This is a genomic window from Cupriavidus gilardii, from assembly GCF_008801915.1.
GTDB lineage: Bacteria > Pseudomonadota > Gammaproteobacteria > Burkholderiales > Burkholderiaceae > Cupriavidus > Cupriavidus gilardii.
The window spans coordinates 1-57030 of the sequence record NZ_VZOV01000026.1 but is presented as its reverse complement, the minus strand read 5'-3'; the positions used below and the strand labels follow the sequence as shown (position 1 = coordinate 57030).

Below are 57030 nucleotides of genomic sequence, written 5' to 3'. Positions count from 1 at the left end.
GCGATGCGTGTCGCAGCGTCTCCGCACGATCGTTCGTTTTCGTTGACTGTTGCATAGGGCTTGAGGCACAGTCAAGGAATACGGAATAGTCTTTCGCACAGCGAAATAGGGCTTTCCGGCCCGGCGCCGCAGCGGTTTTTGCCGATGCCGCCGGCTGAAAATTCACGCGGGTTTTCCCTGTTTCTTGCCGCCGCCGCAGCTCGCGGCTCTGCTGCCGTCGCCGCCTCGACTCTCCGCCTGCACCGAACATGAAGCGCACCGCCACCGTGATCCCCGTTGTCGCCGAGCCGCCCTCGCCGGTGCCGGCGAGCGCATTGCGCGATGCCGCCGACGCGGGCCCCGGAAGTCCCGGGGAAGCGGAGGACCGCAGCTTCGTCACGGCGCTCGCGCGCGGTCTCGATCTGCTGCGCGCGTTCGGCCCGCACGATGACTACCTCGGCAATGCCGAGCTGTCGCGCCGCACCGGCATTCCGCGGCCGACGGTGTCGCGGTTGACCTATACGCTGACGCGGCTCGGCTATCTGGTCTACGTCGAGTCGCTGGAGAAGTACCGGCTGGGCCAGGGCGCGATGGTGCTGGGCCATCGGTATCTGGCGACCTCCGGCATTCGCGAGGTCGCGCAGCCGCTGATGCAGTCGCTGGCCTTCGCCACCGGCTGCACCGTTGCCCTTGCCACGCCCGATCGCCACGAGATGGTCTATCTCGAAGTGTGCCAACCGCGCGGCGCGCTGGTGATGCGGCTGACCCCGGGCTCGCGCCTGCCGATCGCGACCTCGGCGATCGGCCGCGCCTGGCTCGCGGGTTTGCCCGCGGCGCGGCGCGCGAGCATGCTCGTCGAACTGGAGCGCCACTATCAGACCCGCTGGCCGACGATCCGCGGCAAGCTTGACCGTGCAATGCGCGACTACGGCCGGCGCGGCTTCTGTGTCGCACATGCCGAATGGGACCGCACCGTCAGCGGCGCCGCCGCACCCGTCGTGCTGGAAGGCGGCACCGAGGTGCTGTCGATCAATATCGGCGGCGCGGCCTCGCGGCTGACCCCGGAAATTCTCGAAGCCAATCTCGGTCCGCGCGTGCGCCAGCTTGCCGAGTCGCTGCAGGGACGGCTGTGGCGCGTCCACGGTTGAGCGGACCTGGCCATCCGGACCATCACCAATACCCACGACATCTCGACCACCACAATCATCAACACAAGGAGACAGGCATGGAGATCAGCAACAAGACCGTCATCGTCACGGGCGGCGCCACCGGCATCGGCCGTGCGCTGGTACTGGCGTTTGCCAGGGCCGGCGCGCGCGGCATCGCGGTCGCCGATCTGGACGAGCGGGGCGCGCAGCAGGTTGCGGCGGAAGCGGCCGAACTCGCGCCGTCGTGCCAGGCCTTTGGCTGCCGCACCGACGTCGCCGACGCCGCCGCGGTGCAGGCGCTGGCCGATGAGGCGACGCGCCGCTTCGGCCAGGTCGACGTGTTCTGCTCGAATGCCGGCATCATCCTGCGCAAGGGCCTGGACGCGACCGCCGACGAATGGCAGCGCATCTGGGAGATCAACGTGATGGCCCACATTCACGCCGCCAATGCGGTGCTGCCGCAGATGCTGGAGAGGGGCGAGGGCTATTTCGTCAACACGGTGTCGGCGGCGGGCCTGCTGTCGCAGATCGGCTCGGCACCGTATGCGGTGACCAAGCACGCGGCGATCGGCTTCGCCGAATGGCTGGAGATCACCTACGGCGATCGCGGCATCAAGGTCAGCTGCATCTGCCCGCAGGGCGTGCAGACGAAGATGCTGTTCGGCGAGAACGGCGAGCGCAAGGGCTTCCTGCAGGAGGGCTCGGTCACGGCCGAACACGTGGCCGCGGTGACGCTGGAAGGCATGCGCGACGAACGCTTCCTGATCCTGCCGCATCCCGAGGTGCTCGAGTACTACCGCCGCAAGGGCCAGGACTACGACCGCTGGCTCAAGGGCATGCGGCGGCTGCAGGAGAAGGTCATCAGCGAGTTCGGTGCCATCGGCAAGCAATGATCTCGTGCGTGCCGATAACGATGTGGATTGACCGATAGAGACCGAACAAGCGTCCAACACAAAGGAGACAAAGACCATGCGGATTACCCGATTCACCGGCGCACTGTCCGTGCTCGCCACGGTGCTTGCCACCGCGTTCGCCGCGCCGGCGGCCCATGCAGAAACCTTCCCGGCGCGGCCGATCCGTATCGTGGTGGGCTTCCCGACCGGCGGCGCGCCCGATACGCTGGCCCGCATCGTCTCGGAGAAGATCTCGCCGTCGTGGGGCCAGCCGGTAGTGGTCGACAACAAGCCCGGGGCGGGCGGCAATATCGGCGCGGAAGCAGTGGCACGCGCGCCGGGCGACGGCTACACGCTGGCGCTCGGCACGGTCGGCACGCATTCGATCAACGGCGCGGTCTACAGCAAGTTGCCGTACGACATGGTCAAGGATTTCGCGCCGGTGATCCTGCTGGCGACCACGCCGAACGTGCTGGTGGTCCACCCCGGCGTGCCGGCCAGGACTACCGCGGAACTGATCGCGCTGGCCAAGGCGAAGCCGGGCGCGCTGACCTTCGGCACGCCGGGCATCGGCACCTCGCCGCACGTGGCGGGCGAACTGTTCAACACCGTGGCAGGGGTCAAGATCACGCACGTGCCCTACAAGGGCCGCGCGATGGCGATTCCCGACCTGCTGGGCGGCCATATCACGATGATGTTCGACAACCTGCCGTCGGCGCTGCCGGTGATCAAGGAGGGCAAGCTGCGCGCGCTGGGCGTGACCAGCCTGAAGCGCTCCGCCTCCGCGCCGGATATTCCGACGCTGGCCGAGCAGGGCTTGAACGGCTTCCAGGCCGACTCGTGGTTCGCGATCTTCGTGCCGGCCACCACGCCGAAGGACGTCATTGCCAAGCTCAATACCGAGCTGAACCGGATCTTCACGCTGCCCGACGTGCAGGCCAAGCTGAAGACGCTGGGGCTCGACCCGGTGCTCGGCACTCCCGACGCGCTGGCCTCGTTCCAGAAGGCCGAGATCGCGAAGTGGGCGAAGGTGGTCAAGGATTCGGGGACGACCCCGCAGTAAGGAGCGGGGCACGGGCGCGAGAAGGAAGCATCAGACCGCTCGAACCAATCTCGTCGCGGTGTTTTTCTCCGCGCTCCCGCACGCGGGAGCGGGGGCATGCGGCGGTGAGGTGGGCGCCTTCGCGCTGCCGATCCTTCTGCTACTCCTCCAGCGCGGCCGTAGCCCGTTCCGCCAGCCGGTCCGGCTCGCCGCGCAGCCGCGCCAGACTGACCGCGGCACCGACCGCCGCGACACAGGCCGCCACGCCCAGCGCCGTGCGCGATGCCGACGTCCCCACCAGCGCAAACAGCAGGGCCACCACCGCGGTGCCCGTGGTCTGCCCCAGCAACCGCGTGGTCGCCTGCGCGCCGCTGGCACCGCCGCTGCGATGGGGCGGCGTCGCGCCGATCATCGCGCGGTTGTTCGGCGACTGGAACAGGCCGAAGCCCAGCCCGCACATCGCCATGCGCCACAGCACATCGATGCTGCTGCTGCCCCGATCGAGCATCGCCAGCAGCACCAGTCCGGTACACAGCAGCGCGAGGCCCAGGCCGGCCAGCACGCTGGCAGGGAAGCGATCCGACAGCCGGCCAGACAGCGGCGCCATCACCGCCACCATCAGCGGCCACGGCGTGATCAACAGCCCGGTCTCCTGCAGCGAACGCCCGAGCTGGTATTCGAGATAGAAGGGCAGCGCGACGAAGGCCAGCATCTGCGTCATGAACGAGCAGAACGATGTGCCGACCGCCAGCGAGAAGGCGCGGCTCGCGAACAGGTCCACCGGCACCAGCGGCGCCGCCTTGCCGCGCTCCATCCGCGCCAGCCACCATCCGAGCAGCAGCGCCGCGACCAGCCCGCCGATCGCGGCGCGGCGCAGGCCGTCATGGCCAAGGCCGTCGACGCCGAGCACGAACAGGCCGATCACCACCGCCGACAGCAGCGCGCTCGGATAGTCGAACGGGCGCGGTTGCGGCGGCGTGACCGGCAGCGCCCAACGGCTCAGGCTCAGCGCGATGATTGCCACCGGCACGTTGATCGCGAACAGCCATTGCCAGCTGGCGAACGACAGGATCAGCGCGCCGACCGACGGCGCGATGCCGGTCGTGATGCCGACCACCAGCGCATTGAGGCCGATGCCGCGGCCGAGCTTGGTGGGCGGATAGATGTAGCGCACCAGCGCCGTATTGACGCTCATGATGCCGGCGCCGCCGATGCCCTGCAGCACGCGCGCGGCCACCAGCATCGGCAGATTGACCGAGAGCGCGCACAGCAGCGAGCCGACCAGGAAGGTGGCCAGGCCGATCCGGTAGACACGCTTGTAGCCGAGGATGTCGCCAAGGGAGGACAACGGCAGCAGGCAGACGGTAACCGTCAGCTGATAGGCGTTGACGACCCAGATCGTGTGGCCCGGGTCGGTGCCGAGCTGGCGGGAAATCGACGGCAGCGCGATATTGGCGATCGAGCCGTCGAGCACGGCCATGATCAGCCCGCAGAGTACGGTCAGGATCGCCCACTGGCGTTGCGGATAGGGAAGACCTTGATCTGAATGCATCGACGGTACGGCGGGGAAGGCGAGGATGGCGGCTGGCCGGCCGGTGCGATCGCGCTTCAAGAACGCCGCGGCGAGCGGACCGACGGCCCGGCCGATGCTGGCAGGCGCCGGGCGGCGACATTATCGGCGCAGCGCCGCGCGCCCGCAAATCGCCGCGTTGTGGTATATCGCGCGCGCTGGCATCACGCGCGCATGCCGCGTTTGGGGCAAGACAATGCAGACATGGCGGCGCAAGTCGGCACCCGCGCCCGCAACCGGCGCCGTGGCGGTGTCACCGATCAGCGCGCCAGCTGGCCTAGTACGTTCTCGAGCGACGACAGCCCCGTCTCGATCAGATGCGACATATAGACGTTCATCTGCGGCATCACCAGCATCAGCAACAGCAGGCCGCCGGCCAGCGTGACCGGGAAGCCGACCGCGAAGATCGACAACTGCGGCGACGCACGGTTCAGGATGCCCAGCAGCAGGTTCAGCGTCAGCAGCGCGGCCACCAGCGGCAGCGCCAGCAGCAGCCCCGACGAGAACACCGTGCCGCCCGCACGGGCCACGGCCGCCCAGCCATCGGCCGACAGCGGCGTGCCGCCGATCGGCAGCGCCGAGAAGCTGTCGACCAGCGTGGCCAGCATCAGCAGGTGGCCGTCCATCGCCAGGAACAGCAGCATCGCAACGATGCCGAGAAAGCGCCCGAGCACCATGGTCTGGCCGCCGGCGCTGGGATCGAAGAACGAGGCGAACGACAGGCCCATCTGCAGCCCGATGATTTCGCCGGCGTATTCGACCGCGGCGAACACCAGCCGCATCGTGAAGCCGAGCGCGATGCCGACGCCGATCTCGTTCAGGATCAGCAGGAAGCCGTCGAAGGAATAGACCGGCACCACCGGCAGGTTCTCGATGGTCGGCGAGACCGCGATCGCGATCAGCGCGGCCAGGCCGATCTTCGCCTGCCGCGGAATGGTGCCCTCGCCGAACAGCGGCGCAGTGGCGATCAGCGCCAGCAGCCGGAACAGCGGCCACAGGAAGGCCGCGATCCATTCGTAGAGCTGGGCCGTGGTCACCGATACCATCGCGTCTCGCCTCTTGGCTTGGTTGTCGTCAGTTGCGTCGCTGCCTGGGTCGTTCTCTGCGGCGCGCTCAGCCGCCTCAGCGCACCAGCCCCGGAATGCCCTCGAACACCTCGCGCATGTAGTCGACGAAGGTGTTGATCATCCACGGCCCCACCAGCACCAGCGTGATGAACAGCGCCAGCAGTTTCGGAATGAACGACAGCGTCATTTCGTTGATCTGCGTGGCGGCCTGGAACAGGCTGATCGCCAGGCCGGCGACCAGCGCGACCAGCAGCAGCGGGCCCGCCAGCAGCAGTGTCATCTTCATCGCCTGGGTGGCGATGGTCATTACGGTTTCCGGCGTCATTGGGCCTCCGGTGCGCTTGCGGCGTCGGCGTGGAACATCAGGTCTGGAACGTCAGGTCGGGAAGCTCGGCGCTGCAACGTCAGGTAAGAAAGCTCTGCGCCAGCGAGCCGAGCAGCAGTTGCCAGCCATCGACGAGCACGAACAGCATCAGCTTGAACGGCAGCGAGATCGTTGCCGGCGGCACCATCATCATGCCCATCGCCATCAGCACGCTGGCCACCACCAGGTCGATGATCAGGAACGGAATGAAGATCGTGAAGCCGATCTGGAACGCGGTCTTGAGCTCGCTGGTGACGAAGGCCGGCACCAGCACGCGCAGCGGCACGTCCTCGGGGCCCTGCATCTCCGGCGTCTTGGCCATCTGCGCGAACAGCGCCAGATCCTTCTCTCGGGTCTGCTTCAGCATGAACGCCTTCATCGGCGCGGCGGCGCGCTCGGCGGCCTGCTCGAGGCTGATGCGGTTCTCCGACAGCGGCTTGTAGGCCTCGGTGTAGACGCGGTCGAGCACCGGCGACATCACGAAGAACGTCAGGAACAGCGACAGGCCGATCAGCACCTGGTTTGGCGGCGACGTCGCCGTGCCGAGCGCGGTGCGCAGCAGGCCCAGCACGATCACCACGCGGGTGAAGCCCGTCATCATCAGCAGCGCGGCCGGCAGGAAGGACAGCGAGGTCAGCAGCACCAGCGTCTGGACCGACAGCGACCAGGTCTGGCTGCCGCCCGGGCCGGGGCGGCTGACGATGCCCGGCAGGGCCTGCGCGGCCGCGGGATCGGTGCCGAATGCGAGAGCGGCGGCCAGCAGCAGGCCGAGCGCCAGCGTCAGCGGCGCTCCGGACCGACGCCGGCTGGCGGCGTACAAGGTGTTCATGACTTCAGGGTCTGTTGCAGGTTCTGTTGCATCGAGCGCAGCAGCTTCTGCGCGAAGGTGGCCTTGTCGCCGAACGGGGCCTGGGGCGACGTGGGCGTCGAGCCCATGCCAGCCATGCCGCCGATGCCGGCGATTGCCTCGCCGGGCGCCGCGGAGCCGGCCGGCAGCGTATGCAGCGTGCGGATTTCGCCGGCGCTGACACCGAGCACCAGCCAGGTGTCGCCGACCTCGACGAGCAGCAGGCGCTGGCGTGCGCCCAGGCTGGTGCTGCCGACGACTTTCATCACGCCGCCTTGTACATGCCGCACCAGGCCGGCGCGGCGCGCCAGCCAGGCAAGGCCAAGGATCAGCGCAATGATCGCGAACAGGCCGAGACCGGCCTGGGCCAGCGCGCCGGCGCCGGTTGCACCGGTCACGGCGTCCGCCGCGTGGGCGAGAACCGGCAGGCCGGCCGCCGCACCGCAGATCGAGCGGGCCGCGTACGAGCGCGTGCCCGGCGCGGGCCGCAAGGCGCGGCCCAGAGCGGGTTTCATTTGTTCAGCTTCCGGATGCGTTCGGACGGCGTGATGATGTCGGTCAGGCGGATGCCGAACTTGTCGTTGACCACCACCACCTCGCCTTGCGCGATCAGATAGCCGTTGACCAGCACGTCCATCGGCTCGCCGGCCAGGCCGTCGAGCTCGACCACCGAACCTTGCGCCAGTTGCAGCAGGCTCTTGATCGGTACCTTGGTGCGGCCCAGTTCGACCGTCAGTTGCACCGGGATATCGAGAATCATCTCGATATCGTTGTGGAAGCCGCTCGACGCTTCGCGCTCCAGCGGCTGGAAGACCGTCGCGGCCGCGGGCGTGGCCGTCGCCACCGTGGCGGCGGCGGGCTCAGGCGCAGCGGTCGCGCTGGTTTGCTCGGCCAGGGCGCTCGCCCAGTCGTCCATCGGATCGGCCGGCTTGTCCTCTTTGCCGTCAGTCATGGTCGGTTTCCTTGTTGGAATCGCTGTCTTGATGATTGAACATGCGCTGCACACGCAGCGCGTACTGGCCGTTCATCGTGCCGTAGCTGCACTGCATGACCGGCACGCCGTCGACCTTGCCGATCACGTTCTCGGGCAGCTCGATCGGCAGCACGTCGCCGGCGCGCAGCGCCAGCACTTCTGCCACGGTGCTGCGCAGATGCGCGAATTCGGCCACCAGCTCCACCTCGGCGGCGCGCAGCTGTTGCGACAGCTGCTGCAGCCAGCGCTTGTCGACCTCGACTTCATCCTGCAGCGGATTCATCAGCAGATCGCGCACCGGCTCGATCATCGAGTACGGGAAGCAGACGTGCAGCTGCCCGCCGACCGCGCCCAGTTCGATATGGAAGGCGGTGGTCACCACGACTTCGTTGGGAATCGCGATGTTGGCGAACTTGGTGTGCATCTCCGAGCGGACGTATTCGAACTCGATCGGATGGACCGCCTGCCAGGCATGGCCATAGCTGGCCAGCGCCAGGTCCAGCATCCGGCGGATGATGCGTTGCTCGGTCTGCGTGAAGTCGCGGCCTTCGACGCGGGTATGGAAGCGTCCGTCGCCGCCGAACAGGTTGTCGACGACCAGGAACACCAGATTCGGGTCGAACACGAACAGCGCGGTGCCCCGCAGCGGCTTCATGTGGACCAGATTCAGGTTGGTCGGCACCGGCAGGTTGCGCACGAACTCGCCGTACTTCTCGATGCGGATCGAGCCGACCGAGATGTCCGCGCCGCGGCGGATGAAGTTGAACAGGGCCGTGCGCAGCTGGCGCGCAAAACGCTCGTTGATGATTTCCAGCGTATGCAGCCGGCCGCGGACGATGCGCTCCTGGGTCGCCAGGTTGTAGGGCCGCACGCCGTCTTCGGCGACCGGCGCGGTGGCCTCGGGCGTTTCGGCTTCGCCGGATACGCCCTTGAGCAGCTCGTCTACTTCATCCTGCGAGAGGAACTTGTCGTAAGCCATTTAGTGTCCTGCCCCAATGAACGACTGGATTAGAGAAGCGCCGCGCGCACGCCGGCCTGGGCGCGCGCGAGGTGCGCATCGGCGGGCGAGAGTCGGGTGGTCGGCTTCATATCGGGTTGGCAAGCGGGGCAGGGCACGGGCTTACTGCACCACGAAGGAAGTGAACAGGACATCCACGATCTGTTGGCTCGGCAGCGCCGGTGCGAACGGCCTTGCCAGCGCCTGCTTGATTTCTTCGGCGAGCTTCTGCTTGCCCTCGACGGTCGACAGCTCCGGCGGCTGCTTGGCCGACAGCAACAGCAGAATGCGGCTGCGCGCTTCCGGCAGGTATTCGGCAATGCGCGCCTGCGTCTGCGTGTCGGCCACCTTGACCGACAGGCCGGTGTGCAGGAAGCGGTCGCCGTCCTCGCCCTTCAGATTGACGGTGAAGGCGTCGAGCGCGACGAAGATCGGCGCCGGTACCACGGGGGCGGCCGGCGCGGCGGGTGCGCGGTTGTTCAGCAGGCTGCCGAGGAAGAAACTTCCCGCGCCCAGCACGGCCGCGACCGCGACACCGGCGAGAATCAGCACCCCGCGCTTGCTGGAGCCGGATGCCTGGGGAGTCGTGAGCGTTTTCGCCATGAGATGCCTGTATCGGAATGCCACGCCATTCTCGGTGAATCGGTGGCGGGCAATGGGCCGAAAAAAAGGGGGAATCCCGCTCAGCTTGGCCGTTTGAGTCGAGCGGGAGCGACCGTCGGCGGCAGCGGACGGTCATCTCACGGGTTAACGTTGGCGGACGGCGGAACTTGAGCCGGCGGCACTCGGCTTGTCATCGGCGGGTCATTGCCAGGGGCCAGACTCGCGGGATTTCCTTCCCTGGAGAACCCCGCGCATGCGTCGTTCCGCTGTCCCTTCCGCCTTCCGTTCCTTCGCCGCGCCCGCCGGCCGTGCCGGGGTCCGCCTGTTGGGTTTGGCCGCGCTGGTGATGTCGACCGCGCTGCCCGCCGCCTGCGGAGGCGACGACGACAATAACGACAGCCCCCGGCGCTCGGTCGGATCGGTCCGCCTGATCGGCGAGCAGACGCTGCCCAACGACCTGCAGGTCGGCGGCACCACGGTGGGCGGCCTGTCGGGCATCGACTACGATCCCGCGTCCCAGCTCTGGTATCTGGTCTCGGACGACCGCTCGGACAAGCAGCCGGCGCGCTTCTATACCGCGCGGCTCAGCTATGACTTGGCCCGCCTGCAGCCGGTGCAGATTGCCAGCGTCGTCACGCTGCGCCAGGCCGATGGCAGCGCCTTTCCCAATCGCACCGCCGGCGGCGTGGTGCCCGATCCCGAGGCCATCCGCTTCGATCCGTCGACCCGCAGCCTGTGGTGGACCAGCGAAGGAGACCGCGCGCTCGGCCTCGACCCCTTCGTCGCCCGGGCCAACCTCGACGGTCTGCTGACCGGCACCCTGCCGCTGCCGGCGGCGTTCCGGATGTCGCCCACCCAGGAAACCGGCTCGCGCAACAACGCAACGTTCGAAGGCCTGTCACTGTCGGCCGACGGCAAGTCGCTGTGGGTCAGCATGGAAGGGCCGCTGTATCAGGACGGTGCCCTGCCGACGCCGTCGTCCGGCTCGGTGTCCCGGCTGCTGCGCTACGACCGCAACGGCAGTGTGCTGGCGCAGTATGTCTATCCGCTCGACGCCATTCCGGCGGCCCCGGCCCCCGGACGCAGCGCCGACAACGGCGTGACCGAGATCCTGGCGATCGACGACAACCGGCTGCTGACGCTCGAGCGCGCCGGCGTGCAGGGCGCCGACGGCACCTTCACGACCTATGTGCGGCTGTATCAGATCGATATCCGCGGCGCGACCGACGTGCGCGGCCTGGACCGGCTGGCAGGCGCCAGCTATGTGCCGGTGCAGAAACGGTTGGTGCAGAACCTGAACACGCTGGGACTGAAGACGGTCGACAACATCGAGGGCATGGCCTGGGGCCCGAAGCTGCCGAATGGCCGCGACAGCCTGGTGCTGGTGTCCGACAACAACTTCAACGCGACGCAGATCACCCAGGTGCTGGCGTTCGAGGTGTTGCCGGAGTAGGGCCGACGCCCGGGCGCTTCGGCGCGTACTGATCCGCTTCGTCGTCCCCGCGAAGGCGGGGGACCCGGCGGCGTCGAAAGAGGGCGATGCTTGCCCGCCTTGTCAGCGCCCGTAGCCGTACCCGTCATAGCCGCGCCCGTCATAAGGCTGGTCCGGATGGCCCTGCTGGTACGGCGGCGGATAACCGCGGCGGTCTTCGCCGTATTGGCGCTGCCGCGCCGGCCCGTCGGCACGGATGCGAGCGGCACGGATCGGGCCGGCGGCTTCCAGCGGCCCGTTGACGATCAGGTCGCCCTGCACGCGCAACGGCCCATGCACGGTCAGCGGACCGTTGAAGGTACGCTGCGGCGCCCCGCGCATCGACGGACCGTCGTCCGTTTCGAACCACTGCCCGGTCACCGGCCCGCGTACCCGCACGCGGCCGTCGACCTCGACTGGCCCCTGCACCGTCACCGGCCCGTTGACCACCAGCGTGCCTGCCACCGTCATCGGGCCGGATTCGACCGGTTGCGCGTGGGCCCGGCCGCCCACCATCGTCACGCCGCAGACCGCCATGACGGCCAGCCCTCGGCGCAGGGCAAAAATTGCTGCATTCACACCGTTCTCCCCATGATTCCGCAGCCTCCGTTGTACCGCGCGGCAAGGCCGTCGGGGCCCGCCGTTTCCCTTTGTTGCCAACGACTTACGGCGGTTACACCCGGTAACGGGCAGGGGCGGCCGCGCAGTCGTCAGTCCTAAGTCTTATATAAGATATAAGACGTTTGACCGAGGACACGCGTTGAGCGTACAATCGCAGCCACAACGGTGTTGTTTAACCCTTATTCCTCTATCACCCCGCAGGTTCCCATGCTCGAAAACTATCGCGCCCATGTCGCCGAACGCGCCGCGCTTGGCATTCCTCCGCTGCCGCTGTCCGCGCAGCAGACCGCCGAACTGATCGAACTGCTGAAGAACCCGCCCGCGGGTGAAGAGCAGACCCTGCTGGAGCTGATCACCCACCGCGTGCCCGCCGGCGTCGATGACGCCGCCAAGGTCAAGGCCTCGTACCTGGCCGCCGTCGCGCTCGGCAAGGAAGCCTGCCCGCTGATCAACCGTGCCCGCGCAACCGAACTGCTCGGCACGATGCTCGGCGGCTACAACATCTCGCCGCTGATCGAACTGCTGGACGACGCCGAAGTGGGCACCGTCGCCGCCGACGCGCTGAAGAAGACGCTGCTGATGTTCGATGCCTTCCATGACGTCAAGGAAAAGGCCGACAAGGGCAACGCCAACGCGCGCGCCGTGCTGCAAAGCTGGGCCGACGCCGAATGGTTCACCAGCCGTCCGGAAGTCCCGCAAAGCCTGACCGTGACCGTGTTCAAGGTCCCGGGCGAAACCAATACCGATGACCTGTCGCCGGCGCCGGACGCCACCACCCGCCCCGACATCCCGCTGCACGCGCTCGCGATGCTGAAGAACAAGCGCGAAGGCGCCGCGTTCCAGCCCGAGGAAGACGGCAAGCGCGGTCCGGTCAAGTTCATCGAAACGCTGAAGGAAAAGGGCCACCTGGTCGCCTACGTCGGCGACGTGGTCGGTACCGGCTCGAGCCGCAAGTCCGCCACCAACTCGGTGCTGTGGTTCACCGGCGAAGACATCCCGTTCGTGCCGAACAAGCGCTTCGGCGGTGTGTGCCTGGGCGGCAAGATCGCCCCGATCTTCTACAACACGATGGAAGACGCCGGCGCGCTGCCGATCGAGCTCGACGTGTCGAAGATGGAAATGGGCGACGTGATCGAGCTGCGCCCGTATGAAGGCAAGGCGCTGAAGAACGGCGAAGTCATCGCCGAATTCCAGGTCAAGTCCGAGGTGCTGTTCGACGAAGTGCGCGCCGGCGGCCGCATTCCGCTGATCATCGGCCGCGGCCTGACCGCCAAGGCGCGCGAAGCGCTGGGCCTGGCCCCGTCGACGCTGTTCCGCCTGCCGCAGAACCCGGCCGACACCGGCAAGGGTTACACGCTGGCGCAGAAGATGGTCGGCCGCGCCTGCGGCCTGCCGGAAGGCAAGGGCATCCGCCCGGGCACCTACTGCGAACCGAAGATGACCTCGGTCGGCTCGCAGGACACCACCGGCCCGATGACCCGCGACGAGCTGAAGGACCTGGCCTGCCTGGGCTTCTCGGCCGACCTGGTGATGCAGTCGTTCTGCCACACCGCCGCCTATCCGAAGCCGGTCGACGTCAAGACGCACCACACGCTGCCGCAATTCATCAGCACACGCGGCGGCATCTCGCTGCGCCCGGGCGACGGCGTCATCCACTCGTGGCTGAACCGCATGCTGCTGCCCGACACCGTCGGCACCGGCGGCGACTCGCACACCCGCTTCCCGATCGGCATCAGCTTCCCGGCCGGCTCGGGCCTGGTGGCGTTCGCCGCTGCCACCGGCGTGATGCCGCTGGACATGCCGGAATCGGTGCTGGTCCGCTTCAAGGGCAAGATGCAACCGGGCGTCACGCTGCGCGACCTGGTCAACGCGATTCCGCTGTACGCGATCAAGCAGGGCCTGCTGACCGTCGCCAAGCAAGGCAAGAAGAACATCTTCTCCGGCCGCATCCTGGAAATCGAAGGCCTGCCCGATCTGAAGGTCGAGCAAGCGTTCGAACTGTCCGACGCCTCGGCCGAGCGCTCGGCCGCTGGCTGCACGGTGCGCCTGAACAAGGAACCGATCATCGAATACATCAACAGCAACATCACGCTGCTGAAGTGGATGATCGCCGAGGGCTACCAGGACGCCCGCAGCCTGTCGCGCCGTATCAAGGCGATGGAAGCATGGCTGGCCGATCCGAAGCTGCTCGAGCCGGACGCCGACGCCGAGTATGCCGCCGTGATCGAAATCGATCTGGCCGACGTGCACGAGCCGATCGTCGCCTGCCCGAACGACCCGGATGACGTGAAGACGCTGTCCGACGTGGCCGGCGCCAAGATCGACGAAGTGTTCATCGGCAGCTGCATGACCAACATCGGCCACTTCCGCGCCGCGTCGAAGCTGCTCGAAGGCAAGCGCGACATCCCGGTCAAGCTGTGGGTCGCCCCGCCGACCAAGATGGACCAGAAGCAGTTGACCGAGGAAGGCCACTACGGCGTGTTCGGCACCGCCGGCGCGCGTACCGAAATGCCGGGCTGCTCGCTGTGCATGGGCAACCAGGCCCAGGTACGCGAAGGCGCGACCGTGATGTCGACCTCGACCCGCAACTTTCCGAACCGCCTGGGCAAGAACACCAACGTGTATCTGGGCTCGGCGGAACTGGCCGCCATCTGCTCGCGCCTCGGTCGTATTCCGACCAAGGAGGAGTACATGGCCGACATGGGCGTGCTCAACGCCAATGGCGACAAGATCTACCGCTACATGAACTTCGACCAGATCGAGGATTTCAAGGGAGTCGCAGATACGGTGACGGTTTGATAGCCGCTGATTTGGCCTACCGCAGCTTTGCGATGCGAGGCCGCCGGGTTTGAGTTGAATTAAACCTGCGATTGAAATTGTTGTCGTTGGGAAAAGCCTCGGGGGTGTGAGCCTCCGAGGCTTTTTGTTTTGCGCGGATATTGCCTATGTACGTTTTTCTGTTCTAAAGCCCCGCTGGAGAGCGGTTGTGCAAGCCCCCAGACAAAGATATGCTGCAACGCCGAGTATGTGGAATAAGGCTGCATGCCCTTTTACTGGTGATTTGACCTTGAATGGCATGCAGGCTTGGTATTGAAATGCAAGAGCCAGTCTGATTGAGGCCAGAGAGTCATGCCGGTAAGACGTCCATATGTGAGCAAGAGCATCGCGGAGCTCGAGTCTTTATATGCCGCGGCACCTCTCGATCCCGATTCGTGCCGGCAGCTCTTGGATGAACTGAGTCACCGCAGCACCGGACGTGCCAACGCCTTGCTCCGCCGCATCGAGGCATCGTTACGTGCGGGCATGCCAAGTTCCAGGGCCACCCCAGGTGGGGGAGGGGCTGCCGCTCGCGTCACACAGGCGAATGTCGCGGCCGTCACCGCTTCCAATGCCAAATTTCCCGGGCCAGAAGATCAGGGGCCACCCACAAAAGTAAAAGGCATTTCCGCGAGTCCGGTTTTCGTAGAGCGGGATCAACCGCAGGCAATTCTCGCAAGCTGGATAGCCTTCGAAGCCCTATCACCACAGACATACCGCCGTCCCGCCGATATGGCAAATGGAGATCAGCGATGTGTCGCGCTTCTTCAGGGCGACGACATGCCGTGGTATCGCAACGAGCGGTCGCGTCCTAAACAGCAGCTGTTTTATCAGGTAGTCCTCGGCAGTATTCCTTTAGACCGGGCCACGGATGCTCTTGTTGCCGTGTTTGGGGAGAATGAGGAACGAAACGGACGCGAGCGTGAGAAGGCGCCAATTGCAGCCGTCTTGCTGGATCGAACCGGAAAACTGGTCGAGGAGAATGCGGTGGCGATCTCCAGCTTCGCGTGGGCCTTGCCTATCGCGCTCGGTGGAGACCTGACCGCACTCGGTACATGGCCAGACGTGGAAAGGCGGCTGGTCAGCGCGCTAACGGAACGCCTCAGGCGCCAGGATGCCGATGGCGAGCTGATGCCGCTGGACTACGGCACGTTACTGTCGGCATTCCAATGGTTGGTCGGAACCCTTCACCTTCCGCCGGATTTGATAGAGCCGCCCGGCTTTGCCGTTCGCGTGTATCACTATTTCAAATCGAAGACCCCCCCGGAAGTCGCCTTACTGAACTCCTTCTATCTTAGTGACTTGACCAAGGCCGCCCGGGCCATCGAGAGTGGGCAGGCAAATGAGGCTCTCGCTCGCTACCTGGGCTTGAACAAGGTCGATCACAGCCGTGACCTGCTCTCCGACCATACAGCTGTCGAAGATCTAGTCGCGCCACATAGAATGCCGGCAGCGCGATGGCCCGGACCTGGAGGTCACCCATTGGTGACTCTGCAGCAGGCTGCTGTGAACGCCATACGTTCGGAGTTCGTGGGCGGCCGGCAAGGAATCGCCGCTGTCAACGGTCCGCCTGGAACCGGGAAGACCACGCTGCTGCGCGATGTCGTTGCGGCTTGCGTATTGGACCGTGCCGAAGCCATGGCTCGCTTTGACGATCCACTGGCCGCGTTTTCCACAACGGGCGAAAAGGTCGCAGCAGGCGATCGCGCGTTCTTTCACTTGTACCGGCTCGACGCATCGCTGAAAGGGCACGAGGTGCTCATTGCATCGAGCAACAACAAGGCGGTCGAGAACGTCAGCAAGGAGTTGCCTTCAGCCAAGTCCATCGGACGAGACTTCAACTACTTCCGCACGATCTCAGATCGTCTGCTCGAAGGACAAGCCGCAGACGGTACGCTACCCAAAGGCGAGTCATCATGGGGGCTTATCGCAGCAGTCCTGGGCAACGCCAAAAATCGCAATGGCTTTCAGCAGGCAATCTGGTGGGATGACGATAAGAGCTTAAGGTTGTATCTAAAGGCCGCCCGAGGTGAGCCGGTATTTCGCGAGGTCAGGGACGAGCAGGGAAACATCGTTTCTCGGGAGATCCCGTCGGTTGTTACGCGCGAGATTCCGCCTACTCCGGAAGAAGCCAGGGCAAACTGGAAGAAGGCGCGGCATCGCTTTCAATCGCTAAAGGCGGATGTCGAAGCGTGCCTGCAGCAGCTCGAGGATGCCCGCCAGACCTGTCTTCGATTGGCGCCAGCAATGCGTGCCGTACAAGCAGCCGAGGCGCTACGCGAATCTTGTGCCGCTGCGTCCGATGATCGCGAGAGAGAGGTCCGTGCGACATCAGATATCCTGGCCACTGCACAGGCATCGCTGGACAATGCGATGCTGCAGGAACGGCAGATGCTTGCGCGCAGGCCGGGCTGGTTCGCCCGCTTGTTGAGGACAGCCGGATTTCGGACATGGCGGGACGGATACGCGCCGCTACTGAAAGCGAGAGTCGCGGCTGAAAAGGAACTCGCCGCCGCAGTTGCAAATAAGAAACGGGCCGAAGTTCTGGCAGCAAACGCAAAGCGCGAATTGCAAGCGGCCATCAGCAAAGCATCGGAAGCGGCCAGGGTTGTGTCGAACGTTCAGGCGCGCATTCATGATTTCCGCCGCGAGCTGGGTCCGCGTCTGGTGGATAGTGAGTTCTTCGAACGCGGCCATGAGCATTGGAATTTGAGTGCACCATGGATTCCGGATTCGCTTCACGAGAAGCGGGAGGATCTGTTTTCAGCGGCGCTCCAGGTACACCGGGCCTTTATCGATGTGGCCGCTCAGAAGTTCAGCCACAACCTCGGCGCGCTGATGAGTGCAATGCAAGCGGGAGCGTTCCACGAAAGCGAAAAAAGAGCCCTGCTCCCGGACCTATGGTCGACACTTTTCATCGTCGTTCCGGCAGTCTCCACCACGTTTGCGTCCGTCGAAAGGATGCTCGGCGACCTTCCTGCTTCCAGCATTGGATGGCTGCTGGTTGACGAGGCGGGGCAGGCTACTCCGCAGTCCGCGGTAGGCGCAATGCTGCGGTCTAAGCGCGTCATTGTGGTGGGTGATCCATTGCAGGTACCGCCTGTCGTGGCCTTGCCTGAGCGCCTCGTATTGGAGGTTTGCAAATACTTCAAGGTGTCGCCTCAGGAATGGGCGGCCCCTGACGCGTCGGTACAGACGGTTGCTGACGAAGCTTCGCACTACCAAGCCGAGTTCAAGGCTGACAGCGGTACTCGGCGAGTCGGCTTGCCACTGCTGGTTCACAGGCGGTGCTTGGAGCCAATGTTTGGGATCTCCAACCGTATTGCCTACGACGGTCAAATGGTTCACGCCGCGCAAGCCAAGGAGTCGCCGATTGCGACTGTCCTCGGACCATCCGCATGGATCAACGTCGACGGGAGTGCATCCACAAAGTGGTGCCAAGCCGAGGGTGACGTCGTTGTTCGCATGCTGCACGAACTGGCATCGGCGGGCCTGCAACAGCCTGATCTTTACATCATTACGCCCTTCAGGATCGTCGCCCATGAATTACGACGCCAGCTCCAGACGCACCGCCATATTCTTGAGCGGCTTCAGGTGGATCCGGACGACTGGATAACGGACCGTGTTGGTACTATTCACACCTTCCAGGGCAAGGAAGCCGAGGCTGTGATCGCCATATTGGGCGCGCCAATGGCAGAGCAGCAAGGAGCCCGACGATGGGCGTGCGGCACGCCCAATATATTGAACGTTCTGGTGTCCCGTGCCAAAAGCCGGCTGTATGTTGTGGGATCGCGAGCCGCATGGGGTGGTGTGGGTCATGCCCGCGAGATGGCGGCCGCGTTGGCGACCCGGCGAATATAGTGCGATCAATGTCCCAACCGGGACGGACGTACTCAAGCTGGTGAACTGGAATCAAGTTGCGTGTCCCTCCGTAGGCGCGCTCATCCCGGATGAGATGGCGCTTGCGTAGCGGGTGAACCCTGTAACGCCGGCGAATACCCGGTACATTCCACCGGGCGGAGCTCATAGGCTGGCGGACCGGCTTCGCTTGACCAGCCCTACAATGGTCTGCGCCAGTTCTGCGCGCGCCTGCTCTTCGGTCAGGTCTCCGGCAGCGACCGCATGAGACAGCGAATCGGCCGCGCCGAGCATCGCCCACAATCCAGCCAGTGACAGTCCTTCTGGCCCGGAGAACGGCGCCAGGATCGCCCGGCATTTCTCGATGAACGCCTGCTGGTACTGCCGCTTGAGTGTCGCGAGTTCGGGCGATCCGTTCAACGCCGACAGCACGTCCGGCATTTCCCGCCCTTGCGTCAACACGCAATCGACATAGCTCGCCGCGATGACGCGCGCCTTCTCCTTCAGTGTGGGCCGGCTGGCCGCGATGGCGGCGTCGATGATGGCCGTCTGGCGCTCGTCAAAATCCCGATAGAGCGCCGACAGCAAACCATTGCGGGTGCCGAAGTGATCGTAGACCACAGGCTTTGCCACGCCGGCTACCTCGGCCAGCCGGCCGAGACTGAGCGCGTCTGACCCCTCTCGTTTGACGAGCTTCCATGCGCAGTCCAGCAGCTGCCGCTGGCGCTCCTCGCGAGACAGCCGGCGGCGTGGCCCGGAGGGCGAGCCGGCGGCGTCGTTCGACGTGGCGAATTTTCTTTGCTGAGTCATTCTTTCCGCGAGAAGAGGTTCTGGCCGAGCGCCCGGGCCTTGTGGATATGCGAGGAGGGCGCCTCACGATCCGAAGGTAGCAGAAGTTCGGAGGTCACGACCGGCGCGCCGCAGTAGCCGAAGATGCCATGGTCGATCTGCGTCTTCATTGCGGTGGCATAGCCATGGCGGTCGTAAGTACCCATGTTCGCACCGCCGATCCCGACGAGGTGGACCGCCAGGTGGCCAAGCTTCTTGACCAGTTTGCCGCCCGGTTCTTCGTCATAGGCCCACCCATTGGTGAAGACGCGGTCGATCCAGCCCTTCAGCATGCCCGGAAAGGACCACCAATATACGGGGTAGACCAGCACCAGCGCATCCGCGCGATCGAGTCGCGCGTGTTCCGCCGCAACGTCCGGCGCGGGCGGAGTTTCGCGCCGATGGAGGGCCAAGTCGGCGGCGGTGAAGCGAGGATCGAAGCCTTCCGCGGCGAGATCAGCCAGTTCGAAGGTGTGGTGCCGGCCGGATGCCGACAGTCCGGAGGCAATATGATTTGCCACGGCATGCGTCAGCGATTCCCGATTGGGGTGCGAAACGACGATCAGCGCGTGCATGATTGGCTCCGTAGATGAACGTACCTACCAATCGTATCCTACGTTTGGTAGGTACGTATGACCCTGCTCCTAGTGGGTATTTGGTGCGACGCGGGCGGTGCTTGATCGGCGCAAGGGCCTTCGACCAACCGTGCCCCCGATGGCGTTTCCGGGCTGAATTCCCATGGTGACAAGCTGCCGTGCGCGGAGGAAGTGGAGAACACCGTCAATCGGGCTTCGAAATTGTTTGTCCGATAAATGGCGATATCGAGCGGGTTGCGTCAATCGCCAGGCATCGCCGAAAATGGTGATCGAATCGAGTCGCCGGCAACATGCAGGCGACGCCCCACACCTACGGCGGTTGGGTGCAAATATTCCCTGCCGAAAATACAATCCATACGCCTTCTCAAAAGGCGAACAAATACAGAACGAATAAAAGCAGACCTCGGGGGGTCATCTATGCGTGTTCTTGTTCCATTGCTGTTGGCCACGGCTTTGGGCTTTGCCGGTTGCGCGCAAACGCCTGAAGAACAGTTGGCGCCGCGGTCGTCCACGGTGCGCCTGTGCGACGGGAATGCCTGCACCGAACAGGATCGACGCGTAGCGACCGCGCAGCTCGCCTCGAACGAACCCGATCCGCGCATGCAGGCATTGGCCAACGTGGCCGAGAAGAATCCGGATGCCGCTTACGACCTGGGCCTGCGGCTGCTGCGTGGCGACGGGGTGAAGCGCGACAGCTATCAAGCCTTGGAATGGCTGCGCAAGGCCGGCGACAACGGTCATACGCAAGCGCAACTCGCGCTTGGTCGAATTTATCTGATGGGCTTTGAGGAAATGGGTTCGGACCCTGCCGAAGCCGAGGCTTGGCTGATGCGAGCCGCAGCCAAGGGCAGCAAGGAAGCCAAGGATTTGATTCCGCAGGCCCAGGCTGCCAAAAAAGACGAACAGAGCGCGTACCGGGTTCGCGAGGCCTACCGTACCTCCTGGGTCGCCTGGTACAGCAGCTATCCGTATTACTGGGTATGGGGCCCTTCCGGCTGGTATCACCGCTAAGCCTTCCCACCCGGATTTTTTCGTCAATTTCCTCGACAGGAACGCCCTATCATGCCCAAGAATATTTCTCTGCGCGTGGCCGCACTGGCTGCGTCCGTGGTTCTCGCTGGCTGCGCCACTGCCGGCGGCGGTTTGATCAGCACCGGCACCGCGCCTACCGCTGCCACCGGCGCCGCGGGTGGTGCCACCAGCGTCAACGCCAATGCTTCGCTGGAGCGCTGCGATTCGCCGCTGGGAACGCTGGCCGTCGATGATGGCCGTGGCAAGGAGTGGTATGCGAGCTTCGGTGCAGCCACCAAGGTGACCAGCATCGAGCCGCTGATTCGCCTTGCCGTGCAGCAGTCGAACTGCTTCGTGATTACGTCGATCGGCAACAATCGCACCGAAAGCAAGCTGTCGAACATTACCGACAAGCAGCGCAATTCCGGCGAATTCCGCGCAGGTTCGCGCCAGCAGAAAGGCCAACGCGTAGCGGCCGACTACTACATGGAACCGGCCATCATCATCGATAACGACTCCACCGGCCAGCTGGCGGCTGGTGTGGGTGGCCTGTTCGGCAGCGTCGGCGCGCTTGTTGGCGGTGCGATGCAAAGCAAGGCATCGGTCGTGACGCTGACCATGTTCGACATCCGCTCGGGCGTGCAGGTCTCCATCTCGGAAGGCAATTCCACGGCCACCAACTTCGGCGCGGCCCTTGGCGCCTTTGGCGGCAATACGGCCGGCGGCCTCGGCGGTTTCTCCCGCACGCCCGAAGGCAAGGCCACCGTCGCCGCATTCATGGACGCCTACAACAACATGGTGATCTCGCTGCGCAACTACAAGGCGCAGGAGGTCAAGGGCGGACTGGGCCGTGGCGGGCGGCTGAAGGTTGGTTCGTAAGTCGTTTCGGCGCTCCCCGCGCGGGATGCCATTTGCTGATCGCGAGAAGCCAGTGGATGGATAGAGCGCGGGAGCGGTCGTTCATTACTGCCGAGAGGACGTTATTCCGGGAGAGTCAGTTAGACTTTACGCGCCCGGGATAAAACCCGCCTTGTTCTCTCACTCCAGCGGCAAGACACCACCATGAGCATTCGCGTCGGCATTGTTGGAATCAGCGGTTTTGGCGGCGGCGAGGCGATGCGCCTGATCGCGAGCCACCCGTCTTTTGAGCTCGTCTACGCCGCCGGCGAGGGCAGCGCCGGCAGCCGCTTGGTGGATCGCTTCCCGGGTGTGCCGGCCAAGCTCGCCGAGCTGGTGATCGAAAAGTGGGACCCTGAAACGCTGCCGAAGCTCGACGTCCTGTTTGCGTCGCTGCCGACCGGCGCATCGGCCGACGTGCTGGCGCGCGTCCCCAAGGAGGTCAAGATCGTCGACATCGGCGGCGACCACCGCTACGTCGACGGTTGGGCGTACGGCCTGGCCGATGTATGGCCGGCCGAGATCGAAGGGCAGACCCGCGTCGCGAACCCCGGCTGCTTCCCCGCAGCCACGCTGACCGCGCTGGCGCCCCTGCTGGCCAACCACCTGATCGAGCCCGCCAACATCGTGATTGACGCCAAGACCGGCATTTCGGGCGCCGGCCGGGGCGGGGACAGCAAGTTCGGCTATGCGGAGAGCAACGAAAACGTCGTGCCCTACGGCTTGCTCAAGCACGTCCACATGCCCGAGATTGCCAGGACGATCGAGCGGCTGAGCGGCGGCAGTGCGGCAGGGCTGGTGTTCACGCCCCATCTGGTGCCGATGACCCGCGGTGTGCTCGTCAGCATCTACTGCCGCGGCCGTGCCACCACGGACCAGTGCCTGGACGCGGCCCGGCGCTTCTACGCCGGACGCCCATTCGTGCGCGTCAGCGACAAGCCGCCGCAGACCAAATGGGCCACCGGCTCGAATCTCGCGTTCGTCAGTTATGCGGCCGATCCGGAGCGCAACCTGGTGATCGCGATGGGCGTGGTCGACAACCTGGGAAAGGGAGCGGCGGGTCAGGCGGTGCAGAATGCGAACCTGATCTGCGGTCTGCCGGAAACGGCGGGGCTGGATGGTGGGCCTGTTTGGCCGTGATGCTTTTGCGCGTCCGATTGCGTAGTTTGTCTTTGCGGGATCACTGGTACGGCAGCGACGCGGTCGCCGTGACAGATGGCTCGGAGCAACCGCGTAGTGAGCCGCGCGCTCGAAACCCTCGCTTCGACGGCGCGCTTCCGATCGTGAGTCCGCCCCCTTGTTCCGGGGTGTTATGATCGGAACCGCTTCAAGTCACACCCAGGAAATACTCAAAATGATGGATTGGTTCCCTTTAGTGTTCATCGCGTTCAAGGTTCTCGTGCTCGGTACGGGCATGTTCTTCGCCGTGAAGTGGCATTACGACAAAGCGAAAAAGAAGTGACACGAGCAGCTGATCGTCGCTAGGAGCGTGGCCCTAGCTATTGCCACTGCTCCACAAGACTGCCGATATATTCCTCCAGCGCCGTCCCGCCCTTCAGCGGCTCCTCCGGCAAATCGAATCCACCGTCCACACTGGCCGCAGTCATCCGGGCATAGGAATCGGCCGCAGCCTCCGAAAACCCTAATCCCAGGAACGTCTCCTTCCACTTGTCCCGCGGCACGACTTCCACTTCAACGGGGCGGCCGAGCGCCTGCGAGAAGGCAGTCGCAACGTCCTTGGAGGAATACCGACGCGGCCCCTCGACATAGCGGACGCCAACATCGTCGAGCGGGGACATCAGCCGGGCCGCTGCCGCTTCTCCCAGATCGCGTGGCGCGACCATGGGTATCGGTAGATCGGCAGGGAACATCGTCGGCAGCTTGCCCGTGCTGCGTACCGAGTCGAGCAGCCACTCCCAATTGCTCATGTAGTAAGCGGCGCGATTGATCGCAGCGGGTATCGGTTGGCGGCGCAGTCCTTCTTCGAGCTCTCACAGGACGCTCAGATCTCCGATGCGCTCGCCGGGCTGGGCGCCGCCTGTGGATTCGGCGACGACCTTCTCCAGGCCAGAGCCCTGGAGCGCGGCAACGATGTTGGCGACCGTGTGCCGCTCGATCGCGTCGGTGTCCTTGCTGGTGTCGCCAGGCGGGTTGAGCAAGAACGCCCGGCGCCCGCGTCGAAATGCGGCGCGCAATGACGCCACGTCTTCCACATCGGCCTCGACGATATCGGCGCCCTTGTCGCACCATTTGGCCGCGCGGGCGGCCGAGCGGGTCACGATGGTGACCGCCTGGCCGCGGGCGAGCAGCGCTTCCGCTGTCGCCGATCCAACATGTCCGGTACCGCCCATGATGACGTACATGTGCTTGCCTCCCGCGTTCCCTGAGCCGTTGTCAGGAATGGACGCATCAGTCATTGCTCATGTCGAAACCATATCAAAGACGGAAGCGGCGTTGGCAATTCCCCTTGAAATGGCCGAACTGGCGACGATTACTGCCCCGCATCCCTCGGCACCGCTTTCCACATGACGGCCCCGGCCGCCACCAGCAATCCCGCCAACAGATACAGCGCATTGTCCATGCTGCCGGTCTGCACCTTGACCTGCCCAATGACCCAGGGGCTGACGATGCCGCTGGTAATGCCAACACTGCTGATGAACGCGAGCCCGGTTGCCGCGGTATGCCCCGGCAAATAGCTGCGCGGCAGTGACCAGAAGATCGGCAGCGCGGCGAAGATCAGCACGGCTGCCACGGACAGGATCGCCAGCATCGCGCCGAAATGCGGCAGGCGCAGCGTCAGCAGCGCGAGGGCCAGTGCGCCCCCGCAGCAGCACAGCAGGAAATGGCGATGGCGCTCGCCGGTGCGGTCCGAATTCCGAGCAATGAGGATCAGGCCGATGGCGCCCACGGCATTGGGAATCACGCTATACAAGCTGATCGACACGACATCCGTAATGCCGAAATCCCGAATCATCAGCGGCATCCAGAAATTCAGTGTCAGCGAGCCGCAGGTCAGCGCGAAATAGATGAACGCGAAGACGTACAGCTTGGGATTGCGCAGTGCCTCGCGCAGCGCGCCGAGCGTATGGGCGGCGTGGCTGCCTTGTTCGGCTTCGAGCTGCCGCGCCAGCAGCGCCTTTTCACGAGCGGTCAGCCATCTGGCATCGGCGGGGTTGTCGACCAGATACCAGGCGGCGATCAGCCCGAGCAGCACGGCGGGCGCGCCTTCGATCGCGAACATCCATTGCCAGCCGAACAGGCCCATCACGCCGGCCATATCGCGCATGATCCAGCCGGAGACCAGGCCGCCGAGCACCCCGGCGACGGCGACGCCGGCGAAGAAGATCGCCATCACCGCAGCGCGGCGGCGAGCCGGGAACCAGTACGTCATGTACAGCACGATGCCGGGGAAGAAGCCGGCTTCGAACACGCCGAGCAGGAAACGCAGCGTGTAGAACTGCGCCGGCGTCGAGACGAAGGCCATTCCCACCGAGACGGCGCCCCACAGCAGCATGATGCGAGTGAACGTACGCCTCGCGCCGAAGCGGGCGAGCAGCATATTGCTCGGCACTTCGCACAGCACATAGCCGACGTAGAACACCGCGGCACCAAGGCCGTACATCGCATCGCTGAAGCCGAGGTCGTGCTTCATCTGTAATTGCGCGAAGCCGATATTGATGCGATCGAGGAAGGAGATGACGTAGCAGACGAACAGGAAGGGGACGATCCGCATCCAGATCTTCTGGTGCAGCGCGTCTTCTTCGTGTGCGAGGGCGAGCGGGGGCGTCGCGGTGCCCGCGTGGAGTTGGGACATGCTTTGTCTCCGTAAAGCAGGAAGGAGGAAAAAGACGGGCGGATCGCGCCGCCCTTAACGGGCCGGTGTCTTGTGCACCGTCGGCCCGGAGTGGATTTCGTCGTGTTTCAGCGGATCGCGCGGGGCATGCCGTGGACTGGCCGAATCAGGCGGAGGCGGTTTCCGCCTCGCGTGCCAACCGCAATGCCGACATCAGCGTTTCGTGGTCTCCGATGTGGTTGGCAAGGAGCAGGATCAGGCGAGCATTGGTGGCCTGGCTTTGGGCGTCGTCCAGCTCCCGGTGCATGTCGATCAGCGCTTCGTAGAAGTCGTCGGGACGGGCCAGGTTGGGTTCGGTGGTAAGGGGCATGGTGTCTCCGGAAATCGTGTTCTTGCGCGTCGAGCGGGCATTCGCGGTCACTGCGGCGCGGCTGCCTGGTCCCCGGCCCTCCGCCGAATGCGGGAGAGGGGAGAGAACAGTCGCGAGGCGGGGCGCGGTGCCGGTGGCTGGCGCGTCAGGCAGCGATTGCTTCTGCTTGTGCTGGTGCGGCGGGCGAGATCGTTGCGGACTCCGCTAGATACTTGCCCTGAGCCCGCGCCATCGCTTCCATCACGCGGTCCGCATCGACGGCACGCCAGCGCGCGCACACATGCTGGTCCGGTCGAATCAAATACGCGGTGCCCGGCACGGCGTCGTAGCGTTTGGCCACCACGCTCTCGGCATCGACCAACACAGCGGTGTCAGCGGTCGATGTGGTAGAGGTGGTAGCGGGCGACACGAACAGAAGACGCGGTGCACCTGGCCGCGCACGCAATGCGGCGATCTGCTTTGAAATATCCGCATCGAGCGTTTGCGGATTGCCGTAGACAAGCAAACAGAAGCCGCCATCGAGGCGCGACAACAGCCAATCCTGCGCACCGTCGACAACTACCGGCGCATCGGCACAAGGCGCGCCAGGCACCATCGGGCTCGCAAAGGTTTCGGTATCGGCCGTATTCAATGGAGACGAGGCCAACACGCTCGGCACCGACAACCGCCCGCTATTGACCAGCGTCCGCGCAAACGGATGTTTGGCCGCGAGCGTCAGCACGGCATCACGAAACACGCGGCTTACCTGGCTCTTTGGGGTGATGAAGTCGGTGGAGCGCGTCGAGTTGCGGATGTTCTCGTCCGCGGCATATTCCCGCTCGCTGGCGTAGGTGTCGAGCAGCGCGTCCGGTGCGTCGCCGCGCAAGACATGGGCGAGCTTCCACGCCAGGTTGTCGGCATCCTGCACGCCGCTATTGGCGCCGCGTGCGCCGAAGGGCGACACGCCATGCGCGGAATCGCCGGCAAACAGCACGTTGCCATGCCGGAAGCTGTCCATGCGCAGGCAGGAAAACGTATAGACGCTGACCCATTCGAGTTCGAACTTCGCATCCGGGCCGAGCAGCGCCTGCACCCGGGGGATCACCCGCTCCGGCGATTTTTCCAACACGGGATCGGCGTCCCAGCCAAGCTGGAAATCGATGCGCCAGACGTTGTCCGGCTGCCGATGCAGCAGCACCGATTGATTCGGATGGAAGGGTGGGTCGAACCAGAACCACCGCTCGCTCGGAAAGCCGGCTTCCATCCGGATGTCCGCGATCAGGAAGCGGTCCTTGAAGGTGCGGCCCTTGCTGTCGAGTCCGAGCAGATTGCGCATCGGGCTGCGCGCGCCGTCGGCGGCAACGACATAACGCGCCGTCACCGCGTAGGGACCATCCGGCGTCTCCACCGTCAGCGTGACGGTGCCGTCGGGGCCCACGTCATCGCGACGCTCGATGCCGACCACCTTGTTCTTCCAGCGGATGTCAATGTTCGGCAGTTCGAGCGCGCGCTCGAGCAGGAACCCTTCGACGTAGTACTGCTGCAGGTTGATGAAGGCGGGCCGCCGATGTCCGGTCTCCGGCAGCAGATCGAACGCATAGACCATCTGGTCGCGCAGGAAGACCTTGCCGAGATTCCAGCGCACGCCCTTGTCCACCATGCGCTCGCCGCAACCAAGCCGATCGAAGATCTCCAGTGTGCGCTTGGCAAAGCAGATCGCGCGCGAGCCGGTCGACAGCGTGCAATCGTCGTCCAGCAGCACTACCTCGATGCCTTGCTGAGCCAGGTCGATCGCGGTGGCCAGGCCCACCGGCCCGGCGCCCACCACCACGACCGGATGCACCGCGCCGACTGCCGATTGCTCCGCGCAGGGCCGGTATTCGAAGGTCAATCGTTGATAGTCGACCGTCATCTTGTTGTCTCCTTCCACCATCCCGGATGCCGATCCCGCTGCGTCAATCCTGCAGCGCGGCCCACATTTCCTTGTCGCGCTGGGCCGTCCAGATGCGCGGATGCGTGATGCCAGACGCCTCGTCATAGGCGCGCGTCACGTCGAACGGCAGGCAGTGCTCGTAGATGAAGACGTGGCCGAACTTGGGGTCCATGCTCTTGCGCGTATGCGCCATCGCGGCCTTCAGGTCCATGTTCTGTGCCACCGCTTCCTGGCCTGCTCGGTACAGCGTGGTGACGAAGTCCCTGGTGTAGGCGATGCCTTCGCGCACCTGTTGCGGCGTGGTCAGCGCGGGCCCGCGGCCCGGGACCAGTTTTTCCGCGCCGAGCGCCTGCAGCGCGTCGAGCGTGGCCGGCCATTCGGCCAGCTGCGCGTCGCCGCAATAGCAGGCCGCCTCGTATTCGACCAGGTCGCCGGAGAACAGCACCTTCTGCGACGGCAGCCAGACCACGGTATCGCCCTTGGTGTGGCCCGAGCCGAGATGCGCGATGCGAACTTCGAGCTTGCCGAGGAACAGCGTGATTTCCTTGTCGAATACCAGCGTCGGCCAGGTCAGGCCCGGTACCGTTTCGACGCCGGCGAACAGCCGGGGGAATCGCTCGATTTCGGATTTCATGTCGGCTTCGCCGCGCTCGACGATCATTTCGTAGGTGCCGCGGCTGGCGATGATCTGTTGCGCGCCTTCCGCGAAATAGGCCGATGCGCCGAGCACGCGGACCGCGTGGTAGTGCGACAGCACGACGTACTTGATCGGCTTGTCGGTGACCGTGCGGATCTTGGCGATCAGGTCTTGCGCCATCGCCGGCGTCGCGGTGGTGTCGACGATCAGCACACCGTCGTCCCCGATGATCACGCCCGAGTTCGGATCGCCCTCGGCCGTATAGGCGTAGGCGTTCTCGGACAGCTGGGTGAAGGTGACCTTTTTGGCTTCCAGGTCGGCTTGCGATGCGAATGCTTTGGCCATGCTTGCCTCGTCGTGGGTGACGGGGCGCGGCAGCGGGCGGCATTGCGGGTGACAACGCACGAATACTGTCTCGCCCCTTCGTTATTGGATTGGCCGGGCGCGAGGGCGCGCACGGCGTTGTCGGGGTAGACGGATGGTAGGAGAGGTTCTTTAGTTAGTCAATAACGAAATGATTGGCTAAAACATAAAAAGCAGAGGGCGGGCCGGCTGCGCCCGAGCCACCACGGGCGCCGTGTCCACTTGCAGGCCGTCGCGGCGGTCTGCATGCGGCGTTGGATTAATATCCAGCCTTTCGGAGGGAGACGATGGGCGAGGACGGGCAGGCGGGACAGGAGAAGACGCAGCGCGGCGTGCAGAGCGTCGATGTGGCGGGCCGCTTCCTGCAGGCGCTGGCGGAAGCGCGCGCGCCGCTATCGGCCGCGGAGCTTGCCACCGTGGTCGGCATCGCCCCGGCCCAGGCGCATCCTTATCTCGTTTCGCTGACGCGCCAGGGCTGGATCAAGCGCGACCATCTCGACGATCGCTTCGAGCCCGGCCCACTGGCACTGCAACTGGCCCGGATGCGGCTGGAGCTGGATCCCGGCCTGCATGCGGCGGTGCCGCTCGTGGCCGAACTGACCGCACGGACCGGCTGCAGCGTGGCCGTCAGCGTGCCTGGTCCTCAAGGTCCGACCATCGTTCGCTACGAGCGCGGCAATGCGCCGCTGCACGTCAATCTGCATGTCGGCACCGTGATGTCGCTGGCGACCACCGCGACGGGCCGCATGTACTGCGCCTGCGTGGACCAAGCGCATTGGGTGCCGCTGTTCGACGCGCTGCCGGCGCGTCCTCCACGCGCTGCGTTTCTTGCCGAGCTCGACGAGGTGCGCAGCCGCGGCATCGCACGCAGCATCGATATCCCGAGTCCCGGCGTCAGCAGCCTTTGCGTGCCCGTGCGCGACGCGGTAGGCGCGCTCCGTCTATTGCTGACGGCAATCGGCCCGACCGCGAACATCGACACCACGTGGCGCGGCGAACTTGCGCGCGCCCTGCAGGCAACGGCGGCGAAGATCGCCGATTCGCTGCGTGCGGAAGGCTGAGCCATGACGAACCTCATCGAACCCACCGAAGCGGCCGCAGGCAAGCCGCAGCGCGGCATTCAGGCGCTCGATGCCAGCGCCCAGCTGATCGGTGCGCTGCTGCGCGCGGGCAGTCCGCTTGCGCTGAGTGAACTGGCGCGCCTGGCCGGCATGGTGCCCGCCAAGGCGTTTCCGCATCTGGTCAGCCTGGTGCGAGCCGGCGTACTCGAGCGCGATGCCGATGGGCGTTTTCTGCCTGGACCGCTGGCGCTGCAGTTGGGACTGATCGCGCTGCAGCGCCTGTCGCCGGTGCGCGAGGCCGAGCCGGAAGTGCGCGGCGTGGCCGTGGATACCGGGCTTAGTGTCGCGATGGCAGTGCTCGGGCCGCTCGGGCCTACCGTAGTACGGCTCGAAGAATCGGCGCGGCCGCAGCACGTCAGCCTGCGCGTCGGTACGGTACTGTCGCTGGTCAATACCGCGATCGGCCGCGTGTTCGCCGCCCATCAGCCCGCAGACGTCCTCGACGGATTGCTGCAACAGGAAGCGGTGCGGATGGCCGGCGCACCGGTAAAGGGGCTACGAGAGGAAAAGACCGCATACGCCGCGAGGCTCGCACGCATTCGCGAGCAAGGCATGGACGATGCGCTCGACAGACCGGTGCCCGGTATCCATACGTTGGCGGTCCCGGTGTTCGACCACACTGGTACCGTGGTGCTGGTGCTCGCGGCAATGGGGTCGGCGGGGAGCTTCGATAGCGGGCTCGGTGGCAACGTCGCGCGCCGACTGGCCGGCGCGGCGCAGCGCTTGTCGTGGCGTTTCGGACGCCCGCGATCCACAGCACAGGATGATATCGCTCGCGAACCTTGAGGGACTTGTTGCTGGATCGATGTGGACAGGCTGACGCTAGACTGCAAGCACAACGCTCATCAAGGAGACGCCCCCATGACTCAGCCCATCCTCAACATCGCCGACGCTCAATACCTGGACGTCGCCGACCTGTCCCGCCAATACGGCTCCGAACTGCCCGCCGACCGCTACGGTGGCCGGATGGCGCCGATCGGGCGCATGCTGGGCGCGCAGAAGCTCGGCTACAACTTGACGGTGATCGAGCCCGGCAAGCGCGTGTTTCCTTTCCACAGCCATCGTGCCAACGAGGAAATGTTCTTTATCGTCGAAGGCACCGGTGAAGTACGCCTCGGCGAGGCCCGCCATCCAATCCGCGCCGGCGACGTGATTTCTTGCCCGGCGGGCGGTCCGGAAACCGCGCATCAGCTCATCAACACCGGCGCGCAGGAATTGAAAGTGCTCGCCGTCAGCACGATGGCGGCACCGGAGCTTTGCCACTATCCCGACTCGGGAAAATTCGGCGTGCTCGATCACGGCAATGGGTTTGCCTATATCGGGCGACCGGAGGGAAGCCTGGATTATTGGGAAAGGGAGTAAGCCGGCGCCACGGCACGTTGGGTGAGCACGTCGGCATAAACGAGAATCGGATCAACGCCGTAGCCGGACCTTTTGGGTAGCATGCAATGTGACTACTGAGCTTGAGTGGTAACTTGATGAAACTTGACGCTGCCGCGCGTGGTGCCTAGAATGGGCCGCTATGCAAAAAACCCTCTCCAAGGCCGCCGTCAGCGAGGGCCTGCAAAAGGCAGGGCTGTCCCAAGCAGAGCTTGCGCGAAGGCTGGGCGTCAGCCCGCAAGCCGTGACGAACTGGCTGAAGGGACAAGACTTTCCTCGTCCCGACAAACTGCTGAAGCTGTCCATGTTGCTGCGGCTGGACTTCGCGGAACTGGTCACCCAGTCGGATGAGGGCGCTCCCGTCATTGCATTCAGGAAGCGGGCCAATACCAAGACCACGGAGCGGCATCTTGCCCATGCCCGGGAGATTGGCATGCTGCTCAAGCAGTTGGTGCCTTTCCTGCCTCCGGGCCATTCTCTGCGGCCGCGTCTCGATACCGCGACGACGGAGTATGCGGCGCTTCAGCGAACGGTCGCGGAGGTAAGGACAAAACTCGGGCTCGGCGATCGCGCAGTACTGGATTACCACCACTTGATTGGCCAGTTCAAAGAGGCTGGTGCCGTCTTGGTGCCGGTACTTTGGGGTGAGAAGCAGCTTCACGCGAATGCGTTGCATATCGCCCTGCCTGCGGAGCGCGTTACGTTCGTCTTTGTGAACCTCGATACCAAGCTGGAGGACTTCAAGTTCTGGATGGCGCACGAGCTGGCGCACGTCTATACGCCTTACATGGCTGGCAAGGAGGAAGGTGAGGATTTTGCAGATGCTTTTGCGGGCGCGCTGCTCTTCCCGCAGCCCTGCGCCATCGAGGCATACGGCGACGCGGCACGCTCAAAGCGCGAAACTTCTGCATTGGCCGCACTACAAGAGCATGCGCAACATCATGCCATTTCGCTATACACGGTGTTCTGCCAGGCAAGGAACTACCAACGTCACTATGACTTGCCGCCGATGGCAATAGACGAAGTGAAGTTGCACAAGGCCCGCAACGCCAGTCCAGCGGCTCTTGTCAGTCATGCGATGTTCGACAGACCTCCGCCATCTGCCCGCGAATATATCGCAGCTGCCGAGCAGGTATTTCAGTCCGACTTCTACGTCGCGCTACGAGCGATGATGCGCGAACGAGGTATCGAGGCGGGGTTCGTACAGCAACTTCTGGACATCGGTCTCGTCGACGCAAAAGCTATCTACGCGGAGCTTGTGCGTTGATCTTGCTGCTGCTTGACACGAATGCATATCTGCGGATTGCCAAGCGTGTCAAGCCGCTGCTCGGTGTCGCCTTCGGGCAGAAAGATTACCAACTGACGATCCTCGAGGATGTCGAGCGCGAGTTTCAGCGTAGCCCCCGCTTGCAGATCAATTTTCCGTGGTTTCAGGACGGTGCGCTCCAATCAGAGCGCTTGGCGAAGCGCTTCCGTCTCAGTCGTGACGACCGCGAACAACTGGATGCCGCTGCGAGCGTGCTCCGTGGTTGGGTGATCGGCAACGCCAGCCAGTACCGAAGTCCTCCCTCTCCGGTGGATTGCCGGGTGCTGGCTTTCGGCCAACTCAAGCAGGCGATCGTCGTGACCGACGATCTCGCCATGCACAAGCTGGGCGAGGAGTTTGGCATCGCTACGATGCATGGCCATGACTTGCTGCGACGTATGCTTGCCGCAAAGATGGTGAGCAAGGCCGACGTGCGAGGAATCTATCGCGCCTTGGAAGCAAACAGCGACCTGCCCGCAACTTGGGAAAAGGACCGAGACACGTATTTTCCAAGGTTGTTTTGCCGCGAGGATGATGATCCTGGGTAGGCTCGCGAAGGGTAGCCACCCGCAATAAGAATGGCGCGGTAGACCGCGCCATTTTTTTGCCTGCGCATGTGGTGGCGTCGGTGTTCATCCCGCCAGCTTGATCAACGCCGGCACCGTCAGCACCGCCGTGTAGTACCCCATGAACTGCACGCCCGTGTTGAAGCCCAGCACGCGCGACAGCAGCCCGCCGATCGAACCGAGCGTGACGATCACCAGCAGGCCGAGCAGCTGGCCTTCCCACACGCTGATCACCAGGATCAGTCCGACGAACGTCGCGACGATGGCTTCGTGCGAGATGCGGCGCGACACGAACAGCGCGGCGCGGCGCGCGTAGTTCATCGCGAACGGATACGACACGATCGCTGCCAGCAGTACCGCGAGCAGGCCGTAGCCAAGAAATTCCCAGTGGCTCAACAGGTTGTGCAGGTTGTGGGTCTGGCCATTGGTCGCATCGACGGTGAACACCGGCGGGGCGTTGAACAGTGGCGCGGCCGGACCGGCAGCCACAGGGCTCAGCGGCAGGCCGAACGCGATCAGCGGAATCAATGCCTCGGCGATATAGGTCGCTTCGGTAACGCCATTGCGGGCGCTGAGCACCGTGGTCAGCCGGTGATAGGCGTGCTTGATGCGCGAGCCGACGAGCTCGCCCAGCACCACGGTCATCGCGACCGGGCTGAACACGAACGTTGCGCTCGAGATCGCGGCGGTCGCCACGGTCCAGCGGGTCTGGGTGCCGTCCATCACCTTCAGCGGATTGGGGAAATAGCCGCTCCAACCCTTGACGTCCGGCGCCAGCGTAAAGGTCCGTGCTTCCTTGCGCTGCATGCGCGGGCGGTCGACCGGTGACAGCGTCGAGAACAGGTCCGCGATCAGCGGCCCGATGGCAATGCCGAGGAAATAGCTGATGCTGAGCTTGACGCCGAATTTCGCGGTCAAGGTCTGCAGCGCGACGATCACCACGACGAACGGCACCAGCGTTGCCACCGAGGCCCAGCGGCCCGGGGAGGCGTAGGCGATCACCAGCGCGGCGGCCACGAAGATCCACGGCGCGGCCTTGGTGATCGTGGCGCCGAACGGGGCCAGCAGCACGGCGAACAGCACGGCCAGCGGCACCGCGCAGAACGCGGCGACGATGGCGCCGGAAATCATCTTGCGCAGCGCGATATGCGGCACGCCGAGATTGCGCAGGTGGTTGGCGTCCTGCATCAGCGGCGTGGCCATGGTGTCGCCCGGGATGCCGAGCAAGGCGGTCGGCACCGCGTGCGTCATATGCTTGGCGACCGCGCCGGCCAGGAAGAAGGTGAACACGCCGGCGGGCGGCACGCCGAGCAGCACGACCAGCAACGTCAGCGGCGCCAGCGTGGTGGTCTCGTCGGTGCCCGACACCAGGCCAATGGCCGCGAACACGATGGCGCCGGCCAGGCCCATGCCCAGCGCGACGAGAATCTGCGTCAGCAGAGGAGTGGATTCGATCATGGTGCGCTCCAGGCGGGTGGCGGGTCAGGCGGCGTTGGGACGCGCGGGAGCGGCGGCCGCGTCCGGCATTGCGGTTTCAGCGTGGCCGGGGGCCGCGGCACCGCGTTCCCGCGCGGCGAACAGTTCGTAGAGCTGCAGCTCGCGCAGTTCCTGCACGGTGGCGGCGGGCAGGTCCGCCATGGTTCCCAATCCACCCGATTCCTCGGCAAGGCGGTCGAGTGCCTGCTCGCGTGCGGTGCTGGCCGTCGCGCTGCTCGCGTCCGACGTGTCCTCGGTCACGACTCGCTTGGGCTTGAACAGGCACGCGCAAATGAAGCCGGCCAGCACGCAGCCGGCCAGCCCGGCGAGCATCGCATAGGCTCGCGCCAGCTCGGGTGTGCGAACCAGCTCGGTCAGGATGCGACTGGCGATGGCAAATGCCGCGAGGCTCAACGCGCCACCGATGACGATCGCGCAGGCAAGATGGCGCGGGTTGGCGGTGTCGCCCCAGACTTCGACCAGCGGGCTGCCGGTGGGCGTGGATTGTGTTGGCATGGTTGTCTCCTGTGTGGCGCCTCGCATTTGTCGGGCGTTTTTTCTTGGTGTGGCGGGCGGGGGAGGAAAGTCCCCCGCTGGGCAGTTCTCTTGCCGCTATCCCTGCCGCAACTGCGCCAGCAGTTCAATCGCGCGATCGGTCCGTACGTCCTTTTCCTCGGCCATCTTCCGCGCCACCTGTTCGACCTCCGCACCGACGGCCCCGGCGACGAGCGCGATATTTCGCGCGTGCAGCGCCATATGGCCGCGCTGGATGCCCTCGGTGGCTAGCGCTCGCAAGGCGCCGAGATTCTGCGCCAGTCCGACGGCAGCGGCGATTTCGCCGAGCTCCTGCGCGCTTTGCACACCGAGAATCTTCAGCGCGAGCCGCGCCAGCGGGTGAGTCTTGGTCGCGCCGCCGACCAGCCCGACCGGCATCGGCAATTCAATGGTGCCGACCAGCGCGCCGCTGGCGTCCTTCTCCCAATGGGTCAACGACGTGTAACGGCCCGCGCGGCAGGCATAGGCATGCGCGCCGGCCTCGACCGCGCGCCAGTCGTTGCCGGTCGCGACGATGACCGGATCGATGCCGTTCATGATGCCTTTGTTGTGTGTCGCCGCGCGGTACGGATCGATCGCCGCGAAGGTGTACGCGTCCAGCACGCCTTCGATGATCGCCTCGCCGCTGCGCTCGCCGGTGGCCAGCGCTTCGGGCGTCAGGCGCACGCGAGCGCGCGCAAGCCGCAGGTCGGCGAGGTTCGACAGGATGCGCAGCCGGACCGGCGCGCCGGTGATCCGCTCGACCACCGGCGACACCGCTTCGGCCATCGTGTTGACGGTATTGGCGCCCATCGCGTCGCGCACGTCGACGATCAGATGCATCACCACCATCGCGCCGCGCGGCGTGTCGGGAAACACATGGACCTCGATGTCGCGGCAGCCACCGCCCAGTCCGATCAGCACCTTGTCGCGTGCGTTGGCCACGGCGAGGATCTCGTCGCGATGGCGCAGCAGCGCCTGCCGCGCGCCATAGGGATCGGCGATACCGACCACCTGCACTTGCGCGCGCATCAACGGGCCGGAGCTCGAGGTTTCGAAACCGCCGCAGCCGCGCGCCAGCTTGGCCATATACGAGGCGGCGGCGACGACGGACGGCTCCTCGACCGCCATCGGCACCAGCACGTCCTTGCCATTGATCTGGAAATACCCCGCAACGCCGAAAGGCAGTTCGAAGGTGCCGATCACGTTTTCGATCATGCCGTCGGCCCGGGCGGCGCCCAGTGCGCCGGGCTCGGCCAGCAGCGCATGCTCGTCGTCGTCGAGGCCCACCGCGTCGGCAATCGCGGCCAGGCGCTGAGCGGGCGTCATTTCGCGAAAGCGGGGCAGGCGGGAATCGACGGGTTTGCGACGGGTCTCGGCCGCGGCGGCAGCGGCAGCGGCAGCGGCATCGGACGAGGGCAGGGAAGCGAGCATCGAGGTCTCCGTTCTATGGTTCTCTGGTATGGAATGGAGACAGTCTAGGGTGACTGTACCAGTCAATAGAGGTACAGTTTGCGGGGACAGTGGCCTTTCGCCTGATTTTTCCGCCCCTTCCATGACCAAGACCGCTCCCGGCACCGCCCGCAGATCCCCGTCGCTTGCCGCCACGCTGGCCGACTCGATTGCCCGCCAGATCGCCGAAGGCGCGTATCGCACCGGCGATCGTCTGCCGTCGCTGCGCGAACTGGCGCAGTTGCATGGCTACAGCAAGAACACCATCGTCGCCGCCTTCGAGCTGCTGGTCGCGCGCGGGCTGGTCGAGCCGCGGCGTGGTTCCGGCTTCTTCGTGCGCGAGGTGGCACCCAGGCCGGCGCCGGAGGAGGATGCCGGCACGCTTGGCCGCGCGATGGACATCGTCTGGCTGATGCGCGAGCAGTTGAAGAGCCGGCCCGACGTGCTGGCGGTCGGGGACGGTTTTCCGCCGGTGTCCTGGCTGGCCGAGGCGCGGCTGGACCGCTATCACCACAAGGTCGTGCGCACCGGCCTGGGCGCGCTGTTCCGTTATGGCAACCGCTTCGGCTTCGGGCCGCTGCGCGACCATCTGGTGCGCAAGCTGGGCGATGTCGGCATCGGCGCGCAGGCCAGGCAGATCGTGCTCACGCACGGCGCCAACGAGGCGCTGGACCTGGTGATCCGCTATTTCGTGCCGGCCGGCGGCACGGTGCTGGTCGACGATCCGGGCTACTACCCGCTGTTCGGCAAGCTCAAGCTCGCCGGTGCCCGCATCGTCGGCGTGCCGCGGCTCGCGGATGGGCCAGATATCGAGGCGCTCGAACAGATCCTGACCCGCGAGCGGCCGCGGCTGTTCTTCACGCAATCGGTCGGCCACAACCCCACTGGCTCGGACCTTTCCGCGGCCAAAGCCTATCGCCTGCTGCAACTGGCCGAGCGCTTCAATTTGCTGGTGGTCGAGAACGATGCGCTGGCGGACTTCAAGCCGACCACGCTGCCGAGATTGTCCGCACTGGACCAGCTGCAGCGGACGATCTATATCGGCAGCTTCTCGAAGTCCTTCTCGGCCGCGCTGCGGGTCGGCTATATCGCCTGCAACGATGCCCTCGCCAGCGACCTGGCCGACCTGAAAGCGCTGATCCATGTCAGCAGCTCGGAGTACTGCGAGCGCACCGTCGACGTGATCCTCAGCGAAGGCCACTACCAGCGCTATCTCGCCAAACTGCGTGCGCGACTCGCGGATGCCACCGAGCGGGCATTGATCCTGTTCGATCGTCTCGGCGCCGACGTATGGGTGCGGCCACCGCAGAGCCTGTACCTGTGGGCAGCATTTCCACAGGTACCGGACTCCCTTGCACTCGCCGAAGTCCTGTTGGCACAAAAGATCATGATCGCCCCGGGCCGCGTGTTCCGGGTCGATCCCGAAGCGCGATCGCAATGGGCACGGTTCAACGTGGGCGCCGTACTGGATCCAAGGTTCGAGGCGGCGTTGCGCAGGGTGTTGGGGGCGGGGAGCCGGAGCAAGGTGGCGCGCGGAGGGACGGAAGGGTGATTTTTCCCGATCGGGAAAAATCCAACGAAGCGAGAGCCTGAAAACCTGAAAATTTCCCGATCGGGAAATTCCATTGCCCCGATCTGTCTTGCGGAACTTGGGGTGAAGCCCGCGTTATCGAGCCCCGGCCAGCACCCGAGCGACCTGTGCCTTCAACGCCGGCAATACTGCCTCGCCGAACCAGCCATTGCGCTGAAACCAGGCGACGTTGCGCGGCGACGGGTGCGGTAACGGCACGACATCCGGCCCATATTCCGCCCACGCCCTGACGGTCTCGGTCAGCGACGCCTTGTTCGCCGCGCCGAGGAAATACCGCTGCGCGTGCAAGCCGACCAGCAGTGTCAGTTCGATGTGCTTCAGGCTGGCCAGAATCCGGTCCATCCACAACGGCGCGCATTCCGGCCGGGGCGGCTTGTCGCCGCTTGCGGCGCGGCCGGGATAGCAGAAGCCCATCGGCACGATGGCGAATCGGGTCGGGTCGTAGAACGTCTCGGCATCGACTCCGAGCCATTCGCGCAGCCGCTTGCCGCTGGCGTCGTTCCACGGGATGCCGGTTTCGTGGACCTTGATCCCGGGGGCTTGGCCGACGATCAGGATGCGGGATTGCGGTGAGGCCTGGAGGACCGGGCGGGCACCAAGCGGCAGGTCCGGTTCGCAGGCTCGGCAGGCGCGGACTTCGGAAAGCAGTGTGTCGAGAGGGAGGATACGTTGCGGCTTCATGTCGGATCGTGCTGCGGGACCGCTCTTGCGCATGGCCACGTTCTGCAGAGGCGCTGTTACGCGACATCGATGATGTCGTGATAATCGGTTTTCGCGACATTGCTGACGCTGATGATGTCGCAATTCTAGAAATCGCGACATCAGGCGAACGTTGAAGTGATGCCAGAAACACACCCCAACAAGCAATACGAGGTCTTGCTTGACCTTGTATCACACCACCCGGAAGGCGTCGGAATCGAGCAGATCGATGCCGGCCTGCATGGAGCGGCCACACGCCGCACTGTTCAGCGATGGCCGAACGACCTGATTGCGCAAGGATACCTGCGCTGCGAGCGTGCCAGGCGCGCGACTCGGTATCGCGCGGCGACGATGGTCACCACGGCGGGCAACGTCAAACTGGGACTCGGACTGACGGGGCGCGGCGAGATCCGCGTGCCCTTGACGGCCGAGGCCGAATCGATTCAGGCCCATGTCCTCCAGCCGTTGGGCCGGCGCGCTGCGGCGCGTTACAACCGCGCGAGCAGGCATTTTTTGCGATGGTCCATTTGCCCTATCTGCAGCCGTTCGAGGACGTCAATAAACGCGTCTCGCGGTTGGCCGCGAATATTCCGCTGATCAAGCACAACCTCTGTCCGCTTTCTTTCGTCGATGTCCCGCAGCAGGCCTATATCAGCGCCATGCTGGCCGTCCATGAATTGAATCGCGTCGAATTGCTGCGCGACGTATTTGCATGGGCCTACCAGCGCTCGTGCGCGCGCTATTCCGCTGTCCGGCAGTCGGTCGGGGAGCCGGACCCTTTCCGCATGCGATATCGAATCCAGATTGGCGAGACCGTGGCCGAGGTGGTACGCATGGCAATGAACAAGGTCCAGGCCGTGTCCTTTATCCGAAGCCGTGCCGAGCAGCTCGCGGAACAGGATCGCTCCCGTTTTGTCGAGGTCGTCGAAACGCAATTGATGACGCTGCATCTCGGCAGCATTGCGCGGTTCCGCCTGCGTCCGAGCGAGTTCGAGAAATGGGTCCAGGTGTGGAAGTGAAATAACGCGCCGTCGGCAGTTCCGGCAACCGGATATTGCAGCTTTTACAAACGCGTCGCGCCATTCCCTCAAAGGGTTGGCGGCGTAAAACGCTTCCAGCCACGGCATGCTTCTTGCCCCGCCCGGGTCATCAGCGAACCACCAAAGGCGCGCATGAAGCCACGGCAAGACGGTCGCAAGGGAGGCAAGGCAATGAAACGCAGCGGCGAGCCCGCCCGGTTGCGCGAAGCTCTGGATCCGGCCGACGACAAGTCAGCGGCGGGCGGTGCCATATCGGCGCCGCCCGCTGAAGCGCTCACCGGCGAAACCTGGCGCAAGGGCGCCCGTGTCACGCTGCCTGTCAGGCAATTGCGGCCGACGCAGATGACGGTCGGCCTGTATCACGTACAGAGCAAGATGGACGTGACCCTGCGCCATCAGGGCCGCAAGCAGATCGAGCTGATGGAGCGGCATCGCATCCATGTCGTGATCGGCCCGGGCCCGGCGTTCTATGTCATCGACCACCACCACTGGGCGCGCGCCTGGTACGAACTCGGCATCGAGAGCGTGCCGGCGGTGATCAAGCACAACTGGAGCGCGCTGCCGCCCGACCGCTTCTGGCTCGAGATGGAGGCGCGGCATCTGGTCCACCCGTACGATCAATACGGCGAGCGGCAGGGCCTCGCGGCCCTGCCGCATTCGCTCGCCGAGATGCGTGACGATCCGTACCGCAGTCTGGAGGCCTTCGCGCAGCTGGCCGGCGGCTACGACAAGGTCAAGCAGGCCTATCCCGATTTCCGCTGGGCGGACTTCTTCCGCCGCCATATCGACGGGCGTCTCGACACCGTGCCGGGATTTGCACTGGCGCTCGCGCATGCGGTCAAGCTGGCGCGCAGCAGCAAGGCGCGCGGGTTGCCGGGCCATCTCGATGACAGGGCGGACGGCAAGGCGGGCGGCAAGGCGAAGATCAGTTCCATGCGCAAGGCCGCGAAATCCGGCAAGGCCGGCAAGTCGGCCGGTAAGGCGTGATGACCGCAACTGCGCAGGCGAGCACGATCGCGCCGGCGGCCGCCTTGCCTGAGCGGCTCGACGGTCTGCCTTGGTCCCGCTGGCACTGGCGCGTGGTGATCGCGCTCGGCGTGGCATGGGTGCTCGATGGGCTGGAGGTCACGCTGGTCGGCTCGCTGGGTGGCGTGCTGCAGCGGCCCGATACCTTGGGGCTGTCGGCTTCGCAATTCGGCTGGTCGGGCTCGATCTATATCGCCGGCGCGGTGCTCGGTGCGCTGATCTTCGGCCGCCTGACCGATCGGCTCGGCCGCAAGCGGCTGTTCCTGCTGACGCTGGCGGTCTATATGGGCGCGACACTGGCGACTGCGTTCTCGCCGAATTTCGCGGTCTTCGCGCTATGCCGCTTCGTCACGGGCCTGGGCATCGGCGGCGAATACGCGGCGATCAATTCGGCGATCGACGAATTGGTGCCGGCGCGCGTGCGCGGCCGCGTCAGCCTGGCGATCAATGGCAGCTTCTGGCTCGGTGCGGCGCTCGGCGCGGGCCTGAGTCTGGTGCTGCTGGACCCGCGCGTGCTCGGCCCCGAGCTGGGCTGGCGCGCGGGTTTCGCGCTCGGCGCGATCCTCGCCATCGCGATCCTGCTGGTGCGTCGCGATGTGCCGGAGAGCCCGCGCTGGCTGCTGACGCATGGCCGGCCGGAAGAAGCGCTGCGCATCGTCGAGCGGATCGAGGCCGAGGTCTACGGCCATTCCGCGCACACCGCTCGCGACGACACCGTGCTGCGAAACATGCCGCGCACCGCGGGACAGGCGACGCCGTGGCGAGAGGTCGCCGACGTGATGCTGCATCGCTATCGCCGACGCACGGTGGTCGCGCTGGCGCTGATGATCTCGCAGGCCTTCTTCTACAACGCGATCTTCTTCACCTACGCGCTGGTGCTGACGCGCTTCTACGCCGTGCCCGATGGCCGCGTGGCGCTCTATCTGTTCCCGTTCGCGCTGGGCAACGTGCTCGGCCCATTGATTCTCGGGCCGCTGTTCGATCAGGTGGGCCGGCGCAGGATGATCGGCCTGACCTACTGCCTGTCCGGGGTGGGACTGGCGTTGACCGGCTGGGCATTCGTGCAGGGCTGGGTCGATGCGCGCGGATTGGCGCTGTGCTGGTCGGCGGTGTTCTTCCTCGCGTCGGCCGCGGCAAGCTCGGCGTATCTGACCGTCAGCGAGGTCTTTCCGCTCGAAATCCGCGCACTGGCCATTTCGATCTTCTTCGCGATCGGTACCGGTGCCGGCGGCTTCGCCGCACCGGCGCTGTTCGGCATGCTGGTCGACACCGGCAGCCGCGAAGCGGTGGCGATCGGCTATGCGATCGGCGCCGCGCTGGTCATCGTCGCGGGGCTGCTGGCGTGGCGATACGCGGTCGATGCCGAACGCAAGCCGCTGGAGGCCGTGGCCGCGCCGCTGCGGCCGTACCGCGACTGACGGCCTTGGCGCGCGGACGCCATTATCACCAGCCGTTGTGCGGCGCGCCGCTGTCCACACGCCGATGCGCGGCAAAGCGCTGCAGCAGGAAATCGACCAGCGCGCGCGTCTTCGCCGACAGGTGGCTGCGCGTGGGAAACACGATATAGATATCGGCGTTCGGCAGATTCCATTCCTTCAGCACAGGCTGCAGCTCGCCGCTGCGCAGTAGCGGCGCCACATCCCATTCCGAGCGGACCAGGATGCCATGTCCCTCGCGCGCCCAACCCAGCGCCGATTCGCCGTCATTGGTACTGAGCGGGCCGCGCACCTTGACGGTCTCCTGCCGCGCGCCGCTGCGCAGATGCCAGGTGCCGAAGGTTTCGTCGCTCTCCCGGATGAAGATGCATTGATGTCGCGTCAGGTCCTGCGGCGTGGCTGGTGTGCCTGCGGTCTTCAGATACGCCGGGGTCGCGCACAGCAGGCGGCGATTGTTGGCCAGCAGCCGGGCGGTCAGCCGCGCATCCGGCAATTCGCCAAAACGGATCGACGCATCGAAGCCCTGCTCGACCAGATTGACGGGGCGGTCGCTCAGATGCAGCTGCACCTCGACGCGCGGATGCAGCCGCGCGAACGCCGACAGCGCCGGCGCGATATACCGCCGGCCGAAGCCCAGCGTCGCGCTGATCCGCAGCAGACCGTGCGGCGTCGCGCCGCTGCCCGCCACGGTACGTTCCAGCGCCTCCAGTTCGGCGAGCACGCGCGCGCCTTCGACCAGATAGGTCTCGCCCTCTGGCGTCAGGCTGAGCCGCCGGGTGGTCCGTTGCAGCAGGCGCACACCGAGGCGCCGTTCGAGCGCGGCCAGGCGCTTGCTGACCGCGGGGGGCGTGACGCCCAGTTGCTGCGCGGCGGCGGCCAGGCTGCCGTGCTTGTTGACGGTGGCGAAGAAGGCAAGGTCGGAGAAGCCGTCCATGGAGGGTCTGTTTGTTGCGGCGAGCGGAAATGCCGATTCATGACTTCTAGTTAATCAAGCATGATCCGCGCGGAAATTATGCTGGTTTGCATCAATGATACGATGCCTCGCACAACAAGACCAATGACCAAACCAATAACGACCAACCCACGGGTGGATGGAGACAACGATGAAACTGCAATTCCTTTGCGCCGGCCTGACGCTGGCTTTCGGTAGCACGGTGGGCGCCGCGGGCGCGTATGCGCAGAACTATCCCGAGCGGCCGATCAAGCTGGTGGTGCCGTACGCCCCGGGCGGCAGCGCCGATATCGCGGCGCGGCTGGTCGCCGACGAATGGGCCAAGGCGCTTGGCGGCACCATCGTGATCGAGAACAAGGGCGGCGCCGGCGGCAATATCGGCGTCGATGCGGTGGCCAAGGCGGCCGGCGACGGCTACACGATTGGCCTGCAGACGGTGTCGCTGGCGATCAATCCCTCGCTGTTCGCCAGGATGCCGTACGACACGCAGAAGGACCTGGCGCCGATCGGCATGGTGGCGAGTTCCCAGCACGTGCTGGTGGTCAACAACCAGTTGCCGGCCAAGGATTTGAAGGGGCTGCTGGCGATGCTGAAGGCCGAGCCCGGCAAGTACACCTATGGATCGGCGGGCCCGGGCAGCACCTTCCATATGGCGGCGGAGCTGTTCAAGAGCGTGGCAAACGTACCGATCGAACACATCCCGTACCGCGGCGGCGGTCCGGCGCTGATGGACACCATCGCCGGGCAGGTCAACATGAGCTTCCCGGTGCTGTCGGCCGCGCAGCAGCAGGTGCAGGCCGGCAAGCTGCGCGCGATCGGCGTGACGGGCCCGAAGCGCTCGGCACTGATGCCGGATGTGCCGACCATCGCCGAGGCCGGACTGCCGGGCTATGCGTTCGAAACCTGGTTCATGGTGTTCGCGCCGGCCGGCACGCCGCAACCGGTGATCGCCAGGCTGAACGCCGCGCTCAATACCGCGTTGAACGCGCCGGCGCTGAAGGCCCGCATGGTGCGCGAGGGATTCGATCCGATGCCGACCACGCCGGACCAGGCCCGCGCCCGCCTCGCCAAGGAAATGCCGCTGTGGGCCAAGCTGATCAAGGAGCGCGGCATCTCGGCGGAATAAGCCGCGCACGTTGCCCGGCACATCGCCGGGCGCATATTCGTGCCAGAGGCCGCTGAGTATCGCGGCATGACATATCGCCTCATTCGGAACCTCGCATGACCCCCCGCACGCTATATCGCAAGCTGGTCGATTCGCATACGGTCGCCAGGCTCGACGACGACAACGTCCTGCTGTTCTGCGATCTGCATCTGATGAACGAGTACACCAGCCCGCAGGCCTTCGCCGGCCTGCACGAGCAGGGCCGGCCGGTGCTGATGCCTGGGCAGAACGTCGCCGTGGTCAGCCATATCATCCCCACGCATCCGGCGAGCCAGCCGGGCGCGATCCGCGTGATTGCCGATCCCGCGTCGGCACTGCAGGCGAGCAATCTGAAGGCCAATTGCGATCGGCATGGAATTGCGCTGTTCGATACCAACGACCGGCTGCAGGGCATCGAGCACGTGGTCGCGCCCGAGCACGGCATGATCCGGCCGGGGATGGTCGTGATCTGCGGTGACAGCCATACCACCACCTATGGCGCGCTGGGTGCGCTGGGCTTCGGCATCGGCACCTCGGAGGTCGAGCACGTGCTGGCCACGCAGACGCTGGTCTATCGGCTGGCGAAGGACATGCGGATTCGCGTCGACGGCACGCTGCCGCCGGGCACCACGGCCAAGGACCTGGTGCTGATGATCATCGGCCGGATCGGTGCGCAGGGCGCACGCGGATATGTGGTGGAGTTCTGCGGCAGCGCGATCGAAGCGCTCAGTGTCGAGGCGCGCTTCACGCTGTGCAATATGGCGGTCGAGGCCGGAGCACGCGGCGCGCTGATCGCGCCAGATGCGACGGCCATCGATTACGTGCTGCAACGCGCGCCCGATATCGACGACGGTTTGCGGCCTCGGGCGCTTGCCGCCTGGCGGGCGCTGCGCAGCGATGCCGACGCGGCCTTCGACGTCGAGCACCGCTTCGATGCCAGCGACGTGGCGCCGCATGTCACCTGGGGTACCAGCCCGGATCAGGTCGTGCCGGTGGGCGGGCGCATTCCCGATCCCATCGAGCAGCCCGAAGGTCCCGCACGCCGCAGCACCGAACAGGCCCTGGCCTATACGCGCCTGGAACCGCGCGCACCGATCGCCGGTACGCCGATCCAGCACGTGTTCATCGGCTCCTGCACCAATGCCCGGATCGAGGATCTGCGTGCGGTGGCGCAGGTAGTGCGCGGCCGCCGCGTGGCGGACGGTGTGCGCGCGATGGTGGTGCCCGGCTCAGGTGCGGTCAAGGCGCAGGCCGAGGCCGAGGGCATCGCCGCGCTGCTGACGGAGGCGGGCTTCGAATGGCGGCAGCCTGGCTGTTCGATGTGCCTGGCGATGAACGACGATGTGCTGGAGGCCGGCGTGCGCTGCGCGTCGACCACCAACCGCAATTTCGAAGGCCGGCAGGGCAGGGGGGCGATCACGCATCTGATGAGTCCGGCGATGGCCGCCGCCGCCGCCGTGACCGGCCGGATCACCGACGTACGCGCACTGGAGCACCACCATGACTGAACCGCTTCGCATCGAGGGCAAGGCCGCGGCGATCCGCATCGAGAACCTGGACACCGATCAGATCATGCCGAAGCAGTTCCTGCGCGGCATCGACAAATCCGGCCTCGCGCAGGGCCTGCTGTACGACCTGCGCTTCGATGCGCAGGGGATGCCGCGTACGCAGTTCGTGCTGAACCGCCCGGAATACGCCGGCACCTGCATGCTGATCGGCGGCTCGAACTTCGGATGCGGCTCGAGCCGTGAGCATGCGGTCTGGGGTTTGCGGCAATACGGCATCCGCGCGGTCATCGCGCCGAGCTTCGGCGAGATCTTCTATTCGAACGCGATGAACAACCGGCTGCTGCTGGTGATGCTGCCGCCGGAGCAGATCGCCGCGCTGATGGAAATCGTCGAGCGCTCCGACGGTGGCCCGGTCGGCATCGATATCGAATCGATGCGTGTCAGGGCCGACGGATTCGATGCCGGCTTTGCGCTGTCGGCCCGCCATCGCGAGATGTTCCTGCAAGGGCTCGACATCATCGGGTTGTCGCTGGCGTATCGGCAGCAAATCGAGGCGTTCGCCGAGCGTCGCTGGGCCGCCGAGCCATGGACGCGACACATCGCCGCCGCGACGCGCCGCCGGCTTGGCGGCAGCGCCGCCGGGTAAGCATCGATTGCCTGCCGCCTGCCTATACTCAATGCAGCCCGCCGGCCTTGACCGGTGTCGCGCCGGCGGTGCCAGCGCGGAACTCGTTCCGCCATTTCATGCAGGCAGCGTCAGGAGGCAGCAATGGGACGCAAATATATCGATTGCCGGGAAATTCCCAGCGACACCAGGTGCACCGTGGCGATCAGCGCCGACAGCGAGGACGAATTGCTCGAGGCCGCGGTGCAGCATGCGGTGACGGTCCACCAGCATCAGGATTCGCCGCAATTGCGCGAGCAGATCAAGGCGGCCTTCAAGGAGGGCTCGCCGCCTCAGTGATGCCGGGACGATGCCCGCTGAGGGCAGCACCGCCATGACATTCCGCCGGCCCCAGGGCCGGCGGTGTCGTTTTTACAGGGCGGCGGCGAGCGCGGCGTTTTCGCGCTTCAGTGTCTCCCGCGCGCTCGCGACGGCGGCGCGCCGGGCGGCAAGATCCGCAGCGGCCGCGTCCAGCTCCGTCTGCATCGCGACGAGCCGCGTACGCACCAGCGCGGGCGACGGCCCGCCGGACGCCATGCGGGCGCTGACGCCCTGCACCGGGTCCAGGCAGCGCCGCACCGCCTCGTCGCTCAGACCGATCGCGCGGCCGATCTGCTCGCGCGCGGCGATATCGACCATCTCGCTGGTGATGCGGTCGGCGGGAAGCCGCGCGTCCAGTGCCTGGCGTACCACGGCCCCGACGATATGGTGGGCCTCCCGGAACGACAGATCGGCCTCGCGCACCAGCGCATCGGCAAGATCGGTGGCCGCGGAGAAATCGCGGCGTGCGCGCAGCAGCATGTTCTCGCGCAGCGGCGTGGCCGAACCGATCACCAGCGTCAGCAGTCTGGCGCTGCGCACGCATTCGTCGGCGCATTCCCAGAAGCCGCGCATGCTCTCGCGGTTGCCGTCGCCGGTATGCGAGAAGTTGGTGCCCTTGACGGTCGACAGCGCGGCGGTCAGCAGGCCGGTCAGATGGGCCCCCTTGCCCTTCAGGTATTCGAGCACGACCGGGTTCTTCTTCTGCGGCATGATGCTCGACGTGCCGGCCACGCTGTCGGGGAAATCGATCAGTCCGAACTCCGGCGTGCACCAGACGAAGTAGTCCTGGGCCACGCGGCTCCAGCCGACCGCCGCGATCGTCATTGCCGACATCATTTCCCAGGCGAAATCGCGCGATGCCACCGCATCGAGCCCGTTGGCGACGCAGCGCGAGAAGCCGAGCAGCCGTGCGGTTTCCTCGCGCTGGATCGGAAAGGCGGTACCCGGCAACGCACCGGCACCGAGGGGGCAGGCGTCCAGCGCATCGAGCGCGCGCAGCAGCCGTTCGGCATCGCGGGAAAACGCATCGGCCAGGCCCACCAGGTAGTAACCGTAGGTGATCGGCTGCGCCGCCTGCAGATGCGTGTAGCCGGGCATCACGGTGTCGACGTGCTGCTGCGCCATGGCCAACGTGGTCGTGCGCAGGTCCTGGATCGCCTGCAGCAGCGCCAGCCCCGCATCGCGCGCGCGCAGCCGGTCGAGCGTGGCCAGGATGTCGTTGCGGCTGCGTGCGACATGCAGGCGCCCGCCGGCGTCGGCACCCGCGGTCTGCATCAGCTGTGCCTCGTAGTTGAAGTAGGCGTCCTCGCGCGCCGGGTCGAGCGGTACCGCGTCGGCGCCCGCGTGTTCCATCTCCTCCAGCGCCCGTGCAATTCTCGACGCCGTCGGAGCCGGCACCAGACCGGCGGCATGCAGCATCAGCAGATGCGCCCGGTTGATGTCGGTCAGGTAGCGGAAGCCGCTGCCGAAGTCGCGGTTCAGCCGCGGCAGGTAGATCAGTTCGCAGACTTCCGGAGCGGTCGCCTGCTGCAGGCGGCGGCTGACTTTCGAGGGGGCGTTGCCGGTGGCGTCGGTTGCTGTCGTGTCCATATGGCGCGATGTCTCGGTGAGGGATGTTGTGTTCGGGCCAGTATGGAAATGCGCGCCGCATATCGTCAAATCACAATATCGGGACAATGCATACGGTTTTGATATACCATCGTCGCGCGCTTTCTTCGCCGACCACACGATGAACTTCAAGCAGATCGAGACCTTCCGCACGGTGATGCTGTCGCGTTCGATGACCATCGCCGCCGAGCAGCTGCATACGTCCCAGCCGAACGTCAGCCGCGTGATCGCCCAGCTGGAACGTGAGGCGGGCTTCCGGTTGTTCGAGCGCATCGCGGGACGCCTGGTGCCGACCGCCGAGGGGGAGGCCCTGTTTCGTGATGTCGAACGCGCCTTCGTCGGCCTGGACACCTTGCGCGATTCCGCCCGCGCGATCCGGCAGCTGGGCACCGGCACGCTGCGCATCGGCGCGGTGCCGTCGATCGCAATGAGCGTGATGTCGCCCGCCATCCGCGAATTCCGCAAGCGGCATCCCGACGTGCCGATCTCGGTCCATACCAGCGACTCGCCGACCGTCGCGAAATGGACCGCGACCCAGTTCTGCGACTTCGGGCTGGTCTCGTACGTGGCCGATACGCCTGGCGTGGAGGCCAGCTCGCTGCGCGAGGTGCAGGGCGTCTGCGTCGTGCCGGCCGATCACCGTCTCGCGCGCAAGCGACGCGTCGCCGCGGGCGATCTCGATGGCGAGACCTTCATCTCGCTGACGCACGGCGACGGCACGCGCGCGGCCATCGACGCCGCCTTCGTGCCCGATCGCCGCAAGCTGACGCTCGAGACGCCGTATGCGGCGACGATCTGCACGATGGTCAGCATGGGCCTGGGCGTCAGCGTGGTGAATCCACTGGTGATCCGCAGCCTGCGGATTGCCGGCGTCAAGGCGTTGCCGTTCGAGCCGGCGATCGCGTTCAACAGCTTTGTGTTGCGCGCGCGGCAGCATCCGGAGCCGGCGCTGGCGGGGGCGTTTCTCGAGTGCCTGCGGCGGGCGATCGGCTGAGCGTCATCGGCAAGACCTCACCGTGGCTACAATGGCCCACGGCAATCCGACGGCGGCCCGACCGCTATCCGACCGCTATCCAACGACTTCAAGGAAAATCCACACCATGCCAAAACACATCGGCATCGTCGGCTGCTCCGCCGAGGGCGCTGCGCTGTGCTACCGGACCATTTGCGCCGAAGGCGCGCAGATTCTTGGGCCGCACGGGCATCCCGAGATCTCGATGCATACGGCTTCGCTCGCCGACTATGTCGCCTGCCTGGATCGCGGCGACCTGCGCGGTGTGGGCGAGCTGATGCTCCAGTCCGCCAACAAGCTGGCACGCGCCGGGGCCGAGTTTCTGATCTGTCCGGACAACACGATCCATCAGGCGTTCGACCATGTCGTGGCCTGTTCCCCGCTGCCCTGGCTGCATATCGCCGAGGTCGTCGCCGACGAAGCGGTACAGCGGGGCTATCGCAAGGTCGGCGTGACGGGTACCCGCTGGCTCGTCGACAGCGAGGTCTATCCTGAAAAGCTGGCCGCACGCGGCATCGAGGCGGTGCGTCCGGATCTGCAGCAGCGCGCGGAAATCGGCCGGCTGATCATGGACGAGCTGGTACGCGGCATCTTCCGGACCGAGACCGTCGGGTACTTCCAGAGTGTGATCGCCGATCTGAGGGCGCGGGGCTGCGATGCGGTGGTGCTTGGCTGCACCGAGATTCCGCTGATCATCAGCGACGCCAATTCGCCGCTGCCGACGCTCGACTCGACGCGGTTGCTGGCCCGCGCGGCCCTGCGGCGGGCCGTGCAGCCGGACCGGTGAAGCTCGTTGCTGTGGCGCACATGCCACAAATCACGCACCGCCGCGTCGGGTAATCGCAGCAAACTTGTTGCGTCGCAGCAGATGGTATATAGTCGAGTCTGTCTCCTCCACCACCTCGGTGGATTCCCGCCGCGCGAAACTTCGCGCGGTTTTTTTTCGCCCCTACCGAACGTAGCGCGGCACGCCGGCATAGGCAGTTTTCTCGGCGATTTCGGCATATCGAAGGAAGCGCCGCGACAATGGCGGCTTCCAGCCTTCACGCTGCACCACACCGGCGAATCGTTCGCACCACCCCGCGGCGAGCCCGCACCAGAGCGGCGAAAAGACGGTCCGCAGCGCCGTGTTATTGCGTCGCAACATCGAATCCCATAGAGTGGCTGGAACATTGCTTGTCCCAGCCCGATGCGCGCCGTCTCCTCCCTGAATCGTCTCCTTGCCATCTTGGTCGCCGCGGTCTCGGCCAATATTCGCGCGACCGTTGCCGAAGCACGCAATGCCGCCCGATGCCGGCGCGGCGCGATCTATGGCGCCTCGTTCCTCGCGCTGGCGACGATGGGCTGGCTCGGGTCGGACCAGGGCCTGCTGTGGTCGGCGACCGCCTCGATCTGGACGTGCCTCGCCGATCCCGGCGGTACCGCGCGCGATCGCCTGCCTCCGCTTGCCGCGGTAGGCCTGGGCGGGGCATTCGCGAGCGCGCTGGGCGGTGCGATGGCCGGCAGTCCGATCGTGGCGGTGGCCGTGGTGCTGTTCGCCGGTCTGGCGGCCGGCATGGTGGAACTGCGCGGGACCGCGGCCGCGCTATCGGCCAAGCTGCTGTATGTGGTGCTGATCGCCGCCTGCCTGCAACCGGTGGCCGATGCCAATGCCGATGTCGGCAACGCCGCGGCGTGGGCGCTGCAGATGGGCCGCGACTATCTGCTCGGCGGCGCCTTCGCCTGCGCGGTGTCGCTGGCCTTGCTGCCCTCGGCACGCGATACGCGGCCGCGTCCACAGATGGTGGCGATCTTCACGGCGCTGCAAGCGCTGGCCCGCACGCTGGCCGAATCCGCATTGCCGCCGGGGGGCCGGGCCGCGAATGCGCCAGAGGACGGGCAGACAGATCTCGGCAAGCGGCGGGTGCGCGAGCGGATCGAGCAGGCGCGCGAATTGCTCGCCGCGCAGCGCAGCTGGTTCGATGCCGCTACGCTGCTGCATTACCGCTATCTGATCGCGATGGCCGAGGCGGTGTTCGCCTTGCTGATCGTCGCATCCGATCTGCGCGGCAGGCGTGGTCACGAACTGCTGCCGCTGCGGCATCTGCACCGCTGTCTCGACGATCTGCGCGAGCAGATCGAGCAGGGCCTGTCCCGCCATGCGGCCGATCTGCCCGCGCTGACGCGATCGATGTATCTGCAGCTCAGACGTGTGCATGGCCAGGTCGCCAATGCCAGCGCACCGCCGCTTTATCACGCCGCGCTGGCCTCGCTGGCGCGCTTCCCGGACTTTGCCGCGTGGCGCGCATCGTTCCACTGGCCGCGCCGCTCGCTGTGGATCGGCTTGCGTGAGTGGAGCACTGCGCTGGCGGAGCTCGGTGCCCGCGATGCCCGTGTGACGCGCCACGCGGTGCGCCTCGCATTGGCAGGAGGCCTGAGTCTGCTGCCGGGTCTGGTCTGGCGGCTCGATCATGGCTACTGGGTCGCGGTGACGGTGATCATGGTGCTGAGCCCGCAGTTGCAAACCACGCGGCGGATCTCGCTGCAGCGCTTCGCCGGCTCGCTGGGCGGCGCGCTGCTGGCCTGCCTGGTGGGGCTGCTGCATCCCGCCGCGCCGGTCGCGCTGGCGATCAGCGCGGTGTCGCTGTCCGCGGCATACGTGGCCCGCCTTGCCGGTAGCCCCGGCCTGTTCGCACTGATGCTGACGCCTGCGGTGATCCTGTTTTCGTGGATCGGCGAACCCGCGTCCGACAGCAGCCATGTGGCGATGCTGCGCGGCGCCGATACCGCGTTCGGCTGCCTGATCGCGCTGGCCAGCTACCTGGTGCTGGCCCCGCGCGCGGAGCTGTCGCGGGCGCGCCGGCGCGCGCGAGACGCGGTCGCGATCCATGCGATCTATCTGCGCGCCGCCTTTGCGCAGGCAATGTCCGATGGTGCGCTCGACGATTCCGAGTTGCGGCTGGAAGCGCTGCGCGTGGCCGCCGGCCGCGCGTCGGCACGTGCCGAGCAGGCACTGGAGCAGGCTGGCACCGAACTCGACAGGGCCATCGTTGCGGAGTTGGCGCGGCTGCATGTGACCGTGCGAAGGATGGCGGCATTGGCGGGCGTGATTCGAGCGGAAACGGTCGGCAGCGAAGCACCGGTGCCCGCGAGCGCAGACACGCGGCGGCGTCTTGCCGAGGTGCAGGACGAGCTCGCGACGCTGGCCGCGCGGCCGGGCGAGGGCGCAACGGCCGATGTCGCCGTGAAGGGCGCCGAGAAGGGAGATGCCACGCCGGTCGACGGCACCGAGGAGGCCGCGACGCAGGTAGCCGCGACGCAATGGCGCGACCGCTTCCTGCTGGAGCAGGCGCTGCTCGCGCGCCGACATGCAGCGCAAGCGCATGCCGGCGTGGCAGCGATTGCGACGCTGGCCCCAGCGCGCGGCGGCCGCTGGCGCCGCTTGCCGGCGGCCGGTTGACGGCAAGCGACTGCGCCTGCGCGCGCCCCACCGCTTTCGCGACAACAAGCAAGAAAGCCCGACGGCAGGTCGCCGTCGGGCTTCTGGGAGTGCCGGCGCGAGGGCCGGCATCGGACGCCGAAACTTAAGCGCCGATCGGCTTGCCGTCCTTGTGGCGAACCACGATGGTCGACGAGCGCGCCGGCAGGCTGGCGCTGGGCCATGCGCCGTTCGGGTGCTGGATGTTGATGAAGAACGTCGTCAGGTCCGGCGTGTAGGCGATGCCGGTGATCTCGCAGCCGTGCGGGCCCACCAGGAAGCGCTTGCACTCGCGGGTCTGCTGGTCGACGTAGTGCATCGAGTTGGCGCCGAAGATGTCGGTCGTGCTGCTGCCGGTGCCGGCATCGGTCTGCACCCACAGGCGGCCCTTCGGATCGACGCGGATGCCGTCCGGGCTCGAGAACGTGTCGCCGACGATGTTGCCCTTCAGGTTGTCCGCGGCCAGCGACGGGTCGCCGGCCAGCAGGAAGATTTCCCAGGTGAAGGTGGTGGCCAGCGGCGAGTCGCCCTGTTCCTTCCAGCGGATGATGTGGCCGTGCGGGTTGGTGGCGCGCGGGTTGGCCGCATCGGTGACGCGGCGGCTGCCGTTGTTGGTCAGCGTGCAGTACACGGTCTTGTCCAGCGCGACCGTGATCCACTCCGGACGGTCCATCAGCGTGCCGCCGGCAACGCGGGCAGCCGCCTTGGTCTTGATCAGCACGTCGGCCTGCGAGTTGAAGTCGACGATGGTCGGCGCCGGTGGCGTGGTCGATTGCGTGTAGTTGCCCGGATCGCTGGCACCGGTGACCAGGCCGTTCTTGCCGTGCGTCAGCTCGACCCACTGGCCCGAACCGTCGGCGTTGAACTTGGCCACGTACAGCGTGCCCTGGTCGAGCAGGTTGGCGTTGGCGGCGCGGTTGTTCGGATCGAAGGCATTGCTCGGGATGAACTTGTAGATGCAGCCCGGGGTGCCGTCGTCGCCCATGTAGAACGCCACGCGGTTGTTGGCGTCGGTCATGAAGGCGGTGTTCTCGTGGTCGAAGCGGCCCATCGCGGTGCGCTTGGTCGGCGCGCCCAGCTGGTTCAGCGGGTCGATTTCGACCACCCAGCCGTAGCCCTCTTCCGGGTTCGACTGGTCGAGGTAGTTGTCGGTCGTTTCCTCGCAGGTCAGGTACGTGCCCCACGGCGTGTTGCCGCTCGAGCAGTTGTTCAGCGTGCCGACGACGCTGCCGCCGATCGCGCTGGCCGCCGGGCCGCCGACCTTGTAGATCGTGTTGCCGGTATAGCGCTTGTTGTAGCGCGAGTCGCGCTTGACGCGCCACTTGCCGTCGACGAATTCGATTTCGATGATCGACACGCCGACCGACGACAGCGCCAGGCGCTTCTGCTCGGCCGTCGCGGTGGCTTCGTCGTAGCTGCCCGGGAACAGGATGGCCGAATCCATCGCTTCGTGATTGATCGCCAGCAGGCCGCCCTTCTGCGGATCGACGCCGGGGATCTCGAAGAAGTGCATGCCGTCGTGGTTGCCGCCGGCCTGGCGCTCGGTTTCCGCCGAGCTCTGGAACGAGCCGCTATAGCCGACCGAGCCGATTTCGACCGGATCGCCTGCGGAGAACAGGACCTCGTACGAGTAGTTCTCGGGCAGCGTCACGGTATCGGCGGTGACCTTGTCCGCCACCGGGTTGAAGCCGATGCTGTAGTCCAGCGGCTGGTTCGGGGTCGGGCCGGGGGCCGGAGCCGGGGCCGGTGCGGGATCGTCGTCGCCACCGCAGGCCGCCAGCAGGCTGGTCGAACCGAAGACCGACAGCAGCGACAGGCTCAGGCCGCCGCGCAGGACCTTGCGGCGGGCCGGGTTGGCGGCGACGATCTCTTCGAGCGTCTGGCCGGGAACGGTGATGTAGCCTTCAGCCGCACGGCGCGGCTCGCGCGCCTTATCGGTGATGTAAGACATGACGGGGGACCTCCCTTTGTTGGATTGAATGCCGGGCATCGCATCGCGGCCATGTCGAAGCCCTTTTTTCCAAGGCATGTCGTGGACATTGCGCGGCCGCATCGTGCCAATGCGATGAATGCAGCGGCAAGTGCAAATTGACGGCGAGGTGGATGCTAGGGGCGGTCCGTGACGTCGCGATGAAAAGATGTCTGATGCAATGACATCAAGTGCACGGGAAGACGCGGCGGGTCCGCTGCGCGGCGAGACTTCATCGAGGCTTCATCGATGTGTCATCGCGCCGTCATGGCGGCGTGGTTCAGCTGGCCTTGCGGAAGGTCAGGTTCAGGCGAAGCGCCCCGGTCAACGGGTGATCGCCATCGGCGAGCGGCGCGATGCCGTGATAGAAGAGCCGGCTCGGCCCGCCCCAGACGGCGATATCGCCGTGAGCGAGGCGCACGCGTGCCGGACGGTCGGCGCGTTTCGGCCCGCCGAACAGGAAGACTGCGGGCAGGCCCAGCGATACGGAGACGATCGGCGCGCGCAGATCGCGCTCGTCGCGGTCCTGGTGCAACGACAGCCGCGTGCCGGGCGTGTAGCGGTTGATCAGGCAGGCATCGGGCGCAAAACCGGGATAGCCGGCCGCTGCGGCCGCCTCGCGTGCGAGTTCGGTGAAGACAGCCGGCATCGCGGGCCAGGGCCGGCCGCTGTCCGGGTCGATGGGGTCGTAGCGATAACCGCTTGCGTCCGAGACCCAGCCGAGCGTCCCGCAATTGGTCATCGCCACCGACATCCGAAAGCCGCCGGGTGTGACCAGATGACGGAAGGCGGCCTCGGCTTGAACCTGTTCGATCGCCTCGCGCAGCGCAGAACCGCGGGACAGCGCAAAGCCGCGCAGCACCACGGCACCCGGGCCGATCGCTTCGCTATGTTCCCCGCCGCGGCTGCCCGGCTCCGGCAGGTTGTCGAACAGGTCGAAGGTCATGGGGGTACCGCGCGTATCGATTCATGGGGAGGGGAATGATACGCCGGTGAGAGGGCTACCAGCGGATTGGCTCCTCTCTCCCGCTTGCGGGAGAGGGAGAACACCGAGAGCCCGTAATGCGTCCGCTCAGGCGAACGTATCGACCTCACCCAGCGCCACGCGGCGCGGCGTGGCTGGGGCCGTCGCGGCCTGAGTAGCGCCAGGCTGCTGGAACTCCGTCACGCCCTGTGCGAAGCCCTGTCCGCGGTGCTGCGGGGCCTGCTGTTGCCCCTGTCCCGGCTGGCCGGCGAACTGCTCGGCGCCGACCGAGGTCTGGCCCAGCTGGATGCCGCTGTCGGCCATCGCATGGCGCAGTTGGGGCAGGGCGGCCTCGACCGCCGCGCGCACGCTGGCGTGCGGCGAGACGAACTGGGCCTGGGCCTGATCGTTGACCACATTGAGCACGATCTTCAGCGGGCCGAGGTCGGGCGGGTTCAGTTGCAGCTCGGCGGTGTGGGTGCCCTGCGTGGTCAGGCGGACCATCTGCTGGCCGAGCGCCTGCGGCCACTGCGGATCGCCGACACGCGGGGAGAGCGGCAGCGTGACCGGACCCTGGGCACCGGCTTGCGCGCCGAGTGTGGTGGCGGTGCCGTGCGCGAGCGGCGTGGCGCCTTCGATCGGTGCGGCCACCGCACCGCGGTCTTCGCCCGATGCCTTGGCGGCGGCCGATGCGGCCTGCAGCGCGGCCTGCAACGCCGCCGATGGCGATGCGGTCATGCCGCTCGCGGCCGCAGCGGGCTGCTGCGCGGGGGCGGCGAACTGCCCAGTGTTGCCGTCCCGGCCACCGCTTGCGCCGTCATGCGCGCTACCGGTGTCGGAGGACGCTTGCAGCTGCGCGGCGCTCAACGCGGTCCTGGCAGTCGCGTCGAACGACATGGCTGGCTTGCCGGCGTCCGCTTCCGCATCCGTCGGCGTGGCCGCAGCCGCTTCCGGCGCGCCCGCGGTGGCCGCCAGCGCCGCGCGTTGCGACGCGATGGTGTTCAGCGTGTCTTCTGCCAGCGACGGGGCAGCGTCGGAGGCGGCTGCCGTAGCCGGCAGCTGGCCGGCGAGCGCGGCCGTCGGCGCGGCCGGCACGGCGGGGTTGGCCGCCGCGCCCGTGCCGGCGGCTCCGGCAGGGGCAGCAGCG

49 protein-coding genes and 1 pseudogene are annotated in these 57030 nt (G+C 66.0%); 25 read left to right on the top strand and 25 right to left on the bottom strand.

Going from position 1 to position 57030, the window contains the following annotated elements; translation table 11 throughout:
- Positions 1 to 248 precede the first annotated feature (248 nt).
- The 3 genes from F7Q96_RS22570 to F7Q96_RS22560 all read left to right on the top strand — a co-directional run bounded on the left by F7Q96_RS22570 (position 249) and on the right by F7Q96_RS22560 (position 3083).
- The gene (locus tag F7Q96_RS22570) at positions 249 to 1127 is read left to right on the top strand and encodes an IclR family transcriptional regulator (protein ID WP_053823423.1); all 879 of its coding nucleotides are present in this window, start codon (positions 249 to 251) and stop codon (positions 1125 to 1127) included.
- A 77-nt stretch (positions 1128 to 1204) separates the two neighbouring features.
- Positions 1205 to 2020 carry an SDR family oxidoreductase gene (locus F7Q96_RS22565; protein ID WP_053823424.1) on the top strand — a complete coding sequence of 272 codons (816 nt, stop codon included), beginning with the start codon at positions 1205 to 1207 and terminating at the stop codon, positions 2018 to 2020.
- A 76-nt stretch (positions 2021 to 2096) separates the two neighbouring features.
- On the top strand, positions 2097 to 3083 hold the full coding sequence (locus tag F7Q96_RS22560) for a Bug family tripartite tricarboxylate transporter substrate binding protein (protein ID WP_053823425.1): 987 nt from the start codon (positions 2097 to 2099) through the stop codon (positions 3081 to 3083).
- Positions 3084 to 3222: 139 nt separating this feature from the next.
- Here F7Q96_RS22560 and F7Q96_RS22555 read toward each other — a convergent pair whose 3' ends face one another.
- The 8 genes from F7Q96_RS22555 to fliL all read right to left on the bottom strand — a co-directional run bounded on the left by F7Q96_RS22555 (position 3223) and on the right by fliL (position 9483).
- A complete protein-coding gene (locus F7Q96_RS22555) occupies positions 3223 to 4614 on the bottom strand; it encodes an MFS transporter (protein WP_053824537.1) in 1392 nt (463 codons plus the stop codon).
- 278 nt (positions 4615 to 4892) lie between these two features.
- A complete protein-coding gene (gene fliR, locus F7Q96_RS22550; RefSeq protein WP_053823426.1) occupies positions 4893 to 5678 on the bottom strand; it encodes a flagellar biosynthetic protein FliR in 786 nt (261 codons plus the stop codon).
- 76 nt (positions 5679 to 5754) lie between these two features.
- Entirely contained in the window at positions 5755 to 6024 is a 270-nt protein-coding gene (gene fliQ, locus F7Q96_RS22545; RefSeq protein WP_023264555.1) for a flagellar biosynthesis protein FliQ, read from the bottom strand.
- Positions 6025 to 6103: 79 nt separating this feature from the next.
- Positions 6104 to 6892: a flagellar type III secretion system pore protein FliP gene (fliP, locus tag F7Q96_RS22540; protein WP_053823427.1), complete on the bottom strand. Its 789-nt coding sequence runs from the start codon at positions 6890 to 6892 to the stop codon at positions 6104 to 6106.
- Positions 6889 to 7425 carry a flagellar biosynthetic protein FliO gene (fliO, locus tag F7Q96_RS22535; RefSeq protein ID WP_053823428.1) on the bottom strand — a complete coding sequence of 179 codons (537 nt, stop codon included), beginning with the start codon at positions 7423 to 7425 and terminating at the stop codon, positions 6889 to 6891. The genes fliP and fliO overlap by 4 nt, the downstream gene beginning before the upstream one ends.
- Positions 7422 to 7862 carry a flagellar motor switch protein FliN gene (gene fliN / locus F7Q96_RS22530; protein WP_053823429.1) on the bottom strand — a complete coding sequence of 147 codons (441 nt, stop codon included), beginning with the start codon at positions 7860 to 7862 and terminating at the stop codon, positions 7422 to 7424. The genes fliO and fliN overlap by 4 nt, the downstream gene beginning before the upstream one ends.
- On the bottom strand, positions 7855 to 8862 hold the full coding sequence (gene fliM, locus F7Q96_RS22525) for a flagellar motor switch protein FliM (protein ID WP_053823430.1): 1008 nt from the start codon (positions 8860 to 8862) through the stop codon (positions 7855 to 7857). The genes fliN and fliM overlap by 8 nt, the downstream gene beginning before the upstream one ends.
- A 141-nt stretch (positions 8863 to 9003) precedes the next feature.
- Entirely contained in the window at positions 9004 to 9483 is a 480-nt protein-coding gene (gene fliL / locus F7Q96_RS22520) for a flagellar basal body-associated protein FliL (protein ID WP_053823431.1), read from the bottom strand.
- Between the two features lie 253 nt (positions 9484 to 9736).
- Between fliL and F7Q96_RS22515 the strand changes: the two genes are divergently transcribed.
- A complete protein-coding gene (locus tag F7Q96_RS22515; RefSeq protein WP_226995017.1) occupies positions 9737 to 10936 on the top strand; it encodes an esterase-like activity of phytase family protein in 1200 nt (399 codons plus the stop codon).
- Positions 10937 to 11038: 102 nt separating this feature from the next.
- Here F7Q96_RS22515 and F7Q96_RS22510 read toward each other — a convergent pair whose 3' ends face one another.
- Positions 11039 to 11533 carry a hypothetical protein gene (locus tag F7Q96_RS22510; RefSeq protein WP_151023322.1) on the bottom strand — a complete coding sequence of 165 codons (495 nt, stop codon included), beginning with the start codon at positions 11531 to 11533 and terminating at the stop codon, positions 11039 to 11041.
- Positions 11534 to 11782: 249 nt separating this feature from the next.
- Between F7Q96_RS22510 and acnB the strand changes: the two genes are divergently transcribed.
- Complete coding sequence (gene acnB, locus F7Q96_RS22505) at positions 11783 to 14374, top strand: bifunctional aconitate hydratase 2/2-methylisocitrate dehydratase (protein ID WP_151023321.1); 2592 nt, start codon at positions 11783 to 11785, stop codon at positions 14372 to 14374.
- A 351-nt stretch (positions 14375 to 14725) separates the two neighbouring features.
- Positions 14726 to 18253 (top strand): DEAD/DEAH box helicase, encoded by a 3528-nt coding sequence (locus F7Q96_RS22500; RefSeq protein ID WP_249041705.1) that lies wholly within the window; start codon positions 14726 to 14728, stop codon positions 18251 to 18253.
- 162 nt (positions 18254 to 18415) lie between these two features.
- On the opposite strand, the gene F7Q96_RS22495 is transcribed toward F7Q96_RS22500, so the two are convergent.
- Together F7Q96_RS22495 and F7Q96_RS22490 are read right to left on the bottom strand one after the other, a co-directional pair.
- Entirely contained in the window at positions 18416 to 19060 is a 645-nt protein-coding gene (locus F7Q96_RS22495; RefSeq protein ID WP_053823435.1) for a TetR/AcrR family transcriptional regulator, read from the bottom strand.
- Entirely contained in the window at positions 19057 to 19653 is a 597-nt protein-coding gene (locus F7Q96_RS22490) for an NAD(P)H-dependent oxidoreductase (protein ID WP_053823436.1), read from the bottom strand. Before F7Q96_RS22490 ends, F7Q96_RS22495 begins: the two co-directional genes overlap by 4 nt.
- Positions 19654 to 20091: 438 nt before the next feature.
- Here F7Q96_RS22490 and F7Q96_RS22485 point away from each other — a divergent pair, with 438 nt between their 5' ends.
- The 3 genes from F7Q96_RS22485 (at position 20092) to argC (ending at position 22722) form a co-directional block, all read left to right on the top strand.
- The gene (locus F7Q96_RS22485) at positions 20092 to 20685 is read left to right on the top strand and encodes a tetratricopeptide repeat protein (RefSeq protein ID WP_053823437.1); all 594 of its coding nucleotides are present in this window, start codon (positions 20092 to 20094) and stop codon (positions 20683 to 20685) included.
- A gap of 51 nt (positions 20686 to 20736) precedes the next feature.
- Positions 20737 to 21564 carry a hypothetical protein gene (locus F7Q96_RS22480; RefSeq protein ID WP_053823438.1) on the top strand — a complete coding sequence of 276 codons (828 nt, stop codon included), beginning with the start codon at positions 20737 to 20739 and terminating at the stop codon, positions 21562 to 21564.
- A gap of 183 nt (positions 21565 to 21747) precedes the next feature.
- The gene (gene argC / locus F7Q96_RS22475; RefSeq protein WP_053823439.1) at positions 21748 to 22722 is read left to right on the top strand and encodes an N-acetyl-gamma-glutamyl-phosphate reductase; all 975 of its coding nucleotides are present in this window, start codon (positions 21748 to 21750) and stop codon (positions 22720 to 22722) included.
- 359 nt (positions 22723 to 23081) lie between these two features.
- Here argC and F7Q96_RS27565 read toward each other — a convergent pair.
- The 5 genes and pseudogenes from F7Q96_RS27565 to F7Q96_RS22450 form a co-directional block, all read right to left on the bottom strand.
- A pseudogene (locus tag F7Q96_RS27565) lies at positions 23082 to 23933 on the bottom strand (NmrA family NAD(P)-binding protein).
- 140 nt (positions 23934 to 24073) lie between these two features.
- Positions 24074 to 25396 carry an MFS transporter gene (locus F7Q96_RS22465; protein WP_151023317.1) on the bottom strand — a complete coding sequence of 441 codons (1323 nt, stop codon included), beginning with the start codon at positions 25394 to 25396 and terminating at the stop codon, positions 24074 to 24076.
- A 145-nt stretch (positions 25397 to 25541) separates the two neighbouring features.
- Positions 25542 to 25745, bottom strand: coding sequence for a DUF2783 domain-containing protein (locus F7Q96_RS22460; protein WP_053824538.1), 204 nt, complete (start codon positions 25743 to 25745; stop codon positions 25542 to 25544).
- A 145-nt stretch (positions 25746 to 25890) separates the two neighbouring features.
- The gene (locus F7Q96_RS22455) at positions 25891 to 27636 is read right to left on the bottom strand and encodes an FAD-dependent oxidoreductase (protein ID WP_151023315.1); all 1746 of its coding nucleotides are present in this window, start codon (positions 27634 to 27636) and stop codon (positions 25891 to 25893) included.
- Between the two features lie 43 nt (positions 27637 to 27679).
- The gene (locus F7Q96_RS22450) at positions 27680 to 28639 is read right to left on the bottom strand and encodes an MBL fold metallo-hydrolase (protein WP_053823441.1); all 960 of its coding nucleotides are present in this window, start codon (positions 28637 to 28639) and stop codon (positions 27680 to 27682) included.
- Positions 28640 to 28944: 305 nt separating this feature from the next.
- Between F7Q96_RS22450 and F7Q96_RS22445 the strand changes: the two genes are divergently transcribed.
- The 5 genes from F7Q96_RS22445 (at position 28945) to F7Q96_RS22425 (ending at position 33012) form a co-directional block, all read left to right on the top strand.
- Positions 28945 to 29718 (top strand): IclR family transcriptional regulator, encoded by a 774-nt coding sequence (locus F7Q96_RS22445; protein WP_053823442.1) that lies wholly within the window; start codon positions 28945 to 28947, stop codon positions 29716 to 29718.
- A 3-nt stretch (positions 29719 to 29721) separates the two neighbouring features.
- On the top strand, positions 29722 to 30564 hold the full coding sequence (locus F7Q96_RS22440) for an IclR family transcriptional regulator (RefSeq protein ID WP_053823443.1): 843 nt from the start codon (positions 29722 to 29724) through the stop codon (positions 30562 to 30564).
- 75 nt (positions 30565 to 30639) lie between these two features.
- Entirely contained in the window at positions 30640 to 31140 is a 501-nt protein-coding gene (locus F7Q96_RS22435; RefSeq protein ID WP_053823444.1) for a cupin domain-containing protein, read from the top strand.
- A gap of 160 nt (positions 31141 to 31300) precedes the next feature.
- Positions 31301 to 32425, top strand: coding sequence for an XRE family transcriptional regulator (locus tag F7Q96_RS22430; protein ID WP_053823445.1), 1125 nt, complete (start codon positions 31301 to 31303; stop codon positions 32423 to 32425).
- Complete coding sequence (locus F7Q96_RS22425; protein WP_151023313.1) at positions 32422 to 33012, top strand: hypothetical protein; 591 nt, start codon at positions 32422 to 32424, stop codon at positions 33010 to 33012. The genes F7Q96_RS22430 and F7Q96_RS22425 overlap by 4 nt, the downstream gene beginning before the upstream one ends.
- Positions 33013 to 33096: 84 nt before the next feature.
- Here the strand turns inward: F7Q96_RS22425 and F7Q96_RS22420 are convergent, their stop codons facing one another.
- From F7Q96_RS22420 to F7Q96_RS22410, 3 genes are all read right to left on the bottom strand, one after another.
- Positions 33097 to 34488 (bottom strand): tripartite tricarboxylate transporter permease, encoded by a 1392-nt coding sequence (locus F7Q96_RS22420; protein ID WP_053823447.1) that lies wholly within the window; start codon positions 34486 to 34488, stop codon positions 33097 to 33099.
- A gap of 24 nt (positions 34489 to 34512) precedes the next feature.
- Positions 34513 to 35022: a hypothetical protein gene (locus F7Q96_RS22415; RefSeq protein ID WP_053823448.1), complete on the bottom strand. Its 510-nt coding sequence runs from the start codon at positions 35020 to 35022 to the stop codon at positions 34513 to 34515.
- A 96-nt stretch (positions 35023 to 35118) separates the two neighbouring features.
- Positions 35119 to 36474 (bottom strand): hydroxymethylglutaryl-CoA reductase, degradative, encoded by a 1356-nt coding sequence (locus tag F7Q96_RS22410; RefSeq protein ID WP_082371679.1) that lies wholly within the window; start codon positions 36472 to 36474, stop codon positions 35119 to 35121.
- Positions 36475 to 36595: 121 nt separating this feature from the next.
- Here F7Q96_RS22410 and F7Q96_RS22405 point away from each other — a divergent pair, with 121 nt between their 5' ends.
- Positions 36596 to 38044: an aminotransferase-like domain-containing protein gene (locus F7Q96_RS22405; protein ID WP_053823450.1), complete on the top strand. Its 1449-nt coding sequence runs from the start codon at positions 36596 to 36598 to the stop codon at positions 38042 to 38044.
- Between the two features lie 114 nt (positions 38045 to 38158).
- On the opposite strand, the gene F7Q96_RS22400 is transcribed toward F7Q96_RS22405, so the two are convergent.
- Positions 38159 to 38764 (bottom strand): uracil-DNA glycosylase family protein, encoded by a 606-nt coding sequence (locus F7Q96_RS22400; protein WP_053824539.1) that lies wholly within the window; start codon positions 38762 to 38764, stop codon positions 38159 to 38161.
- A gap of 290 nt (positions 38765 to 39054) precedes the next feature.
- On the opposite strand from F7Q96_RS22400, the gene F7Q96_RS22395 reads away from it, so the two are divergent.
- The 3 genes from F7Q96_RS22395 to F7Q96_RS22385 all read left to right on the top strand — a co-directional run bounded on the left by F7Q96_RS22395 (position 39055) and on the right by F7Q96_RS22385 (position 42266).
- Complete coding sequence (locus F7Q96_RS22395; RefSeq protein ID WP_144425922.1) at positions 39055 to 39801, top strand: Fic family protein; 747 nt, start codon at positions 39055 to 39057, stop codon at positions 39799 to 39801.
- A 192-nt stretch (positions 39802 to 39993) separates the two neighbouring features.
- Positions 39994 to 40809, top strand: a complete 816-nt coding sequence (locus F7Q96_RS22390) for a ParB-like protein (RefSeq protein ID WP_053823451.1) — start codon at positions 39994 to 39996, stop codon at positions 40807 to 40809.
- The gene (locus F7Q96_RS22385; protein WP_053823452.1) at positions 40809 to 42266 is read left to right on the top strand and encodes an MFS transporter; all 1458 of its coding nucleotides are present in this window, start codon (positions 40809 to 40811) and stop codon (positions 42264 to 42266) included. Before F7Q96_RS22390 ends, F7Q96_RS22385 begins: the two co-directional genes overlap by 1 nt.
- A 25-nt stretch (positions 42267 to 42291) precedes the next feature.
- Here the strand turns inward: F7Q96_RS22385 and F7Q96_RS22380 are convergent, their stop codons facing one another.
- Complete coding sequence (locus F7Q96_RS22380; RefSeq protein WP_053823453.1) at positions 42292 to 43218, bottom strand: LysR substrate-binding domain-containing protein; 927 nt, start codon at positions 43216 to 43218, stop codon at positions 42292 to 42294.
- A gap of 169 nt (positions 43219 to 43387) precedes the next feature.
- On the opposite strand from F7Q96_RS22380, the gene F7Q96_RS22375 reads away from it, so the two are divergent.
- From F7Q96_RS22375 to F7Q96_RS22360, 4 genes are all read left to right on the top strand, one after another.
- The gene (locus F7Q96_RS22375; RefSeq protein ID WP_053823454.1) at positions 43388 to 44362 is read left to right on the top strand and encodes a tripartite tricarboxylate transporter substrate binding protein; all 975 of its coding nucleotides are present in this window, start codon (positions 43388 to 43390) and stop codon (positions 44360 to 44362) included.
- Between the two features lie 95 nt (positions 44363 to 44457).
- Positions 44458 to 45888, top strand: coding sequence for a 3-isopropylmalate dehydratase large subunit (gene leuC, locus F7Q96_RS22370; protein ID WP_053823455.1), 1431 nt, complete (start codon positions 44458 to 44460; stop codon positions 45886 to 45888).
- On the top strand, positions 45881 to 46534 hold the full coding sequence (gene leuD, locus F7Q96_RS22365; RefSeq protein ID WP_053823456.1) for a 3-isopropylmalate dehydratase small subunit: 654 nt from the start codon (positions 45881 to 45883) through the stop codon (positions 46532 to 46534). The genes leuC and leuD overlap by 8 nt, the downstream gene beginning before the upstream one ends.
- 123 nt (positions 46535 to 46657) lie before the next feature.
- Positions 46658 to 46852, top strand: a complete 195-nt coding sequence (locus F7Q96_RS22360; RefSeq protein ID WP_053823457.1) for a DUF1059 domain-containing protein — start codon at positions 46658 to 46660, stop codon at positions 46850 to 46852.
- Positions 46853 to 46924: 72 nt separating this feature from the next.
- Here the strand turns inward: F7Q96_RS22360 and argH are convergent, their stop codons facing one another.
- Entirely contained in the window at positions 46925 to 48463 is a 1539-nt protein-coding gene (gene argH / locus F7Q96_RS22355; protein ID WP_151023311.1) for an argininosuccinate lyase, read from the bottom strand.
- Positions 48464 to 48602: 139 nt separating this feature from the next.
- Between argH and F7Q96_RS22350 the strand changes: the two genes are divergently transcribed.
- From F7Q96_RS22350 to F7Q96_RS22340, 3 genes are all read left to right on the top strand, one after another.
- The gene (locus tag F7Q96_RS22350; protein WP_053823459.1) at positions 48603 to 49475 is read left to right on the top strand and encodes a LysR family transcriptional regulator; all 873 of its coding nucleotides are present in this window, start codon (positions 48603 to 48605) and stop codon (positions 49473 to 49475) included.
- A gap of 106 nt (positions 49476 to 49581) precedes the next feature.
- On the top strand, positions 49582 to 50280 hold the full coding sequence (locus tag F7Q96_RS22345) for an aspartate/glutamate racemase family protein (RefSeq protein WP_053823460.1): 699 nt from the start codon (positions 49582 to 49584) through the stop codon (positions 50278 to 50280).
- A 402-nt stretch (positions 50281 to 50682) separates the two neighbouring features.
- Positions 50683 to 52932 carry an FUSC family protein gene (locus tag F7Q96_RS22340; RefSeq protein ID WP_151023309.1) on the top strand — a complete coding sequence of 750 codons (2250 nt, stop codon included), beginning with the start codon at positions 50683 to 50685 and terminating at the stop codon, positions 52930 to 52932.
- Between the two features lie 124 nt (positions 52933 to 53056).
- Here F7Q96_RS22340 and F7Q96_RS22335 read toward each other — a convergent pair whose 3' ends face one another.
- From F7Q96_RS22335 to F7Q96_RS22325, 3 genes are all read right to left on the bottom strand, one after another.
- Entirely contained in the window at positions 53057 to 54901 is a 1845-nt protein-coding gene (locus F7Q96_RS22335) for a PhoX family protein (RefSeq protein ID WP_151023307.1), read from the bottom strand.
- A gap of 298 nt (positions 54902 to 55199) precedes the next feature.
- Complete coding sequence (gene alkB / locus F7Q96_RS22330) at positions 55200 to 55865, bottom strand: DNA oxidative demethylase AlkB (protein ID WP_053823461.1); 666 nt, start codon at positions 55863 to 55865, stop codon at positions 55200 to 55202.
- A 126-nt stretch (positions 55866 to 55991) separates the two neighbouring features.
- On the bottom strand, positions 55992 to 57030 hold a 1039-nt coding region (locus F7Q96_RS22325), incomplete at its 5' end, for a flagellar hook-length control protein FliK (RefSeq protein ID WP_211923518.1).

Coding starts and splice junctions, on each gene's coding strand:
- fliQ (WP_023264555.1), bottom strand. CDS start 6,024: ATGACGCCGGAAACCGTAATGACCATCGCCACCCAGGCGATGAAGATG.
- fliP (WP_053823427.1), bottom strand. CDS start 6,892: ATGAACACCTTGTACGCCGCCAGCCGGCGTCGGTCCGGAGCGCCGCTG.
- F7Q96_RS22555 (WP_053824537.1), bottom strand. CDS start 4,614: ATGCATTCAGATCAAGGTCTTCCCTATCCGCAACGCCAGTGGGCGATC.
- F7Q96_RS22465 (WP_151023317.1), bottom strand. CDS start 25,396: ATGTCCCAACTCCACGCGGGCACCGCGACGCCCCCGCTCGCCCTCGCA.
- F7Q96_RS22400 (WP_053824539.1), bottom strand. CDS start 38,764: ATGAAGCCGCAACGTATCCTCCCTCTCGACACACTGCTTTCCGAAGTC.
- F7Q96_RS22345 (WP_053823460.1), top strand. CDS start 49,582: ATGCCAAAACACATCGGCATCGTCGGCTGCTCCGCCGAGGGCGCTGCG.
- F7Q96_RS22450 (WP_053823441.1), bottom strand. CDS start 28,639: ATGGCCAAAGCATTCGCATCGCAAGCCGACCTGGAAGCCAAAAAGGTC.
- F7Q96_RS22415 (WP_053823448.1), bottom strand. CDS start 35,022: ATGCCAACACAATCCACGCCCACCGGCAGCCCGCTGGTCGAAGTCTGG.
- F7Q96_RS22420 (WP_053823447.1), bottom strand. CDS start 34,488: ATGATCGAATCCACTCCTCTGCTGACGCAGATTCTCGTCGCGCTGGGC.
- argC (WP_053823439.1), top strand. CDS start 21,748: ATGAGCATTCGCGTCGGCATTGTTGGAATCAGCGGTTTTGGCGGCGGC.
- F7Q96_RS22455 (WP_151023315.1), bottom strand. CDS start 27,636: ATGACGGTCGACTATCAACGATTGACCTTCGAATACCGGCCCTGCGCG.
- fliL (WP_053823431.1), bottom strand. CDS start 9,483: ATGGCGAAAACGCTCACGACTCCCCAGGCATCCGGCTCCAGCAAGCGC.
- leuC (WP_053823455.1), top strand. CDS start 44,458: ATGACCCCCCGCACGCTATATCGCAAGCTGGTCGATTCGCATACGGTC.
- F7Q96_RS22560 (WP_053823425.1), top strand. CDS start 2,097: ATGCGGATTACCCGATTCACCGGCGCACTGTCCGTGCTCGCCACGGTG.
- argH (WP_151023311.1), bottom strand. CDS start 48,463: ATGGACACGACAGCAACCGACGCCACCGGCAACGCCCCCTCGAAAGTC.
- F7Q96_RS22435 (WP_053823444.1), top strand. CDS start 30,640: ATGACTCAGCCCATCCTCAACATCGCCGACGCTCAATACCTGGACGTC.
- acnB (WP_151023321.1), top strand. CDS start 11,783: ATGCTCGAAAACTATCGCGCCCATGTCGCCGAACGCGCCGCGCTTGGC.
- F7Q96_RS22490 (WP_053823436.1), bottom strand. CDS start 19,653: ATGCACGCGCTGATCGTCGTTTCGCACCCCAATCGGGAATCGCTGACG.
- F7Q96_RS22495 (WP_053823435.1), bottom strand. CDS start 19,060: ATGACTCAGCAAAGAAAATTCGCCACGTCGAACGACGCCGCCGGCTCG.
- F7Q96_RS22405 (WP_053823450.1), top strand. CDS start 36,596: ATGACCAAGACCGCTCCCGGCACCGCCCGCAGATCCCCGTCGCTTGCC.
- F7Q96_RS22565 (WP_053823424.1), top strand. CDS start 1,205: ATGGAGATCAGCAACAAGACCGTCATCGTCACGGGCGGCGCCACCGGC.
- leuD (WP_053823456.1), top strand. CDS start 45,881: ATGACTGAACCGCTTCGCATCGAGGGCAAGGCCGCGGCGATCCGCATC.
- F7Q96_RS22410 (WP_082371679.1), bottom strand. CDS start 36,474: ATGCTCGCTTCCCTGCCCTCGTCCGATGCCGCTGCCGCTGCCGCTGCC.
- F7Q96_RS22460 (WP_053824538.1), bottom strand. CDS start 25,745: ATGCCCCTTACCACCGAACCCAACCTGGCCCGTCCCGACGACTTCTAC.
- F7Q96_RS22485 (WP_053823437.1), top strand. CDS start 20,092: ATGCGTGTTCTTGTTCCATTGCTGTTGGCCACGGCTTTGGGCTTTGCC.
- F7Q96_RS22440 (WP_053823443.1), top strand. CDS start 29,722: ATGACGAACCTCATCGAACCCACCGAAGCGGCCGCAGGCAAGCCGCAG.
- F7Q96_RS22360 (WP_053823457.1), top strand. CDS start 46,658: ATGGGACGCAAATATATCGATTGCCGGGAAATTCCCAGCGACACCAGG.
- fliM (WP_053823430.1), bottom strand. CDS start 8,862: ATGGCTTACGACAAGTTCCTCTCGCAGGATGAAGTAGACGAGCTGCTC.
- F7Q96_RS22340 (WP_151023309.1), top strand. CDS start 50,683: ATGCGCGCCGTCTCCTCCCTGAATCGTCTCCTTGCCATCTTGGTCGCC.
- F7Q96_RS22430 (WP_053823445.1), top strand. CDS start 31,301: ATGCAAAAAACCCTCTCCAAGGCCGCCGTCAGCGAGGGCCTGCAAAAG.
- F7Q96_RS22375 (WP_053823454.1), top strand. CDS start 43,388: ATGAAACTGCAATTCCTTTGCGCCGGCCTGACGCTGGCTTTCGGTAGC.
- F7Q96_RS22385 (WP_053823452.1), top strand. CDS start 40,809: ATGACCGCAACTGCGCAGGCGAGCACGATCGCGCCGGCGGCCGCCTTG.
- fliN (WP_053823429.1), bottom strand. CDS start 7,862: ATGACTGACGGCAAAGAGGACAAGCCGGCCGATCCGATGGACGACTGG.
- F7Q96_RS22350 (WP_053823459.1), top strand. CDS start 48,603: ATGAACTTCAAGCAGATCGAGACCTTCCGCACGGTGATGCTGTCGCGT.
- F7Q96_RS22395 (WP_144425922.1), top strand. CDS start 39,055: ATGGCCGAACGACCTGATTGCGCAAGGATACCTGCGCTGCGAGCGTGC.
- F7Q96_RS22515 (WP_226995017.1), top strand. CDS start 9,737: ATGCGTCGTTCCGCTGTCCCTTCCGCCTTCCGTTCCTTCGCCGCGCCC.
- F7Q96_RS22445 (WP_053823442.1), top strand. CDS start 28,945: ATGGGCGAGGACGGGCAGGCGGGACAGGAGAAGACGCAGCGCGGCGTG.
- F7Q96_RS22570 (WP_053823423.1), top strand. CDS start 249: ATGAAGCGCACCGCCACCGTGATCCCCGTTGTCGCCGAGCCGCCCTCG.
- F7Q96_RS22390 (WP_053823451.1), top strand. CDS start 39,994: ATGAAACGCAGCGGCGAGCCCGCCCGGTTGCGCGAAGCTCTGGATCCG.
- fliR (WP_053823426.1), bottom strand. CDS start 5,678: ATGGTATCGGTGACCACGGCCCAGCTCTACGAATGGATCGCGGCCTTC.
- F7Q96_RS22480 (WP_053823438.1), top strand. CDS start 20,737: ATGCCCAAGAATATTTCTCTGCGCGTGGCCGCACTGGCTGCGTCCGTG.
- fliO (WP_053823428.1), bottom strand. CDS start 7,425: ATGAAACCCGCTCTGGGCCGCGCCTTGCGGCCCGCGCCGGGCACGCGC.
- alkB (WP_053823461.1), bottom strand. CDS start 55,865: ATGACCTTCGACCTGTTCGACAACCTGCCGGAGCCGGGCAGCCGCGGC.
- F7Q96_RS22380 (WP_053823453.1), bottom strand. CDS start 43,218: ATGGACGGCTTCTCCGACCTTGCCTTCTTCGCCACCGTCAACAAGCAC.
- F7Q96_RS22335 (WP_151023307.1), bottom strand. CDS start 54,901: ATGTCTTACATCACCGATAAGGCGCGCGAGCCGCGCCGTGCGGCTGAA.